At 73.8% G+C, this 57,671-nt stretch carries 39 protein-coding genes (2 of these 39 only partly in view); 17 read left to right on the top strand and 22 right to left on the bottom strand.

Going from position 1 to position 57,671, the window contains the following annotated elements:
- The 5 genes from FKD65_RS39550 to FKD65_RS39530 form a co-directional block, all read left to right on the top strand.
- Positions 1–442: the end of a LacI family DNA-binding transcriptional regulator gene (locus FKD65_RS39550; protein WP_141584592.1), read on the top strand. Its footprint begins 581 nt before the window's first position; the window shows 442 of its 1,023 coding nt (coding positions 582–1,023); its start codon lies off the left edge, out of view; it ends in the stop codon at positions 440–442.
- Positions 443–567: 125 nt separating this feature from the next.
- Positions 568–1,146, top strand: a complete 579-nt coding sequence (locus FKD65_RS39545) for a TetR/AcrR family transcriptional regulator (RefSeq protein WP_205718421.1) — start codon at positions 568–570, stop codon at positions 1,144–1,146.
- Positions 1,143–1,976, top strand: coding sequence for an oxidoreductase (locus FKD65_RS39540; RefSeq protein WP_141584590.1), 834 nt, complete (start codon positions 1,143–1,145; stop codon positions 1,974–1,976). Before FKD65_RS39545 ends, FKD65_RS39540 begins: the two co-directional genes overlap by 4 nt.
- Before the next feature lie 60 nt (positions 1,977–2,036).
- A complete protein-coding gene (locus tag FKD65_RS39535) occupies positions 2,037–2,600 on the top strand; it encodes a TetR/AcrR family transcriptional regulator (protein WP_141584588.1) in 564 nt (187 codons plus the stop codon).
- A 10-nt stretch (positions 2,601–2,610) separates the two neighbouring features.
- A complete protein-coding gene (locus FKD65_RS39530) occupies positions 2,611–3,396 on the top strand; it encodes an MBL fold metallo-hydrolase (RefSeq protein WP_141584586.1) in 786 nt (261 codons plus the stop codon).
- On the opposite strand, the gene FKD65_RS39525 is transcribed toward FKD65_RS39530, so the two are convergent.
- Entirely contained in the window at positions 3,387–5,591 is a 2,205-nt protein-coding gene (locus FKD65_RS39525; protein WP_141587371.1) for an ATP-dependent RecD-like DNA helicase, read from the bottom strand. The genes FKD65_RS39530 and FKD65_RS39525 overlap by 10 nt on opposite strands.
- An 82-nt stretch (positions 5,592–5,673) precedes the next feature.
- Entirely contained in the window at positions 5,674–6,717 is a 1,044-nt protein-coding gene (mtnA, locus tag FKD65_RS39520) for an S-methyl-5-thioribose-1-phosphate isomerase (RefSeq protein ID WP_141584584.1), read from the bottom strand.
- Between the two features lie 146 nt (positions 6,718–6,863).
- On the opposite strand from mtnA, the gene FKD65_RS39515 reads away from it, so the two are divergent.
- The 4 genes from FKD65_RS39515 (at position 6,864) to FKD65_RS39500 (ending at position 14,704) form a co-directional block, all read left to right on the top strand.
- On the top strand, positions 6,864–7,649 hold the full coding sequence (locus FKD65_RS39515) for a hypothetical protein (RefSeq protein WP_240809833.1): 786 nt from the start codon (positions 6,864–6,866) through the stop codon (positions 7,647–7,649).
- Positions 7,646–9,160 carry a DNA polymerase Y family protein gene (locus FKD65_RS39510; protein WP_141584582.1) on the top strand — a complete coding sequence of 505 codons (1,515 nt, stop codon included), beginning with the start codon at positions 7,646–7,648 and terminating at the stop codon, positions 9,158–9,160. Before FKD65_RS39515 ends, FKD65_RS39510 begins: the two co-directional genes overlap by 4 nt.
- A 60-nt stretch (positions 9,161–9,220) precedes the next feature.
- Positions 9,221–12,490 (top strand): error-prone DNA polymerase, encoded by a 3,270-nt coding sequence (locus tag FKD65_RS39505; RefSeq protein ID WP_141584580.1) that lies wholly within the window; start codon positions 9,221–9,223, stop codon positions 12,488–12,490.
- A gap of 129 nt (positions 12,491–12,619) precedes the next feature.
- A complete protein-coding gene (locus FKD65_RS39500) occupies positions 12,620–14,704 on the top strand; it encodes a protein kinase (protein ID WP_141584578.1) in 2,085 nt (694 codons plus the stop codon).
- Positions 14,705–14,713: 9 nt separating this feature from the next.
- Here FKD65_RS39500 and FKD65_RS39495 read toward each other — a convergent pair whose 3' ends face one another.
- Entirely contained in the window at positions 14,714–15,643 is a 930-nt protein-coding gene (locus FKD65_RS39495; protein ID WP_141584575.1) for a Ppx/GppA phosphatase family protein, read from the bottom strand.
- A gap of 64 nt (positions 15,644–15,707) precedes the next feature.
- On the opposite strand from FKD65_RS39495, the gene FKD65_RS39490 reads away from it, so the two are divergent.
- Positions 15,708–16,136 carry a PH domain-containing protein gene (locus FKD65_RS39490; protein WP_141584573.1) on the top strand — a complete coding sequence of 143 codons (429 nt, stop codon included), beginning with the start codon at positions 15,708–15,710 and terminating at the stop codon, positions 16,134–16,136.
- 1 nt (position 16,137) lies between these two features.
- On the opposite strand, the gene FKD65_RS39485 is transcribed toward FKD65_RS39490, so the two are convergent.
- Positions 16,138–17,043 (bottom strand): ribokinase, encoded by a 906-nt coding sequence (locus tag FKD65_RS39485; protein WP_141584570.1) that lies wholly within the window; start codon positions 17,041–17,043, stop codon positions 16,138–16,140.
- A gap of 42 nt (positions 17,044–17,085) precedes the next feature.
- Positions 17,086–17,304 carry a hypothetical protein gene (locus FKD65_RS39480; RefSeq protein ID WP_141584568.1) on the bottom strand — a complete coding sequence of 73 codons (219 nt, stop codon included), beginning with the start codon at positions 17,302–17,304 and terminating at the stop codon, positions 17,086–17,088.
- 579 nt (positions 17,305–17,883) lie between these two features.
- Here FKD65_RS39480 and FKD65_RS39475 point away from each other — a divergent pair.
- Positions 17,884–18,447, top strand: a complete 564-nt coding sequence (locus tag FKD65_RS39475; protein ID WP_141584566.1) for a hypothetical protein — start codon at positions 17,884–17,886, stop codon at positions 18,445–18,447.
- 115 nt (positions 18,448–18,562) lie between these two features.
- On the opposite strand, the gene FKD65_RS39470 is transcribed toward FKD65_RS39475, so the two are convergent.
- The 17 genes from FKD65_RS39470 to FKD65_RS39395 all read right to left on the bottom strand — a co-directional run bounded on the left by FKD65_RS39470 (position 18,563) and on the right by FKD65_RS39395 (position 51,391).
- Entirely contained in the window at positions 18,563–19,354 is a 792-nt protein-coding gene (locus tag FKD65_RS39470; RefSeq protein WP_141587370.1) for an aldo/keto reductase, read from the bottom strand.
- Between the two features lie 144 nt (positions 19,355–19,498).
- Complete coding sequence (locus tag FKD65_RS39465) at positions 19,499–22,693, bottom strand: family 78 glycoside hydrolase catalytic domain (protein WP_141584563.1); 3,195 nt, start codon at positions 22,691–22,693, stop codon at positions 19,499–19,501.
- A gap of 65 nt (positions 22,694–22,758) precedes the next feature.
- Positions 22,759–24,828, bottom strand: a complete 2,070-nt coding sequence (locus FKD65_RS39460; protein WP_141584561.1) for a family 78 glycoside hydrolase catalytic domain — start codon at positions 24,826–24,828, stop codon at positions 22,759–22,761.
- 92 nt (positions 24,829–24,920) lie between these two features.
- Positions 24,921–27,875, bottom strand: a complete 2,955-nt coding sequence (locus FKD65_RS39455; RefSeq protein WP_141584559.1) for a glycosyl hydrolase — start codon at positions 27,873–27,875, stop codon at positions 24,921–24,923.
- Entirely contained in the window at positions 27,872–31,057 is a 3,186-nt protein-coding gene (locus FKD65_RS39450) for a family 78 glycoside hydrolase catalytic domain (RefSeq protein WP_141584557.1), read from the bottom strand. The genes FKD65_RS39455 and FKD65_RS39450 overlap by 4 nt, the downstream gene beginning before the upstream one ends.
- 11 nt (positions 31,058–31,068) lie before the next feature.
- Positions 31,069–33,804 (bottom strand): family 78 glycoside hydrolase catalytic domain, encoded by a 2,736-nt coding sequence (locus tag FKD65_RS39445; RefSeq protein ID WP_168221326.1) that lies wholly within the window; start codon positions 33,802–33,804, stop codon positions 31,069–31,071.
- A gap of 90 nt (positions 33,805–33,894) precedes the next feature.
- Entirely contained in the window at positions 33,895–37,617 is a 3,723-nt protein-coding gene (locus FKD65_RS39440; RefSeq protein WP_141584552.1) for a glycosyl hydrolase, read from the bottom strand.
- Positions 37,614–37,772 carry a hypothetical protein gene (locus FKD65_RS44635; protein ID WP_168221325.1) on the bottom strand — a complete coding sequence of 53 codons (159 nt, stop codon included), beginning with the start codon at positions 37,770–37,772 and terminating at the stop codon, positions 37,614–37,616. The genes FKD65_RS39440 and FKD65_RS44635 overlap by 4 nt, the downstream gene beginning before the upstream one ends.
- Before the next feature lie 65 nt (positions 37,773–37,837).
- Entirely contained in the window at positions 37,838–39,250 is a 1,413-nt protein-coding gene (locus FKD65_RS39435; RefSeq protein WP_141584550.1) for an L-fucose/L-arabinose isomerase family protein, read from the bottom strand.
- A 307-nt stretch (positions 39,251–39,557) separates the two neighbouring features.
- Positions 39,558–41,609: a bifunctional aldolase/short-chain dehydrogenase gene (locus FKD65_RS39430; protein WP_141584548.1), complete on the bottom strand. Its 2,052-nt coding sequence runs from the start codon at positions 41,607–41,609 to the stop codon at positions 39,558–39,560.
- A gap of 46 nt (positions 41,610–41,655) precedes the next feature.
- The gene (locus FKD65_RS39425) at positions 41,656–44,928 is read right to left on the bottom strand and encodes a family 78 glycoside hydrolase catalytic domain (RefSeq protein ID WP_141584546.1); all 3,273 of its coding nucleotides are present in this window, start codon (positions 44,926–44,928) and stop codon (positions 41,656–41,658) included.
- Between the two features lie 2 nt (positions 44,929–44,930).
- Entirely contained in the window at positions 44,931–46,145 is a 1,215-nt protein-coding gene (gene rhaI / locus FKD65_RS39420; RefSeq protein ID WP_141584543.1) for an L-rhamnose isomerase, read from the bottom strand.
- Positions 46,146–46,173: 28 nt separating this feature from the next.
- The gene (locus FKD65_RS39415) at positions 46,174–46,503 is read right to left on the bottom strand and encodes an L-rhamnose mutarotase (RefSeq protein ID WP_141584541.1); all 330 of its coding nucleotides are present in this window, start codon (positions 46,501–46,503) and stop codon (positions 46,174–46,176) included.
- Between the two features lie 58 nt (positions 46,504–46,561).
- On the bottom strand, positions 46,562–47,647 hold the full coding sequence (rhaS, locus tag FKD65_RS39410; RefSeq protein WP_141584539.1) for a rhamnose ABC transporter substrate-binding protein: 1,086 nt from the start codon (positions 47,645–47,647) through the stop codon (positions 46,562–46,564).
- An 81-nt stretch (positions 47,648–47,728) separates the two neighbouring features.
- Entirely contained in the window at positions 47,729–48,718 is a 990-nt protein-coding gene (locus tag FKD65_RS39405) for an ABC transporter permease (RefSeq protein ID WP_141584536.1), read from the bottom strand.
- Positions 48,715–49,848 (bottom strand): ABC transporter permease, encoded by a 1,134-nt coding sequence (locus FKD65_RS39400; RefSeq protein ID WP_141584534.1) that lies wholly within the window; start codon positions 49,846–49,848, stop codon positions 48,715–48,717. Before FKD65_RS39400 ends, FKD65_RS39405 begins: the two co-directional genes overlap by 4 nt.
- Before the next feature lie 4 nt (positions 49,849–49,852).
- Entirely contained in the window at positions 49,853–51,391 is a 1,539-nt protein-coding gene (locus FKD65_RS39395; protein ID WP_141584532.1) for a sugar ABC transporter ATP-binding protein, read from the bottom strand.
- A gap of 298 nt (positions 51,392–51,689) precedes the next feature.
- Between FKD65_RS39395 and FKD65_RS39390 the strand changes: the two genes are divergently transcribed.
- The 6 genes from FKD65_RS39390 to FKD65_RS39365 form a co-directional block, all read left to right on the top strand.
- Positions 51,690–52,754: a LacI family DNA-binding transcriptional regulator gene (locus FKD65_RS39390; RefSeq protein WP_240809832.1), complete on the top strand. Its 1,065-nt coding sequence runs from the start codon at positions 51,690–51,692 to the stop codon at positions 52,752–52,754.
- Positions 52,755–52,848: 94 nt separating this feature from the next.
- Entirely contained in the window at positions 52,849–53,562 is a 714-nt protein-coding gene (locus FKD65_RS39385) for a (Fe-S)-binding protein (RefSeq protein ID WP_141584527.1), read from the top strand.
- Positions 53,563–53,591: 29 nt separating this feature from the next.
- A complete protein-coding gene (locus FKD65_RS39380) occupies positions 53,592–55,013 on the top strand; it encodes a LutB/LldF family L-lactate oxidation iron-sulfur protein (RefSeq protein WP_205718983.1) in 1,422 nt (473 codons plus the stop codon).
- Positions 55,010–55,630, top strand: a complete 621-nt coding sequence (locus FKD65_RS39375; protein ID WP_141584523.1) for a lactate utilization protein C — start codon at positions 55,010–55,012, stop codon at positions 55,628–55,630. The genes FKD65_RS39380 and FKD65_RS39375 overlap by 4 nt, the downstream gene beginning before the upstream one ends.
- Before the next feature lie 48 nt (positions 55,631–55,678).
- On the top strand, positions 55,679–57,121 hold the full coding sequence (locus FKD65_RS39370; RefSeq protein ID WP_240809831.1) for a rhamnulokinase family protein: 1,443 nt from the start codon (positions 55,679–55,681) through the stop codon (positions 57,119–57,121).
- Between the two features lie 258 nt (positions 57,122–57,379).
- On the top strand, positions 57,380–57,671 hold the 5' end (the start) of the coding sequence (locus FKD65_RS39365; protein ID WP_141584521.1) for a LuxR family transcriptional regulator. 2,642 nt of this gene lie beyond the right edge of the window; 292 of the gene's 2,934 nt are visible here — the first part of the coding sequence; its start codon is at positions 57,380–57,382; its stop codon lies off the right edge, out of view.

Below are 57,671 nucleotides of genomic sequence, written 5' to 3'. Positions count from 1 at the left end.
GTGCTCGGTGGCGCGGCTCGACGGGTTCCGGTCGGCGATGGGCATGGCGGGCCTGGAGGTCGACCCGTCCCTCGTCGCCTACGGCGACTTCCACGTCCAGGGCGGGTTCGAGAAGGCCTCGGACATGCTCGCCCGGCCCGACCGGCCGACCGCGATCTTCGCGGGCAGCGACCTCCAGGCCCTCGGGGTGCTGGAGGCCGCGCGGGTGCACGGGCTGCGGGTCCCGGACGACCTGTCCGTGGTGGGCTACGACGACGTCGCGGTCGCCCCCTGGGCCAGCCCCGCGCTCACCACCGTCCACCAGCCGCTGCGGCAGATGGCGGAGTCCGCCGCCCAGATCATCCTGAGCATCCGCGCGGGCGAGCCGGTCGCCACCCGCATGGAGCTGTCGACGAGCCTGGTCGTCCGCAAGAGCACCGCCCCACCGCCCGCGCACCTCTGACGCGCCCTCGAAACGTTTCGAGCCCCGGCCCGTTCGCGGCTACCGGCGTCCTCCCCCGGCCACCGGCCGCTCCCCCCCCCCCGCCCGTCCATGCCACTCTGACATTTTATGCTTATAATGTCAGAGTGACAGACGCGATGATCGAATCCATCCTGGACGCGGCGTACACGTGCTTCACCCGGCACGGGGTCCGGCGCACCACCATGGACGACATCGCCCGCGAGGCGGGGATGTCGCGCGCGGCGGTGTACCTGCACGTGCGCAACAAGCAGGACGCCTTCCGCCGCCTGGCCGAGCGGCTGCTGGAGCGGGCCATGACCGAGGCCCGGCTCGGCGCGGAGTCCGGCGAAGGGCTCGCGGCGCGGCTCACGGCGGCGCTGGAGGCCAAGCTCGGCCTGGCACTGCGCCTGTGGCGGGACAGCCCCGCCCACGCCGCCGAGCTGCTCGGCGAGGACGCCCGCCTGTCCGCCGACCTGATCGAGTCCTACGACGCGGCCATGCGCGACCTGCTCGCCGCCACCGTCCGCACCGGCGCCCCGGACGCGGACGCCACCGAATTCGCCGAACTCCTCCTCGCCCTGACGCGCGGGCTGGAGGCCGATCTCAGCGACCCCGAGGCCCCGACCCGACGGCTGCGCCACGCCGTGGCGCTGCTCGTGGCGGGCCTGACCCGGCAGCCGCCTCTCACTCCGGAGCAGCCATGACCACCGCAGTCCTGATCACAGGGACCTCCTCCGGCATCGGCCGGGCCACCGCCGAGCGGCTGGCCGCCCGTGCCGACGTGACCGTCTACGCCACCGCCCGGCGGCCCGAGACGATCGCCGGCCTCGCCGAGGCCGGCGCCCGCGTCCTCGCGCTCGACGTGACCGACGACGCATCCATGCGCGCGGCGGTCCGCGCGGTCGAGGCCGAGCACGGGGCGGTCGGCGCCCTGGTCAACAACGCCGGCTACGGCGAGTACGGCACCATCGAGGAGACCGGCCTCGGCGGCGTGCGCCGCCAGTTCGAGACCAACGTGTTCGGCCTCGCCCGCATGACCCAGCTCGTCCTGCCCGGCATGCGGACCGCCGGACGAGGACGGATCGTCAACGTCGGCTCCATGGGCGGGCGGATCGTCTTCCCGGCGGGCGGTTACTACCACGCGAGCAAGTACGCCGTCGAAGCCCTCACCGACGCGCTGCGCTTCGAGGTCGCCCCGTTCGGGATCAAGGTCAGCCTGATCGAACCCGGCCTGATCCGCACCTCCTTCGGCGAGACCGCCGCCCACAGCCTCGCGGGCTCCGCCGGGTCCGCCGGCCCCTACGCCGCTCTCAACGCCGCCGCGGACCGCCAGATGGCCGCCTCCTACCGCAACGCCGCCCTGTCCGCTCCCCCCGAGTCGGTCGCCAAGGTGATCGAGCGCGCCGTCACCGCGGGCCGGCCCCGCTCCCGGTACGTGGTCACCCCCGCCGCCAGGGCCCTGATCCACACCCGCCGCCTGCTCGGCGCCGCCGCCTTCGACGCCTACCTGCGCATGCAGTTCCGCGGCGCCTGAACGAGGGACGGCCCCCCGCCGACTTGAAATCTATAGACCAGTCGGTCTAGTTTGGAGAGCATGACACCTCGGGGCGAGACGCGCGAGCGGGTCCTGCGGACGGCGGCGGAGCTGTTCCAGCGGCAGGGCTACCACGGCACCGGGCTCAACCAGGTCCTCGCGGAGAGCGGGGCCCCCAAGGGCTCGCTGTACTTCCACTTCCCGGACGGCAAGGAGCAGCTCGCGGCGGAGTCGGTGGCGCGGTCGGGCCGCGCGGTGGGCGAGGCGCTCGCCGAGTCCCTCGTCGCGGTGCCGGACGCTCGCGCCGGGCTGGCGGCCCTGGGCGAGCACTTCGCGCGCGCCCTTCTGGAGTCCGACTTCGGGAAGGGGTGCCCGGTCGCGACGGTGGCGCTGGAGACGGCCGCGGAGAGCGAGACGATCCGGGCCGCCTGCGACGGTATCTACACCGAGTGGCAGCGCGGCATCGCGGCGGCCCTGCGCGGTTGGGGCGTGCCGGCCGAGCGCGCCGATCCGCTGGCGGCGCTCGTCCTGTCGTCGGTGCAGGGCGCCGTCATGCTCGCCCGCGTCCGGCGCGACGTGTCCGTCGTCCATGAGGTCACCCGCCAACTGGGCGACCTGGTCTGAGGAGCATTCCATGCGCGTTCACCATCTCGACTGCGCTCCCATGCGGGAGATCGAACCGGCCGAGGGGCCGGAGAGCCCGCTGCGGCGCGCGCGGGCCGCGGGCCACGTGCTGCTGGTGGAGACCGGTTCGGCCGGGCTCGTGCTCGTGGACGCCGGGATCGGGCTGGCCGACATCGAGCGGCCGTCCGAGCGGCTGCTGGACGACTGGGTGGAGATGGCGGGGCCGACGCTCGACCCGTCCGCGACGGCCGTCCGGCAGGTCGAGGGACTCGGGTACTCGGCCGCCGACGTCCGGCACGTCGTCCCGACGCACCTGCACCGCGACCACGCGGGCGGGCTCAGCGACTTCCCGGACGCGGCGGTGCACCTGTTCGAGGCGGAGCTGGCCGACGGCGGCAAGACCCCGGCGCAGCTCGCCCACGGCCCGAAGTGGGTCGCCTACGACGACGGCGGAGGCGACGCCTGGCACGGCTTCGAGGGCGTCCGGTCGCTGGAGGGCGTCCCCGACGACATCCTGCTGATCCCGCTCGGCGGCCACACGCCGGGGCACGCGGGCGTGGCTGTCCGCGACGGCGCCCGCTGGCTGCTGCACGCGGGCGACGCGTACATGTACCACGGCGAGGTCGACCGCCCCGAGCCGGTCGTGCACCCGCTGATGGAGCTCGTGCAGATGGGCGGCGAGGTCGACCGGGAGCTGCGGCTCGCGAACGTGGCGCGGCTGCGGGAGCTGGCGCGCGGCGGCGAGGTCGAGGTGTTCTGCGCCCACGACCCCTGGGAACTCGCCCGTTACCGCTGAGAGAGGCGGTGGGCGAGGGCGGTGTGGCGGCGGCCCGCGCCGGCCGTGCGGACGGCGGCGGCCAGGGCGCGGCGCGAGCCGACGAGGACCACGAGCTTCTTGGCCCGGGTGATGCCGGTGTAGAGGAGGTTGCGGCGCAGCATCATCCACGCGCCGGTGGTGAGCGGGATGACGACGGCCGGGTACTCGCTGCCCTGGGAGCGGTGGATCGTGATCGCGTACGCGTGGGCGAGCTCGTCCAGCTCGTCGAAGGCGTAGTCGACGCTCTCGTCCTCGTCGGTCACGACGGTGAGGGACTGGTCCTCCAGGGAGACCGACGCGACGACGCCGACGGTGCCGTTGAAGACGCCCGCCTCGCCCTTGTCGTAGTTGTTGCGCAGCTGGGTGACCTTGTCGCCGACGCGGAACACGCGGCCGCCGTAGCGGCGCTCGGGGCGGGCCTCGTCGTGCGGGGTCAGGGCCTCCTGGAGCAGCGAGTTCAGCGTCCCGGCCCCGGCGGCGCCCCGGTGCATCGGGGCGAGCACCTGGACGTCGCGGCGCGGGTCGAGGCCGAACCTGCGCGGGATGCGGTTCGCGACGACGTCCACCGTCAGCTCGGCGGCCTCGTCCTGCTCCTCGCAGGGGAACAGGAAGAAGTCGGGGTAGCCGCGGGTGTGGGGGTGGTCGCCGGAGTTGACGCGGTGCGCGTTGACGACGATCCCCGACTGCTGCGCCTGCCGGAAGATCCGGGTGAGCCGGACGCGCGGCACGACCTCGGCGCCGAGCAGGTCGGCCAGCACCTCGCCCGCGCCGACGGACGGGAGCTGGTCGACGTCCCCGACGAGCAGCAGGTGCGCGCCGCGCGGGATCGCCTTCACCAGCTTGTTGGCCAGGATCAGGTCGACCATGGAGCACTCGTCGACCACGACGAGGTCGGCGTCGAGGGGGTTGTCCTGGTCGAACCTGGGGTCGCCGCCCGGCTGGAGCTGGAGCAGCCGGTGCACGGTCGCGGCCTCGTGCCCGGTCAGCTCGGCGAGCCGCTTGGCCGCCCGGCCGGTCGGCGCCACCAGGACGATCTTGGCGTGCTTGGCGGCGGCGAGCTCCACCACCGAGCGGACGGTGAAGCTCTTGCCGCAGCCGGGGCCGCCGGTCAGCACGGCCACCTTCGAGGTCAGCGCGAGCTTGACGGCCTCCTCCTGCTCGGGCGCGAGCGCCTGGCCGGTGCGCTGCTTGAGCCACGGCAGCGCCCGGTCCCAGTCGACGCCGGAGAACGCCTTGAGCCGGTCGGCGGGGGCGTCGAGCAGCTCCAGCAGCCCGCGGGCCAGGGAGCGCTCGGCCCGGTGGAACGGGACGAGGTACACGGCCGGGATCGTCGCGGCGTCCTCGCCCTCGCCGGGGATCGGCTCCCGGACGACGCCCTCCTCGCGCGCCAGCTCGTCCAGCGCCGGGACGACCAGCTCCCGCCCGACGCCGAGGATCTTCTCGGCCGCCGTGACGAGGTTGGGCTCGGGCAGGAAGCAGTGCCCGTCGTCGGCGGCCTCCGACAGCGTGTACTGAAGGCCCGCCTTGATCCGCTCGGGACTGTCGTGCGGGATGCCGACGGCCTGCGCGATCGTGTCGGCGGTCTTGAACCCGATCCCCCACACGTCCGAGGCGAGCTGGTAGGGCCGCTTGCGGACGGTGTCGATCGAGGCGTCCCCGTACTGCTTGTAGATGCGGACGGCGAGGGAGGTGGAGACGCCGACGCCCTGGAGGAAGACCATGACCTCCTTGATGGCCTTCTGCTCCTGCCAGGCGTCCCCGATCCGCTTGGTGCGCTTGGGGCCGAGGCCCTGGACCTCGACGAGGCGCTCGGGCTCCTCCTCGATGACGCGCAGGATGTCGGTGCCGAAGTGCGAGACCATCCGGTCGGCCATCACCGGGCCGATGCCCTTGATCATCCCGGAGCCGAGGTAGCGGCGGATGCCCTGGATCGTCGCCGGAAGGACGGTCGTGTAGGAGTCGACCTCGAACTGCTTGCCGTACTTCGGGTGGGAGCGCCACCGCCCCGTCAGGCGCAGGCTCTCCCCCACCTGCGCGCCGAGCAGCGCGCCCACGACGGTGAGCAGGTCGGGCCCGCTCTTGGCGGTCGCGACGCGCGCGACGGTGTAGCCGGTGTCCTCGTTGGCGTAGGTGATCCGTTCGAGGACGGCTTCCAGCTCCGCCGGACGCGGCATGGCGGGCGGGGTCGGGGAGGTCGGCACGCCACCATGATGACCGATCCGCCCGGCGGGCCCGCCCGATCCGGGGCCTTCCGCATCACCCCGGAGCGGCGGCCCGGCGCGCGGCTCCGGGCGTCGCGCCCGCCGAGACCTCCAGTACCCCCGTCTCGGTGACCAGCGCGGTCACGAGGCGGGCGGGCGTGACGTCGAACGCGGGGTTGAACGCGCCGACCCGTTCCGGGGCGGTCCGCGCGCCGCCCCAGGCGAGGATCTCCGCGGCGTCGCGCTCCTCGATCGGCACGCCGGTCCCGTCGGGGAGCGCGAGGTCGACCGTGCTCCACGGCGCGGCGACCACCAGCGGGATCCCGGCCTCCCGGCAGGCCAGCGCCACGCCGACCGAGCCGATCTTGTTGGCGGTGTCGCCGTTGGCGGCGATCCGGTCGGCGCCGATGACCGCGACGTCCACCAGGCCGCGCAGGATCGTGCTCGGCGCGGCCCCGTCCGCCTGCACGAGGCACGGGACGCCGGCCTGGTCGAGCTCCCACGCGGTGAGCCGCGCGCCCTGGAGGAGGGGGCGGGTCTCGTCCGCGTAGACGAGTTCGACGCATCCCCGGTCGTGCAGTTCCCGGACGACGCCGAGGGCCGTCCCCCATCCGGCGGTGGCGAGCGCCCCGGCGTTGCAGTGCGTCAGGACGCGCAGGGGCCGGTCGCCCGCCCGCGCGAGGATCCAGTCGGCGCCGAACGCTCCGATGGCCCGGTTGCCGCGCACGTCCTCGTCCAGGAGCGACTGGGCCTCGGCCGCCACCGCCTCGGCGCCCCGCGAGACGAACGGCAGCACCCGGTCGACGCCGGCGGCCAGGTTCACCGCCGTCGGGCGGGCCCCGCGGACGCGGGCGATCGCGGCGTCGCGCCCGGCGGCGTCCCAGCCCTCGCGCGCGGCCTGCGACACGGCGACGGCGACGCCGAAGGCGCCCGCCACGCCGAGCGCGGGGGCGCCCCGCACCACCAGCCGCCGGATCGCGTCCACGAGCGTGTCGACGTCGCGGACCGTGAGGAACTCCACCCGGCCGGGCAGGACGGTCTGGTCGAGCAGCCGCAGGGCGTCGCCCGTCCATTCGAGGGTCGGCACGTCGTTCGTCATGTCTCCATCTTGTCCGAAATGCCGGGAAGCCCGGCGCCACCAGGCTTTCGGGCTCACCCGACTCCGCCGTGTGACCTGCGACAACTTGACATAGGTCGAACTCGTGTTCGAAATTGATCCGGGAGGGTTCGAGAGGAGGAACGAGCGTGCCGGAGGTGGCCCTGCGGGATCTCGCGACGGCGCTGGAGGGCGCCGGCGCGGGGACGGCGCCGCACGCGACCGTGCCGGTGCTCCCCGCGCTGCGGACCGTGGTCCCCGGCGGCGGGCTGCGCCCCGGCTCGGCCGTCGGGCTGGACGGCCCCGGCGCCGCCTCCCTCGCCCTCGCCCTCGTCGCGGGCGTGTCCCGGCACGGCGGCGAGGAGGGCGCCGGCGGCTGGTGCGGCGTCGTCGGCCTCCCCGGCTTCGGCGTGGCGGCCGCGGCGGGCATGGGCGCCGAGCCCGAACGGCTCCTGCTCGTCGACGATCCCGGTGACCGCTGGCCGGACGTGGTCGCCGCGCTGGCCGAGGCCGTCGACCTGGTCCTGCTGTGCCCGCCGGAGCGGCCCGGCGCCGCCGCCGTCCGCCGCCTGTCGGCGCTGGCCCGCAAGCACGGCTGCGTCCTCGCGCTGACCGGTGCGTTCGCCCGCGAATGGACCGGCACCCGGCTCCGCCTCCGCGTCGAGGACCCCGCCTGGGAGGGGCTCGCCGAAGGGCACGGGTGGCTCGCCGGCCGCCGCGTCCAGGTCGTCGCCGAAGGCCGCGACGCCCCCGGCGCCGGGCGCCGCGCGGAGCTCTGGCTGCCCGCGCCCGACGGCACCGTCCGGCCGGTCGAGACGGCGCGGCCGCCGCTGGAGCTGGTCCCCGGCTCGGTGGCCGCGGGCGCGCCCGCGCATCCGCGGCCCTCCGGCGTCCCGCCGCTCGTGCGGGTGCGGGCCGGGGAGGGGATCGCGTGACCAGGGTCCTCGCGGCGTGGTGCCCCGACTGGCCGGTCACGGCGGTCGGGATCGACGCGGCCACGCCGGGGGCCGCGGTCGTGCACGGGCGGGTGGCGGCCTGCTCGGCGGCGGCGCGGGCCGAGGGCGTGCGGCGCGGGCAGCGGCTGCGGGACGCCCAGCGGCGCTGCCCCGGCCTGGTGGTGCGCGAGCGCGACACCGACGCGGAGGGGCGCCGGTTCGAGGCGGTCGCGGAGGCGGTCGCGGAGCTGACGCCGCGCGTGGAGGTGGTGCGGCCGGGGCTGTGCGCGATCCCGGCGCGCGGCCCCGCCCGGTTCTACGGGGGCGAGGAGGCGCTTCGCGTCCTCGTGCAGGACACCGTCGTCGAGGCCGGGCACGACTGCGGGACGGGCGTCGCGGACGGGCTGTTCGCGGCCGAGCTGGCGGCGCGCGCGGGCCAGGGCGGCGCCGTCGTGCCCGAGGGCGGCGCGGCCGCGTTCCTCGCCCCGTACCCGCTCTCGGTGCTCGACCGGCCGGAGCTGGCCGACCTGCTGCGGCGGCTCGGGATCAAGACCCTCGGCGACTTCGCGGCGCTGCCGTCCGGGCACGTCGCGAGCCGGTTCGGGGCCGACGGCGCGCTCGCGCACCGGCTGGCGCGCGGCGAGGAGCCGCGCCCGCTCGCCCCGGTCCGCGCGGCCGCCGACCTGTCGGTGCGCGGCGGCTTCGATCCGCCCGCCGAGCAGGCGGAGCGGGTCGTGTTCGCGGCGAAGCGGCTCGCGGGCGACCTGCATGAGGGCCTCGCGGCGGCCGGGCTGGCGTGCGTCCGACTGGAGGCCGCGGTCGGGTTCGCCGACGGGCACGTCCTGCGGCGGCTGTGGCGGCACGACGGGCTGTCGGCGCTGGCCGTGGCCGAGCGCGTCCGGTGGCAGCTGTCGGCCCACCGGCCGGCCGGGGACGGCGACACCGTCTGGGGCGGCGTGACGTGGGTCGAGCTCGCGCCCGACCAGCTCGTCCCCGACCTCGGGCGGCAGGAGGGGCTGTGGGGGCGCACCACCGTCACCGACCGGATCGCGCGGGCCGCCGACCGGATCCAGGCGCTCCTCGGCCACCACGGGATCGCGCGGCCGGTGCTGGTGGGCGGGCGCGGGCCGGGCGAGCGGGTGGTCCGCGTCCCGGTCGGCGACCTGGCGCCCGCCGGAGCCCCGGAGGGGCCGTGGCCGGGGAGCGTGTCCGGGCCCGCGCCCGCGGTCGTCCCGGTGCCGCCGGCCCCCGCCGAGCTGGCCGACGCGACCGGGGCGGCGGTCGTGGTGTCGGCGCGGTGCGAGGTGTCCGCGCCGCCCGCGACGCTGCGCGTGCGCGGCCGCCCCGCCGCCGTGACCGGCTGGACGGGCCCGTGGCCCGCGGACGAGCGCTGGTGGGACCCGGCCGCGGCGCGCCGCCGCGCCCGGTTCCAGGTCGCCACCGACGACGGCGCCGCCTACCTGCTCGCCGTCGAGGGCGGGCGCTGGCACGTCGAGGCCGTCTATGACTGAGCCGTCCACGACCCGGCCGTCCATGGCCGAGCCATCTATGACCGAAGGGCGGACCGGCTGATGGGCTGGCACAACCCTCCGATCTCCTGGCGGGAGTTCGAGGGGCGGCTGTCGTGGCGGCCCGGCGAGCGGGCGCCCGAGCCGCCGCCGGAGCCTCCCCGCGTCCCGCGCCGCGCCGAGGCGGAGGTGCCGTGGGCGGAGCTGCACGTCCACTCCTCGTTCAGCTTCCTGGACGGGGCGAGCGACCCCGGCGCGCTCGTCGCCGAGGCGGCGCGGCTCGGCGTGCGGGCGATGGCGGTCACCGACCACGACGGCATGTACGGGGCGGTGCAGTTCGCGCAGGCCGCGGGCGAGGCGGGGATCGGCACGGTGTTCGGCGCGGAGCTGGGCCTCGGCCTCCCGGGGCCCCGCACCGGGGAGCCCGACCCGGCCGGCCGGCACCTGCTCGTCCTCGCCCGGGGCGCCGCCGGCTACGCGCGGCTCTGCTCGGCCATCACGTCCGCGCAGCTCGCGGGCGGCCGGAAGGGCCGTCCCGTCTACGACCTGGACGCGCTGGCCGGTGCGCACGACGGCCGCTGGGCCGTCCTCACCGGCTGCCGGAAGGGCCCGGTCCCGGCGGCGCTGGAGGCGGGCGGGCCGGACGCGGCGGAGCGGGAGCTGCGCGAGATGGTCGCCATGTTCGGCCGCGAGAACGTGTTCGTCGAGCTGATCGACCACGACCAGCCGGGCGACGACCCGCGCAACGACGCGCTGTTCGCGCTGGCGCGCCGGACCGGGGTGGACGCGGTCGCGTCCAACAATGTGCACTTCGCCGCGCCCGGCGCCGACGCGCGGCTGGCGCAGGCGATGGCGGCCGTCCGCGCCCGGCGCTCCCTGGACGACATGGTCGGCTGGCTCCCGGCGGGCGGCACCGCGCACATCCGCGGCGGCGCGGAGATGGAGCGGCGGCTGGCGCGGTTCCCCGGCGTCCGGGAGCGGACGGTCGCGCTGGCCGAGGAATGCCGGTTCGACTTCGAGGTGGTCGCGCCCCGGCTGCCCGACTGGCCCGTCCCCGCCGGGCACGACGAGGCGAGCTGGCTGCGGCGCCTGGTGAGGGAGGGCGCGCTGCGGCGGTACGGGCCGCCCGAGCGCGAGCGGGTCTCCGGCGCCTACGAGCAGATCGCCCGGGAGCTGGACGTCATCGAGCAGCTCCGCTTCCCCGGCTACTTCCTGATCGTTCACGACATCGTGGAGTTCTGCCGGAGCAGGGGGATCCTGTGCCAGGGGCGGGGGTCGGCTGCCAACTCGGCGGTCTGCTACGCGCTCGGCATCACCGGGGTCGACGCCGTCCGGCACGGCCTGCTGTTCGAGCGGTTCCTGTCGCCCGGACGGGACGGCCCGCCCGACATCGACCTGGACATCGAGCACCGGCGCCGCGAGGAGGCCATCCAGTACGTGTACGGCAAGTACGGGCGCGAGTGCACGGCGCAGGTCGCGAACGTCATCAGCTACCGCCCGCGCATGGCCGTCCGGGACGCGGCCCGTGCGCTCGGCTTCTCCCCCGGCCAGCAGGACGCGTGGTCCAAGAGCATCGACCCCCGCGACCCGGTCGGGTCGGAGGCCGGCATCCCGGCGCCGGTGACGGACCTCGCGGGGCGGATGCTGAAGCTCCCGCGCCACCTCGGCATCCACTCGGGCGGCATGGTCATCGCCGACCGGCCCGTCGGGGAGGTCTGCCCGATCGAGTGGGCGGCGATGCCGGGCCGCAGTGTCCTGCAGTGGGACAAGGACGACTGCGCGGCGGCGGGCCTGGTGAAGTTCGACCTGCTCGGCCTCGGGATGCTCGCGGCGCTGCACGACTGCTTCGACCTGGTCGCCGAGCACCACGGCCGCCGCTACGACCTCCAGTCGATCCCTCCGGAGGACCCGGAGGTGTACGACATGCTGTGCGACGCCGACACCGTCGGGGTGTTCCAGGTGGAGTCCCGGGCGCAGATGGCGACGCTGCCCCGGCTCAGGCCCCGCGAGTTCTACGACCTGGTCGTGGAGGTGGCCCTGATCAGGCCGGGGCCGATCCAGGGCGGGTCCGTGCACCCCTACCTGCGGCGCCGCAAGGGCCTCGAACCCGCCGAGTGCCCCCATCCGCTGATGGAGCCGGCCCTGTCCCGGACGCTCGGCGTCCCGCTGTTCCAGGAGCAAATGATGCAGCTCGCCGTCGACTGCGCGGGCTTCACCCCGGCCGAGGCCGACCGGCTCCGGCAGGCGATGGGCGCCAAGCGCGCGCCCGAGCGCGTCGAGCGGCTGAAGCGGCGGCTGCTCGACGGGATGGCCGAGCGCGGCATCCCGGCCCCGGTCGCGGAGAGCGTGTACGAGAAGATCCTCGGCTTCACCGGGTTCGGGTTCCCCGAGTCGCACGCGCAGAGCTTCGCCCATCTGGTGTACGCGAGCGCCTGGCTGAAGCGCCACCACCCCGCCGCGTTCACCGCCGCCCTGGTGCGCAACCAGCCGATGGGGTTCTACAGCCCGCAGAGCCTCCTGGCCGACGCCCGTCGGCACGGTGTCGAGGTCCGGCCCGTGGACATCAACGACAGCGGCGTCCACCCGACCCTGGAGGAGCCCGTCGAGGTCGACTCCGGCCATCCCCACGCGCCCGCCGCACCGCAGCCGGCGATACGGCTGGGGCTGTCGGGCATCCGCAACCTGGGGGACGACACCGCCGAGGCCATCGCGGCGGGACGCCCCTACACGAGCATGGAGGACCTCGCCCGGCGCGTGCCGCTGTCGGCCGGGGCGCTGGAGGCGCTCGCGACCGCGGGCGCGTTCGACCGGTTCGGCCTGTCGCGGCGCGAGGCGCTCTGGGCCGCGGGCGCGCTGGCGGGCTCCGGGCCGGGACGGCTGGAGGGCGTCACGCCGGGCGCCTCGGCCCCCGCCCTGCCGGCGATGACGCCGATCGAGGAGACCCTCGCCGACCTGTGGGCCACCGGCGTCTCCCACACCCATCCGGTCGCGCACGTCCGGGACGCGCTGGACGAGCTCGGCGCCCTGTCGTCGGAGCGCCTCGCCGGGACGCCCGGCGAGACCAACGTCGTCGTCGCCGGCCTCGTCACCCACCGGCAGCGCCCCCCGACTGCCGGCGGCATCGTGTTCATGACCCTCGAGGACGAGACGGGCATCATCAACGTGGTGTGCCCGCCGCAGGTGTTCGAGAGGTACCGCGGTCTGGCGGTCGACTCGCAGGCGCTGCTGGTCAGCGGCCGTCTGGAGCGCGCCGACGGGGTCGCGAACGTGCGCGCCACCCGGTTGCGGAGGCTCCCGGTGCCCGGCCGGGTCCGGGCCCGCAACTTCCACTGAACCGAGATAGGGGCGCCCGAGCTAGAACCTCACCGCGTCCTCTGACATCGTATGGAGGCGTTGGGGCCGCGTGCCGCCTTGGGGGCGGTCGCCAAGACGTGGCTCCGTGGGGGCGGAAGGTGAATCTCCATGGACGCGACCTCCCTGGGTGAGCTGCGCCCGGACGACCCCAGCCGGATCGGCCGGTACCGGATCGAGGCCAAGATCGGCGAGGGCGGGATGGGCGCCGTCTACCTCGGCCGCGACTCGGATGGCCGGGCCGTGGCGGTCAAGGTGGTGCGGGCCGAGCTGGCGGGCGACAGGACGTTCCTCGCGCGCTTCCACGACGAGGCGGCCAACGCCCAGCGCGTCGCGTCGTTCTGCACGGCGCAGGTCCTGGAGCACGGCGAGGACCTCGGCCTCGCCTACATGGTCACCGAGTACATCGACGGGCCGTCGCTGCTCCAGCACGTCAGCGCCAAGGGCGCGCTCTCGCCGGGGATGCTGCACGGCGTCGCGGTCGGGGTCGCCGCCGCGCTGGTCGCCATCCACAGCGCCGGGCTCGTGCACCGCGACCTCAAGCCGAGCAACGTGCTGCTGTCGATCTCCGGGCCGCGGGTGATCGACTTCGGCATCGCCCGCGCGCTGGACATGGCCTCCTCCCACACCCGGACCGGGCAGGTGGTCGGCACCCCCGGCTGGATCGCGCCCGAGCAGATCACCACGCAGGAGGTCACCCCGGCCGTCGACGTGTTCGCCTGGGGCTGCCTGGTGGCGTTCGCCGCCAGCGGGCGCAACCCGTTCGGGCAGGGTTCCTTCCAGATCATGGCGGCCCGCGCGGTGCACGCCGACCCCGAGGTCGGCGACCTGCCGCCGTCGCTGGCCGGGCTGGTCCAGGCGGCGCTGCGCAAGGACCCCGCGCAGCGGCCGAGCGCCCGCGAGCTGCTGCTGGCCCTGGTCGGCGGGTCCGGCGAGGCCGCCGTGACGACCGAGCTCGGCGAGACGTGGACCTCCCCGCCCGCCGCCGGGCCGATGGTCTCACCCGTCGGAGCCTATGGAGCACCGCCGGCAGGCGGCCATGGAGCACCGCCCGCAAGCGGCCAGGGAGCACCGCCCATGGGCGGCCATGCGGCACCGCCCGCAGGAGACCCGGGCGCCACGTACCAGGACGTCCCGGTCCCCGTCCGGCGGCAGGACTCGGAGCAGCGCACCGAGCCCGTCCACGAGCGCCGCACCGACCCGCCCACCGCGCGGGAGTTCCCGGCGCCCCCGGTCGCGGGACGGCGCCCGTCCCGGCGCACGGTCCTCGCCGCGTCCACCGCGGCGGCGCTGCTGGTCGCCGGGATCGCGGCCGGCGCCGTCTACCTCGCCGGCCGGCCCTCCGGCGGCGCGAAGAACGCGGGAGCGGCGGCGGCGACGTTCCCGACCGCGCCCATGTTCGTCCGGATCGACACCGCGCCGGGATGGCCGGCCTCCTGCAAGGCCGACATCGGCGTCTACAAGCCCGGCGATCCGTCGGCGAGGACGCTGGTCCGCGGGCCGAGCTGCGACATCCTCCCCGAGCGGTCCCCGGACGGCAGGCGCGTCGCCTTCACCAGGATGGGCGCCAAGAGCGCCGAGGCGTGGGTGATGAACGCCGACGGGTCCGGTGCCCGGAAGGTGACCGGCGTCCTGCGCGGCACCCGCGTGACATGGTCGCCCGACGGCACCCGCCTGGCCTACATGGACGAGAAGGACGGCGTCCGGCAGATCTTCTCGCTCCCCCTGGACGGCGGCGCCGCCACCCAGCTCACCACCGACGACTCGTTCAAGGACGACCCGATGTGGTCGTCCAAGGGCAAGCTCGTGTTCTGGAGCAGGCGCGACGGCGACGGGGAGCAGCTCTACACGATGGACGCCGACCGGCCGGACGGCCCCTGGACGAAGCTGACCCGCGACGGCGAGCGCGCCGTCGACCCGGAGTGGTCGCCCGACGGCTCCAAGGTCGCCTACGTGCGGGGCCCGGCCGAGAGCAGCGACATCTGGGTGCTGAACGCCGACGGGTCCGGCGCGCACGCGGTGACCTCCGGGGACGCGCGCGACATGGACCCGGCCTGGTCGCCCGACGGGCGGTGGCTCGCCTTCGTGCGCGGCGAGGTGGCCGCCCCGGTCATCCACGCCGTCCGCGCGGACGGCACCGCCGACCGCGTGCTCACCCCGAAGGACGGGGTGATCGGCCACCCGAACTGGTCGTGAGGGCGGCGCTCAGCCAGTGATCATGTCCAGGCGGCGGAGGATGACGCCCTCGCGCAGCGCCCACGGGCAGACCTCCAGCTCCCGCAGCTCGAACAGGTCCATCGCGGCGTCGGCGACGATCGCGCCCGCGAGCAGCTGCGCGGCGCGCCGCTCGGACACCCCGGGCAGTTCGGCGCGCTCGGCGGAGGGCATCGCGGCGAGCTTGTCGGTCCAGTCGGTGAGCGCCTCTCCGGCCAGGACGCGCCGCTGGTAGGGGCCGTCGGCCGTGGGGGCGGCGCCGCCGATCCGGGCGAGCTGCTTGAACGTCTTGGACGTGGCCACCGCGTGGTCGGCCGCCCCGTACCGGGTGACGTCCCCGACCCGGCGGGCGATCTCCGCGCGGACGTGCCGGCGCAGGTTGCGGACCTCCTCGGCGGGCGGCGGGTCGGCGGTGAACCAGTCGCGGGTGAGGCGGCCGGCGCCGAGCGGCAGGGAGAACGCCGCGTCCGGCTCCTCGTCGATGCCGGAGGCGACCTCCAGCGAGCCGCCGCCGATGTCCACGACCAGCAGCCGCCCCGACGACCAGCCGAACCAGCGCCGGACGGCGAGGAACGTCAGCCGCGCCTCCTCCTCACCGGGCAGCGCCCGGATGTCGATCCGCTTGTCGCCGCGGATCCGCGCCAGCACGTCCTCGCCGTTGGAGGCCTCGCGGACGGCGGAGGTGGCGAACGCGACCAGGTCCTCGACGCCCTTGTCCTCGGCGACCTGGAGCGCCTCGTCGACGAAGTCGCGCAGCAGCGCCTCGCCCTCCTCGGAGAGCCGGTCGCCGTCCTCGAGGTGGTCGGCGAGCCGCAGGTCCGCTTTGTGGGAGTACGCGGGGAGGGGCCGCGCGCCCTGGTGGGCGTCCACCACGAGGAGATGCACCGTGTTCGAGCCCACGTCCAGCACACCGAGTCGCATGGCCCCGACGCTATCGGACCGCCCGATGCGCGGGCAGGCCCCGCCTGCGGCTATGGTCTCGGGCATGGAGGCGGGTCAGGAGCGGCGGTGGCGCGTACCGCCAGGTCACGTGGTGGTCAAGTGCGCCGCCGCGGCGGCCGTCACGGCGCTGCTCGTCCTGTACTCCCACGATCCCCAGTTCCTGTTCCTCGCGGGCGCGGCGGCGGCCGGGCTGAACGTGCTCGCGCTGCGCGACCTGGTCGCCCCGGTCCGGCTCGCCGCCGACGGCGACGGCCTCACCCTCGTGACGGGTTACGCGCGGCGCCGCCGCCTCCGCTGGGACGAGGTGGCCGCCATCCGGGTGGACGAGCGGCGCCGGCTCCTGCTGCACACGCGGATCCTGGAGATCGAGACCGCCGACGACCTGTACCTGCTCAGCGCGTTCGACCTGGGCTCGGACGTCCACGACGCCGCCGACGAGCTGTACCGGCTGCGCGCCCGCACCGGCCGCTGAGCTAGCGGGCGGGCAGCTCCTCCGGCCTCGGGAACGAGCTCTGCGCGCCGCGGCGGCGGACGGCGGCGGCGCCCGCGCGGGTGGCGAGGCGGGCCGCGTCGAGCAGGGAGTCGCCGCGCGCGAGCCGCAGGCAGAGCGCGGCGGTGAAGGCGTCCCCGGCGCCGGTGGTGTCGACCGCCTCCGACCGCGGGGACGGGACGGCGGCCGTCCCCCGGCCGTCCGCGACGACGGCGCCGTCCGCGCCGACCGTGACGGCGACCGAGCGGGGCCCGGAGCGGGCGAGCGCCGCCGCCATCCGCTCGGGCTCGCCGTCCCCGCCGAGCAGGAAGGCGGCCTCGTGCTCGTTGACGACCAGGGGGTCGCAGAGGGCGAGCAGGTCGTCCGGGACGGGCGCGGACGGTGAGAGGTTGAGCACGACCCGGCGGCCCGCTCCGGCGGCGACGCCGGCGGCGGCCTCCACCGCGGCCAGCGGCACCTCCATCTGGAACGACACCACCGGCGCGCTCTCGATCAGCACCCGGGCGGCCTCGACGTCGGCGGGGGCGAGCCGGGCGTTGGCGCCGGGCGAGACGATGATGCTGTTGTCGCCGTCCGGCCCTACCGTGATCAGCGCGACGCCGGTCGGGACCCCCGGCGTGGTCGCCAGGTGCGCGAGGTCGACGCCGTCGGCGGCCAGGGCGCCGCGCAGCAGCGCGCCGTGCCCGTCGTCCCCGACCCGGCCGACGATCGCGGCCCGGCCGCCGAGCCGCGCCGCCGCGACCGCCTGGTTCGCGCCCTTGCCGCCGGGATGGGTGGCCAGATCGGACCCGAGCACCGTCTCCCCCGGCGCGGGCCGCCGCTCGACGTCCACCACGAGGTCGGCGTTGAGCGAGCCGACCACGACGACCTCACACCTGCGCTCTTCCACCTGTAACCGACTACAGGCGGGGAGGCCGTCCGCGCAACCCGCTCACCCCGAGCGCAGCTCAGCCAGGTCGACGACCTCGGCCAGCTCCGCGACCGACGGGTAGTAGCCGCGGCCGACCGGCACGCCGTCCCGCGTCACCAGCAGCGCGGTCGCCCCCCGCACGCCCGCGAAGTCCGCCCACACCCGGTGCGCGCCGGTGAGCCGCACCGCCGTCACCCGCAGCCCGCCGGGCCCCGTCCAGGTCCCCCGCTCCTCCCCCATGCACGAAACGCTATGCGTCGTTACCTAAAGTGACATCAATGGAGATCCCCAGGCCGTCACCGGCCAGGACACGGCGTTCGTGTCGCCGCCTGGGGCCATCGCCCGACGGCGGCAAGCGCTCGGCGTCCGCGAGGGTCTGAGGGGGCGACTGAACGCGCGTGGGCTTCGGCGACACCGCGTTTCACGCAGCGCTCGCCTGCCGAGCACTCACGCGCCCATCGCCCCTTGCCGCCACGGCCCCCAAGCGGACGGTCGAAGTGAACCTAAACAAGACCACGAAAATTGGGAGTCACGATGAGCGCTCAGTTCATGCACAGTGAAGCCCCGGCATCCACGCACGCTCGTCCCACACCGCTGCACGTCACGCGGGCCAGGAAGTTGAACGCTCAGGCGGCCGCAGCTCGGGCAGTGGCCGCTCGGGCGCCTCACGAGCGAGTTCGAGTTGAGGCTGCCGAGCGGGCCACCCGCGCGGCCGCCGCGCGAGCTGACCTCGAGGCTTCGGCGGAGCTTCGGGCGGAGTCCGAAACCGCCCGCCGACGCGGGTTCGAAATCGGGCACAGGTTCGGCTGGAGAGGTGCCATGGGCATCCTTCTCGCCGGTCAGGGCATCGCCGTGGACAACCCGGCCGACAACGTCGGGCGGCTGCTCTCCATGGGAAACATGAAGAATCCGGAGTTCCCGGGACTCGCCGAGAACGTCACCGCATCCGTGCGGGCGGTGCTCGGCCCGGACACCGAGGTGGGCATCAAGATCCCCCATCTGATCTTCAGCCAACGCGACGGGCGGCGGTATGATCCGCATTTCCAGGCCCCCCTCGTGGAGGTCCTGATCAACGGTCCGGGGCCGGCCCCGGTTCTTCCGCTGGTCGGAACCCTGACCTTCCCCCGGCTCGAAGGCCGCCTGGGGCAGATCCTGGACCAGGTGTACGACCGGAGCCGTGAAGTCTTCGGACCGGACGCCAGACTCAGGATCCACCATCTCCTTCCCACCGCTGTCGAAGTCGATGGCTGGAGGGACCTCCGGGACGTCAAGCGCGAACTCGACGACGTGATCAAAGCGGCCAAGGCCAACAACCTCAGGGCCATGGATCACCTCGGCGAGGTCCTTGAGGCAACCAACGTGACCGTCGAAGTCGCCCGATAGAACCATCTCAGGGCGACTTCTCACCCGTGGCCCTACCCGTTGACAACGGGTAGGGCCACAACCGCGTTTTCGCCGGGCTCGTCGGGGTCGGGGAGCTGACCCGGTCCGGCCCGAGCTAGTCGCTCTCGAAGGTCGCCGGGTCGGGTCCGACGCGGACGCCCTTGTCCATCTCGCCGATCGTCTTCATGTCCTCCGGTGCCAGTTCGAAGCCGAAGACGTCGATGTTCTCGGCGATCCGGGAGGGCGTCACCGACTTCGGGATGACCACGTTCCCGATCTCCAGGTGCCAGCGGAGCGCGACCTGGGCGGGGGTGCGGCCATGGACCCGGGCGATGCGGTCGAGCGCCGGGTCGTCCAGGAGCCCGTGGCCCTGGCCGAGCGGCGCCCACGCCTCGGTGCGGATGCCGTGGTCGCGGTGGAAGGCGCGCATCCCGTCCTGCTGGAAGTACGGGTGCAGCTCGATCTGGTTGACCGCGGGGACGACGTCGGCCTCGTCGACGATCCGCCGCAGCGTCTCCACGGTGAAGTTGGAGACGCCGATCGACCGGACCCGGCCGTCGTGCTTCAGCCGCTCCAGCGCGCGCCAGGTCTCCAGGTACAGCCCGCGGCCCGGCATCGGCCAGTGGATCAGGTAGAGGTCCAGGTACTCCAGGCCGAGACGGGACAGGCTCGCCTCGTAGGCGCGCATCGTGTCGTCGTAGCCCTGGTCGCTGTTCCACACCTTGCTGGTGACGAACAGCTCCTCGCGCGGCAGCTCCGACTCGCGCAGGGCGCGCCCGACGCCGTCCTCGTTGCCGTAGACGCTCGCGGTGTCGATGCTGCGGTAGCCGTTGCGCAGGGCGACCTTCACGGCGCTCTCGGCCTCGTCGTTCCCCACCTGGAAGACCCCGAAGCCGAGCTGCGGCATCGCGGTCCCGTCGATGAGATCCACCTTCGGAACGGTCACGGGTGTCCCTCCTCCCTCGACTGTGTGCCGTGCCCTCTCCTGCCCAGCGACATGCCGTCAAACATGGCGGGCCGCCGCACCTCTAACCGGGCCGTACCCCGGTCGTCATGACCCGCTCCCCTCGAACGTCCAGTCGCCCGAGCCGACCTCGAAGACGGCACGGCCGTCCCGGACGCCGATCCACCGGGCCTCTCCCGGCGCCTTCGGCCTCCCGGATCCGCCGAGCAGCGGGTACTCCACGCGGGCCCGCGCGTTCGGCGGGACGGTGACGTCCAGGCGGAGCTTCTTGCCGGTGCGGCGCCACGAGGACGCGGCGTGCCCGCGCGGCGTCTCGTAGGCCGCGGAGGCGCGGGTGACGTCCCCGACGACCGCCGGCCGCACGAGGAGGGTCGCGTACCCGATCGAGTCGTCGGTCTGGCCGAGCCCCGCGAGGCCGGCGTGGAACCACTCGTCGATCGCGCCGAGCATGAAGTGGTTCTGCGAGTTGCCCGAGGTGGGCCCGTCCCAGTTCTCGGTCAGCGAGGTCGCGCCGTGCACGACCTGGTAGCCGTAGCTGGGGTTGCCGGTCTGCGTCGCGAACGCGTGGATCACGTCGTCGCGCCCGGCGGCGGACAGCACGTGGAACACCGACGGCAGCGCGATCTCGCCGACCGTCAGGTGGTATCCCTTCGCCTCGATGCTCTTCACCAGGTGGGCGAGGACGGCGTCCCGCCTGCCGGCCGGGACGACGCCCATGTCGAGGGCGAGGGCGTCGCAGGCCTGGCTGCCGGACCCGTAGGTGTCGCCGGTGGCGTACTTCCCGTTGAACGCCGAGCCGATCTCGGCCGCGAGTTCCTTGTACCGCGCGGCGTCGGCGTTCTTGCCGATGACCTCGGCGATCCGCGCGAGGGCGGTGGCGGCGCGGTGGTACCCGAAGGTCGCGGTGACCCCCTTCGGGGTGCTGTCGTCGAAGGTGATCCAGTCGCCGAGGCCGTAGTCGAGCAGGTGTCCCTCCGCCTTCGCGGACAGGTAGTCCACGTAGCGGACCATGTTCGGGTAGTAGGTGCGCAGCGTCGCCTCGTCGCCGTACGCGCGGTACATCTGCCAGGGCGCGAAGACGATGACGTTGCCCCAGTTGGGGTCGTCCCTGAAGCCGCCGCCGAACACCGTGAACTCGGGTGCGATGTCGGGGACGAGCCCGTCCTCGGTCTGGGCCTCGGCTATGTCGCGGACGAGTTCGCCGTAGTAGGCGGTGACGTCGTAGTTGCGGGCGACGGCGGGGAAGACGAGGTTGGCCTGCTCCAGCCAGCCGAGCTTCTCGCGGTGCGGGCAGTCGGTGAGGACGGAGTACATGTTGCTCTGCACGGCCCGGTCAATGATCTTGTGGATGTCGTTGAGGAGGCCGTGCGAGCTGGTGAACGAGCCCGCCCTGGCGTTGCCCGCGCGCAGGACGATCCCGGTGACGGCGCCGTCGTCCGGCTCCCCCGGCAGCCCCTCGATCTGCAGGTAGCGGAAGCCGTGGTAGCAGAACCGGGGGTGCCACGTCTCGGTGCCGCCGCCGGAGAGGGTGTAGGTGTCCCAGATGGGCGAACCGGTGGTGTGCTGGCTGACGGTCCCGTCGGCGTTGAGGAGCTCGCCGGGGCGCATCGTCACCTTCGTCCCGGCCGGGCCGCTGACGCGCAGCAGCGGCCAGCCCGCGAAGTTGACGCCGAGGTCCACCACGTGGACGCCGTCCTTCGGACTCGTGATCTTCTTGGCGCGCAGCGTCTCGACGGGGACGATCGGCGGCGACATGCGGGCGGCGAGCCGGGAGGTGGGTGCGGCGACGCGCACCGCGGGCGCCCAGTCCCGCCGGGTGCGGCGCGCGTCGTGGTCCTCGCCGCCGTACCAGTTGGTGAACGTGGTCGCGCCGAGGGCCGTGCGCCAGGAGGCGTCGGACGCGACGACCTCGCGCGAGCCGTCGGTGTAGGTGATCTCCAGCTGGCCGAGGAAGACGGGCTTGCCGTCCGAGCGGGTCAGCTTCTCGTAGCGGCCGGGCGTCGGCGGCACGTGCGCCATGCCGGTGCCGAGCTCCACGTCGACGGCGTTGCCGCCGCGGCGGAGCAGCTTGGTCACGTCGTAGGTGCTGTAGACGATCCGCTCCTTGTACTTGCTGTAGGGCGGTTCGAGGACGGCGTCGCTGACGGGCCGCCCGTTCACGGTGACGTCCAGGACGCCGAGGGCGGTGGCGTAGAGCCGGGCCGTGCGGACGCGCCTGGCGATCGTGAACTCGCGCCTGAAGACGGGCAGGGCCTCGGGCCGGCGGCGCAGCGGCGGCGGCGCCTCCTGGCCCTTGACGGTCGCGGCCGTGTCGAAGGACGTGCCGTCGCCGGAGGTCTGGACGGTGAAGTCCTCCGGGAAGTTGGGGGTCCTGCCGTCGTCGGTCGTCTCGTCGGTGCGCGGGTAGAGCAGGACCCGGTCGAACCTCTGCTCCCTGCCGAGGTCGATCTGGATCCAGATGGGCGCGGCGAGGTCCTGGTCCTTGCGCTCCAGGCTGGTGTAGCCGAAGGGCGCGGTGTCACTGGTGAGGTTGCCGTCCGTGACGGCCTTCGGCTCCCACTGGCCGCCCACGGTGTAGCTCTCCGACGCGGTGACCGGCGCCTTGGCCGCCAGGTCGGGACCGGACGCCCCGTCCAGCACCTGGACCTCGGCGAGCTGGAGCCGCGACACCTTGTAGGGCCAGCCCTCCTTGATCGGCAGCCCGAGCCGGGTCACGTTCAGCCGGACGTACCGGGCGGTCCGGGCGGCGAACGCGACCGTCGCGGGCGCGGGCTCCGGGTCGGCCGACCAGACGCCGTTCCCGATCCACCCGGCGGTCCAGTCGGAGGGGGCGAGCAGGCCCATCTCGAAGTGCGACGGCTCGCTCCACGCGGACGCGCGGCCTTGCCCGTCCCACACGCGGACCTGCCACGACGCCCGCTGCCGGGACTTCAACGCGCGTCCCGCGTACACGGCCGAGACGGCGTCCCCGGCGACCTTGCCGGAGTCCCACAGGTCAGGGCGGGCCAGGCGGGCGTCCGTGCTCGCCACCCGCACCTGGTAGGCGGACTGGACCGCGTCGCGGGGCCCGGCGGCGAAGCGCCAGCCGAGGGTCGGCGCCGTGTCGTCGATGCCGAGGGGGGACGTCAGGTGGTCGACCCGCAGGTCGGTCGGGTGGAGCGCCCAGTGCGGGGCGGCCGCGGGCGCCGCGAGGGCGGGCCCCGCGACCGCGCCGCTCGCCGTGACCGCCGCGGCCGCGACACCGCCGGCCTGGACGAACCTTCTCCGCGACAACTCGTTCATTCTCGACTCCTCAGGGGTGGGCGGAGCGGAAGGGGTCGTGATCGCACGCCGACGGGCGGAGGCGGTCATGCGCGGTCGCTGCGGAGGCTGTGCGAGCCGCGGAGGCCCTCGACGTACACGTACTCGCCGTCGCTGTGGACGCCCAGTTTCAGGTCGGACGCGGCCCTCGCCCGGGTGCCGTCCCAGACCAGGTGTCCGTCGACCCGGACCTTGACCCGGGCGCCGAACGTCGGCACACCGGCGCGTCCGACCGCGCGGCCCGGAGCCTTCAACTGCGCGGTAAAGGTCCCGTTGGAGACCTTCCAGGAGGCGTCGACCGCACCGACCGTGGTGGTGATCCGGCCCTGCGCGAACTTCAGGTCGGCCGTGTGCGGGACGAAGTCGAACGTCCGCCCGCCCGTCCCGGTGGGGTTGAGGCCGAGGACCGAGAACGTGAGGGCCGGCGTCGGGCCCGTCGCCCAGGCGTGCGCGAGGCTCACGTAGGAGCTGCAGAAGACGCACCCGTCCTGCGGGTTGCGGAACGACTCCCAGAAGGTGCTCCGGGTCCCCTCCGGGTGGTCGAGCATGTAGCCCCACTGGCGGCGGATGATGTCCACCCCGGCCTGGTCGGCGGCCTTGCCGCCGGCGGCGAAGTGGGCGTTGACCTCCATCGAGCCGGAGAAGACGCCGGGGTTGCCCTTGTTCTCGGGCGCGGTCGAGGTGATCTCGTTCCAGTTGCCCTTGAGGGACTCGCTGATGCGGCGCGCCTGCCGCTGGTCGGCGAGGCCGTACCAGACGGCGAGGGAGTTGTCGGCCTGCGGGTGGATCGGCGAGTTCGGGTAGAACTTGTACGCTCCGGCCGCCTCGTCCCAGAAGTTCGCGTTGATGGCGGTACGGAGCGCCGTGGCCCGCTCGGCGTAGGACGCGGCCAGGGAGTCGTCGCCCTGGGTCTTGGCGAGCTGCGAGCCCCTGTCGAGGACGCGCCACATCAGCACGTTCGCGATGAGGTTCTCGCCCTTGGCGAGGATCCGGACGGAGTCGGACGTCCCGGTGATGGACACCAGGCCCTTGTCGTTCATCTTCCGGGCGATGAAGTCGACGCCCTTCTGGTACCGGTCCCAGACGCCGGACAGCCAGCTCGCGTCGCCCGTGTAGAGGTAGTAGTCCCAGCTCGCGGCGAGGGTCCACAGGTGGTAGGTGTCCGAGCCCCACTTGTTCAGCTCGGGACCGGCGTAGGGCAGCTCGCCGGTGTCGCGCTGGGCCTGGTAGACGGTGGTGAGCGCGTTCCGGGCGGACTCGGTGTCGTTGAAGGCCGCGTAGGCGCTCGGGATCTCGATGCCGAGGTCGCCGGGCCAGACCGTCCGGTCGCGCTTGGCGCCGTCGACGAGGATGGTGTCGCCGACGCCGATGTCTCCGGTGTTGTCCCACAGCGCCGCCGGGGGCTCCCAGATCCGGCCGGTCTTCGGGGAGATCGTGTTGAGCTGGACGGTGTAGGCGCCCGCGTACCAGATGCGGTTGAGCAGGTCGTCGCTCGAGTAGAAGTAGTTGGCGTACTTCGACGGGTCCTTCATCGTCGGCGCGGGCGTGTAGTGCACCGACACCTTGTCCAGGTCGACCCGGCCGCCCGACTGAAGGAAGACCGTCAGGTAGCGGAAACCGCCGCGGAGCCGCTCGGCGGGGGTGGTGTAGGACGTGGCGCCGTCCACGTCGGCGGACAGGGCCCCGTCGCGGCTGCGGGGGCCTCCGGTCGAGGCGTCGCTCGTCGTGTCCACGTAGGTGGACGACTCGGAGAACGCGACGCCGACCTTCTGCGGGCCGTCCGACCCGGCGAAGCGCAGCGTGGTGAGCCCGCTGACCTCCTTGCCGAAGTCGAGCGTGACGGACGAGCCTGCGCCGGTCAGCGTGGTCCGCCGTCCCTTCAGAACAGCGTCCTGGTCCGCCACCGTGCCGCTGGTCCTGAAGACGGACACCGGGTGGAGCGTGCGGGACGAGGGAGAGTAGTTGTACCGCTCCCACGGAGCCGGCTGCCGGCCCGGCGCGGGGCCCGGCTCGGCGGAGGCGGTGCCGAGCGGGGCCGCCTGGACGGCGGCCAGGGCGGACAGTCCGAGAGCGACCGCGGCGACGCCGCGCCGGCGCCTGGATACGCTGGTGTGCATGGATTCCTCGCTATTCCGGTCTTGAAGAGGGCGTGGGATGAGGGGTCCACCGTGCGGGAGGGCGGGGCAACGCCCTCCCGCACGTCCGGGGTTCAGCGGGCGGGGACCACCGCCTCGCCGTAGGGGACGAGCCGGACGGGCCCGATCAGCCCGTACCGCTGGCGGGACGCGGTGCCGTAGACGCCCGGGTCGGAGACGCGGAGCCGGTTGTTCAGCGTCGTGGCGACCTCGACCTCGATCGTGTTCGCGCCGCGCCGCAGCCAGGGGCCGACGTCCACGACCGGCACGATCACGCTGACCGGGAGCCGGTGGCCGTTGACGGTGACGCGGCAGGTGTCGAAGACCTCGCCGAGTTCCAGCACAGCGCCGCCGCCCGTCCAGTCCACGGTGGTGGTGTAGGTGCCGATGCCGGAGACGTCCGCGAGCTCGGGGATGTCCGGCCAGGCCTTGAGCCCGTCGAGCTCCAGGTCGTGCCGCTTCACTCCGTCCGGTGTCATGTCCTCCACGCGGAGGCGCCAGGAGGTGAGGGTCCGCGCCTCGGGCACGGCGCCGATCACCGTCTGCACGGTGCGTCCGCCGGGCAGCGTGGTGGAGTAGGTGCCGGCCGCCGTCGCGCGGGCGATGAGGCGCTGCCGGTCGACGCGCAGCTCGGCCTGCGACGCGGTGGCGGACGGGGCCGCCCCGCCGCGCGCCAGGATGATCACGGTGGCCTCGGACGGCTGGAGCGCCACCCGGAGCGTGACCGCGTCGCCGTCCTCGCGGTGGACGGCGACCGGCTCGGTCTCGCCCGTCCACAGGTCGAGCCGGTACGGGACGGCCTTGCGGTCGGACCGGGTGAAGGTGACCTCGTGGTCGATCGCGGCGACCGGCGGCTTGACGCTCTCGGCGTGCTTGCCGTTGCACAGGTAGTAGTAGTCGGCGCGGCCGTCCTGCCGGTGGGCGGTGAGCAGCGTCGACGCCTCCGCGTAGGCGACCGTCGGGCGCAGGCCGAGGTCGGCGAGCGCCCCGGGCACGCCGTCCTCCGCGGCCACGACGCGGACGCGCGGCTGCGCGAAGACCTGCTTGAGGACCGCGCGCAGCTGCTCGTTCTCGCCGCCGCGCGCCAGACCCGGCACGGTCGCGGCCGACCAGTCGCCGAGGAACAGCAGCGGCAGGCCCGCCTTCGTCAGCTTCAGCATGGTCCGGGCCGTGTCGAGCGGCAGCGTGCACTCGTTGCCGCCGAAGCGGTCGCCCTCGACGAACAGGACCTTGTAGGCGGGGCCGCCGGGGGCGAGCCGCCCGCCGGACACGGTCGCGGACGGGAGGTCGAGCAGCGGCGCGCTGATGAGCTGGTGCGTCCAGCCCAGCGGGATGCCGCTCTTGGTGAACCACCCGGCGCCGATACCGGTCTTGGTGTAGCCCTTCTGGCGGAACACGGCCACGTCGATGCGGCTCTTGCCGGTCTGCATGGCCAGGTGGACGCGCGACAGGTAGCCGGCCACGTCGGGGACGTGCCGCCACGTCGGCTGGCGCGGCCCCCACGACTCGGAGAACCCGATGCCGCCGTTGTAGGGGGTGAACGCCGCGAACCCCGGCCACGCCGCCCCCGGCGCGGTGGCGTAGGAGAAGCCATGCAGGACGGTCTGGTTGAGCCCGGCCGCGTAGGCGCCGCCCATGGTGCGGAGGAACTTGCCCCAGGTGGTGTTGTAGGCGCCGCCCTGGTAGGCGCCCGCCTCGCAGGAGAGGACCTTCCGGCCTCCCATGTCGCGGCCTCCGGCGAGAGCGCGGTAGTCGTCCAGGTTCTTGAACCCGAGCGACTCGCCCTCCGGGACGTCCAGGATCGCGGCGGTCTGGATGGCGTCGGTCTCCAGCCCGTACGGCTGCGCGCGGTACTCCAGCCCGATCGAGTGCGCCCACTTGGCGAGCGCCGCGAAGTGGTACTCGTTGAACAGGTCGGAGACCGTCAGCCAGAAGTCGTGCCGGACGTGGGTGGTGGTCGCCGCGTCGTAGGCGAACTTGGTGTTCTCCTTGAGGCGGACGATCACCGGCAGGTAGGGCATGAGGTCGTAGCCGCGGCGCCGCTTGAACTCCGAGGGCAGGTCGGGCGTCCAGTTGAGCGCCGCCGTCTCCAGCTCGATCGAGTCCTCGAACAGCGTCGCGCCCGCCCGCCTGATCAGCTTGCGGACGTCGCGGGTGAGCAGGCGCGCCTCCCAGAACGCGGTGACGGCGCGGGTCCCGGCGCGGCTGAAGTGGTCGACGACGCAGCTGTCGGGGGCCGAGTGCGGGCCGGACTCCGGCCGCTGCCCGCTGCCGCGCCGCCAGTAGGAGAACAGCAGCCAGTCGCCGCCCTCGGGGGCCGTCCAGGTGATGCGCTCCCCCGCGGCCTTGGAGGTCAGGTCGGTGAACGACGCGAGGTCGAGGCCGGTCTCCTTGCGGGTGTTGTTCGCGGGGGCGAGCCGGACGGCGTGCACCGCGACGAGGTGCCGCTTGGTGACCCCGCCCTCGGGCTCGGAGACCGGCTCGGGGACCGGGCCGTCGTGGGTGGCGCCGCCCGCGACGGCCACCGTCCCGTACGCGAGTTCCTGGACGGCCGCCTCGTCGTCCGGCGTGATCGTCGGGACGGCGGCGGGCCAGGCCGGGCCGATCGTCAGGTCGACGGTCACGCCGCGGCGGGCGGCCTGGTCGAGCGCGGCCTCCACGCCGGCGTTCCAGGCGGGGGTGCCCCAGCCGTGCCCCACCGGGTCCAGGACGGACTTGTCGCGGATGCTGTGGTGCACGGCGACGATCTCCGCGCCGCCGAACCCCGCGTCCGCGATCTGGTCGACCTCGCGCCGGATCTCCGCGGGGTCGACCAGTCCGTCCGGCCACCACCAGCGGAACCGCGGCCGCACCGCGGCGCCGGGGCGGGCGAACCCGCCCGCGCTCGGCCCCGCGGGAAGGCCGGGCGCCGCCTGGGCGACCGCCCCGCTCCCGAGGACCGGGGCGGCGCCCGCCGCGACCGCGGCGGTGGCGCCGAGCTGGAGTGCGCGCCTGCGGGTGACGCCCCGCCCCGTGTTCTCATCGTTCACTGTCCTCTCCTGATCACTGTGGTGCGGCCGGAGCCGACCGGGCCGATGGCGAGGAGCCGGCCGGTGGCGTCCTGGCCGGTGGAGCGGGGGGCGCGGGCATGGGGTCCGGTCACGTGGAACGCCCGCGGGTCGTCGTCGCCGAGCTCGACGACCACGCGCGCGGAAACGCCGGGGGGAACGTCCACGTCCAGGCGGTACCGCTCGCCGCGGTCGAGCGCGACCGAGACGGGGCCGCGGATCGTCGGGACCCGGCCCGAGACCCGGGTCAGATCGCCGGGACGCGGCCTGACCTCGATCCCGGCGGCTCCCGGCGCGGTGATCCGCACTCCGAGGACGTGGCGCGGGATGACGTTCGCGGGCGCCGAACCCCAGGCGTGCGAGAACGTCATGTTGGGCTTGAGGGACGGGTCCCAGGCCTCGGCCACGATGGTGGCGCCGAGGTCGTCCATCATGTGGAGCCAGGAGCTCATGCCCTTGGCCGTCATCAGGTCGATCGCCGCCTTGGCCCGGCCGGTGGCGAACAGGGCGTCCAGCAGGAACTGCGCGCCGTAGACGCTGACCTTCATGCCGCCGCCCGCGAGGGTCTCGCCGAGCGCGCGGACGACGGCGTCGGGGACCGTGCCGGGGCCCGCCACGCCGAGCGCGACCGGGTACACGGTGGCGTGCTGCGCGCTGTGGGCGGTGCCCTCTCCGTCGAGGAACCGCCCGTTGGAGGCGTCGAGCAGCTTCTCCCGCATGGCCTTGGCCAGCGTGTCGGCGCGCCCCCGCCAGACCTTCGCGTCGGCCGTCCTGCCGAGGGCGTCCGCGATGTCCGCCATGGCGGTGAACGCCGCGTACTGGCAGGCGTTCACGACCGTGTTGACGTCGGTGAACACGTAGCCGTCCCGGTTGGACGTCGGCCAGTCGACCAGGTCCTGGGTGGGTTTGTCGGGCTTCTTGTGGACGAGCCCGTCGTCGCCGAGGTGCGCCGTCAGGTGCTTGGCCGCGAGGATGTCGTAGTCCGCGGCGAGCTGCTCCGGGTCACCGGTGTGCAGGTAGTCCTGCCAGGCCGACATGACGCTCATCAGCCTGTACTCGGTCGGCCAGGTGGGGTTGCGGGCCAGGTAGGCGTCGGACGCCCGGGCCAGCGCGAACGAGCGCTGCACCGCGTACTCCGACGCCTGGTTGACGAGCGCGTCGCCCTCGTAGGGGCCGCGTTCGCGGGTGGGCGTGTCGGTGTAGAGGTCGCCGCGCGTCGCCTCGATCGAGTACCGGCACAGCTCGTACACGCGGTCGAGTTCGGGGCTGGAGCTGGAGAACGAGGCGTCGGAGTCGCGCCAGGCGGCCCGCCAGGCGCGCCCGGTGGCGGCCTGCGAGAGGTCGAGGCCGTCGTCGCAGATGAGCTGCGCGTAGCGGAACCCCCGGTAGCCCCAGTGCTCGATGGTCTGGTCGCCGTCGCGGAGAGTCCAGATCTCCCGGTACGTGACACCCGCGCGCAGCGCGTACCGCACGGTCCCGTCGCCGTTCAGCTCCTCGCCGAGCCGGACCTCGACGGTCTGCCCGGCCTTGCCGCCCCGGACGGCCAGGCTCAGACCGCCCGCGATCTCCCGTCCGAGGTCGACGAGCCACGTGCCGGGCGCCACCTTCCGCACGGACGCGGGTTCGGCGTCGTGCAGCCCGACCGGCTCGACGAGCGCGGGCTCCAGCCCGCCTATGGCGGCCTTCGCCACCGCCGGGGCCCAGCCGGAGTCGTCGAAGCCGGGCCTCGTCCAGCCGGCGGGCTCCTGCCGCATGTCCCAGTACTCCTGGGGTCCCACGTAGAAGCTGGTGCCGATCGTCCCGCCGTCGCGCAGCATCCCGGCCTGGCGTCGCGCCTTCCACGCCGGGCCGCTCCTGACTGTGGTGGACGTCCCGTCGGTGTAGGTGACGACGAGTTCGGCGAGGAAGCGCTTGTCCTGGGTGGTGAACGCCAGGGCGGCGAGCGCGTTGCGGCGGCCCGGCTCCAGCGCCCCGGTTACGTCGAAGGAGTGGTACTTCGGCGCCCCCTCCCCGCCCCGCACGGAGGCGAAGCCCGCCACCTCGCCGTTCACCCAGATCTTCGCCGGGTACTGGCGGCTGGGCGCCGGAGACTGGGCGGCCACATGGAGCACCGCCGCCGCGATCGGCTTGCGCTCGGGGGTGAACTCGGTGCGCAGCAGCGCCCAGTCGTCGTCGGGCGACCCGGCCGAGGACAGCGTCGACTGCCCCTTGGCGAGGGTCAGGACGCCGCCGGCGACCGTGCCGGCGCCGAAGGTGCCGCGCCCGCCGGTGAAGTCCTCGTCGATGATCGCCTTGCCGTCCGCGCCGGTGAAGGCGACGCGGTCCCACGCGTTGGCCTCGCTGGAGCCGTTGCGCATCCCGACCGTGCCCGTCCGGTACGTGGCGTCGGTGGTGGTGTCGACCTCGGCGCCGTCGATCGACGTCCGGAAGGTGGAGCCCGCCATCTCGACCGCCACGTCGTACCAGCGCCCCGTCTCGACGGGGATCGCCAGCCGCTTCTCCTCCAGCACCTGGTAGGTGCCGTTCACGCAGACGTGCTTCTTCAGGACGCCCGGGGTCCCGGCGCGCAGCTGCCACAGGTAGTTGGCGCTCGTGCCGGACGCCCGGAACCAGAGGCTCGCCGCGACCGCGGTGATCTGGAGCCGGGCCTCCAGGACGCCGTCGCCGGGCGCCTGCGCGGCCGCCGTCCAGATCGGCTGGGCGGTCCACCGGTCGACGCCCGTGGCCAGCAGGGCGGGTTCGGACCAGCGGGACGCCCTGGGCCCGTCGAACGTCCGGACCCGCCACCAGTACGGCGTCCGCGGCGACAGGGCCGGGCCCCCGTACGGCACGGCGACGGACGCCGCCGAGGCCGCCTTCCCGCTGTCCCACACGTGCGGGCCGCGCTCCAGACGGGCCGGGGTGGCGGCGAACTGCACCTGGTAGTGCGTCTGCCTCGTCCCGGGGCCGAGGTCGGCGACCTGCCAGCTCAGCCTCGGCCGGGCCGCCGTGACGCCGAGCCCGTCCGGCAGCAGGGAGGTCAGCAGCCCGGACGGCGTCCGGGCCGCCGGGGCCGCCGACGCGGTGCCCCCGGCGGAGCCGAGGACGACCGCGCCCGCCGCGCCGGCCGCCGACGCCCCGAGGAAGTGCCGCCTGCTCATCCCGCTTCTTGGTGGTTCGGTCATGACCGGGCTCCTCAGAGGTGGTTCGAACGGAAGGTGAGGTGCCCGGAGCCGGCCTCGAAGACGGCGTAGCCGTCCTTCATGCCGGTGAAGCGGGCACGGCCCGGTCCGGAGACGTGCACGTCCCCTGCCGAGCGCGCGGGGATATGGATCTCGGCGCGGACGTTGACGGGGACGTCGGTTTCGAGCGAGAAGCCGTGACCGGCCCGCTTCCACGTGACGCCGACGTCTCCGCGCTGCAGCGGGACGGTGCCGGACGCGCGGTCCAGGCCGCTGAGCGGCGGCCTGATCCGGACGGCGGCCGAGGCCGGGGCGGTCACGGTCACGCCGAGGAGGGTCCGCTGCACCTCGACCAGCGACGTCGCGCCCCACGGGTGGGAGAAGCTCTGCCCGGTCTCGGGGGCGTCCCACGCCTCCCAGGTGAACGTGCCGCCGCGGGCGAGGATGTTGCCCCAGCCCGGCCCCTTCGTGTCGGTCAGGCGGGCCACGACGTCGGCGGGGCGCCCGCCGAGCGCCTCCAGGAGCCGGTGCGCGGTCATCGGCCCCATCTGCATGCCGAGCCCGGCGATGTAGGACTCGACCTTGTCCCGCCCCTCGCCCGGCGCGACGCCGTAGGCGAGCGCGTAGGCGTTGGCGATCTGCGAGGCGTGCGTGCTCTGGGCGCCGTCGCTCTTCAGGCCGTCGATGTAGACGCCGTCCGGCCGCCGGAGCCTGGCGTTGATGTTGCCGGTGAGCGTCCCGGCGTCCTTGCGCAGCGCCTCCGCGTCGCCGGCCTTGCCGAGCGCCTCGGCGGCGCGGGCTGTGGCGTTCAGGACGTCCACGCCGAGCACGTTGACGACCGTGCGCGCGGCGGTGTCCATGTCGTGCCCGTAGCGCATGTTCGCGGGCCAGTCGATGATGCCGTACCTGTAGGCCCCGGAGCCGCCCTCCAGGTTGGTGACCAGGCCCGTCCCCTCCGCGATGTAGCGGCGCACGTACCCGGCGACCGCGCTCATCACCGGGTACGCCTCGGCGAGCGTGGACGCGTCGCCGGACTGGCGGTAGTAGTCCCAGACCCAGCCGGGGAACATCTCGGTGTAGTCGGGGATGTCGCGCTTGCCGTCGCCGTTGGGGTAGACGGCGTTGAGGCGCCCGTCCGGCCAGTACCGCGCCTGCGAGGCGATGAACTCGCGGATCGCCTGCCGGGTCAGGCGGCGCTCCCCGTAGGCGCCCATCATGGCGATCGACGTGTCGACCGAGTCGCCGAGGAACTGCCCCTTCTCGCGAGTGGGGGTGTCGAGGAACTGGGACTGCGACCCGTACAGCGCCGACCGCGCCATCAGGTCGTAGGCCGCGTTCACCCCCGCGTCGGACGTGCGGAGGTCGCCCTCGCGGGTCACCTCGTTGTGCTGGACGACTGCGGAGATCCCGTCGGCGTCGGCGCCCGAGTCCGGGGCGATCTCCAGGTAGCGGAAACCGACATAGGTGAGCGGCCGGAAGGTCTGGTCGCCGTCGCGCTGGGTGTAGCCGTAGCTGAGGTCGGTGTCCTGGTTGTCGTCCTTGGAGCGGGAGACCGTCCCGTCTTCGTTGAGCACGTAGGAGGCGTGCATGTCGACGTGCCGCCCGGCGACGCCGTCGCGGAACCGCACCACCGGCACGGCCGGGATCACCTTCCCGAAGTCGGCGACCAGGGCGCCCGAGTCCAGCCGCGTGACCTTCACCGGCCGCACGGTCCGGTAGGTGAGCGCGGTCTCCTGCCCGTGCAGGTGCTTGAACCCGGACGCGGGGTGGACGCCGACGACCTCCGGGGCCTGCCAGGAGGAGGCGTCGAAGCCGGGCTCGTCCCAGCCGGGCGTCTCGGCGGTCCCGTCGATGTCCTCGACGTAGTCGCCGGCGTCGCCGTTGCGCTTCGGCGCCTTCTTCCAGGGGCCGCGCGCCACCTTCCACGTGCCGTCGGTGGCGACGACCTGCCGCGTCCCGTCGGCGTGGTCGATGACGAGCCGGACGAGCAGGCCCGGCTCGCCCTTCGGCCGGCCCTGCCCCGACCCGTACCAGTGGTAGAGCGCGCCGATCGCGGCGGCCTGCCCGGCCTTCACCTTGGAGGTGACGTCGACGGTCTTGTAGTAGCCGTCGTCGGGGTACTCGAAGGCGGGGCCGCGGTCGACGGTCTCGCCGTTCAGGTGCAGCGCGTACTGCTGGCCGGCGGCGATGTGCACGCGGGCCCGCACGACCTTCGACGCGCCGACCGTGAAGTCCTTGCGCGCGAGGGTGTAGTCGTCGGCCTCCGCGGTGGTGCGCCGGATCCAGGTGGCCTGCCAGTCGCGGTCGGACAGGCCGGTGTCGAACGCGGCGGGCCGCGCCCAAGGAGAGCGCTTTCCGGAAGCGTCCCAGGTCCGGACCGTCCACGTGTAGGAAGTCTCCGGTGCCAGCCCCGGCCCGGCGTACCTCACGTACTCCTGGCTCCCCGACCGGACCTGCCCGCTGTCCCAGACCGGCTTGCCGGACGGGTCCCGCACGACGATCTCGTATGCGCTCTGCACCTCCCCGGGGTCGCGGTCGCGGGGCGTCCAGCCGAACAGCGGTGCCCCCTCCACGCTCAGCGGGCGGGCCTGGTCCCCCACGGTCAGCCCGGCCGGCGCCTGCGGCGCGTGGCCGGCCTTCACCGCGGCCTGCGCGGTCCCCGGCAGCGCGGCGACGACCGCCGTCACGGCGGCGACGGCGATGAGGGCGGAACGGCGATCGGCGGAACGCGTGACGTCTTGGCGAATCACGGGAAGCAACCTCCAGTTCGTTGCTGCGGCTTTCGGTCATCCGCCGGAGGGGGCCCGGGGCGGGCGGTCCCGCGCCCCGGCCCTTCCGGCCTACGGCTTCACGGAGAACCCGCTCATCTGCACGTTCGCGACGATGCCGTCCCAGCTCCTGGTGATGTCCAGGCGCACGTAGCGGGCGCTGACCTTGGCGAAGGCCGTCGTCCCGCCCTCCTTCGGGGTGTCCTTCGCGGTGGCGACGGTGCGCCAGTTCCGGCCGTCCGAGGAGATCTGGACGCCGTAGTCGCGCGGCCCGTAGTTGGACCGCCCGCCCACGACGACCGAGCCGAACTCGACCGGTGCGCCGAAGTCGACCCCGTAGCGCACCGGGTCGGCGGGGGTCGGCCCCTGGCCCGCGGCGCGTCCCCACGACACCCAGAACGTGCTCGGCGAGCCGTCCACGGCGAGCTTGGCCGGGTACCGGTCCTGGCCGGCGTCGGCGACCACCCGCGGGAACGGAGTGCCGCCCGGGTTGAGGGCGAGGTCGCCGGAGTGCCGCAGGGTCACCGCCGTGGCGGCGGACGGCCCCGCGTCGCTGCGCGCGGTCACCTTCAGGGTGCTCGCGCCGGACGCGACGCCCTTGTCCCGCAGGCCGACGGGCACCGTCACCGAGCCTCCGGCGGGGACCGTGACGCGGCCGCGTTCCGGCTCGGCGCTGATCCCCTCGGCGGCGGACGCGGCGACCGTCACTTTCGCCGCGCGCCCGGAGGCGTTGGTGACCAGGACGTTCGCGCGGTTGTAGCCGCCGTCCGCCAGGGGCAGCTCCGGTTCGAGGGCCTCGACGGTCAGCACGGGGCGGTCGCCGCCGGCCGGGGTGAGGACGGCGGGGCCGAACAACCCGTAGTCCATCGGCGCCCGCGACGCGGCTCCGGTGCCCGGCGCGGCGCGGACCGCGTTGAGCAGCGTGGAGGCGACCCGCACGGTGATCGTGTTGGCGCCGGGCCGCAGGTGCCGGCCCACTTCGACGTGCCGCAGGTCGGCCTGGTTCAGCGGTGGGAGGTCGTGCCCGTTGACGTTCACGCGGACGGTGTCCACCGGTGTCCCGAGGTCGAGTTCGGCCCGGTCGATGCCCTTCCAGCCCGCTTCCAGGGTGACGTGCGCGGTGTAGGTGCCCACGCCCGAGACGTCCGCGAGGTCCACGGGGTAGCCGTTGGCGGGGGTGATGGCCGACCAGGCGGGCAGCGCGCCGTCCGCCCCGGCCTTCACGGTGACCGGGCCGAGCGCCTTGTGCGCGGTGTCGCCGGGCCTGCCGGACGGTCCGGGTCCCCAGGAGTCGACCGACAGCGACCACTCGTCCAGCTTCACCGGCTGCGGAACCGCCGCCGCGCGCTGCCCGCCCGGCTTGTCGGGGCCGTTCGGGCGCCCGGTGAAGGTGCCGTCGTGCCGCGGCGTGACCGCGATGACCGCGACGTCGTTCCCGGCCAGCCGGACCGGGACGGTGACAGTGCCCCGGCCGGACGTGTAGTCGCGGATCGGGGTGATCTCGCCGGTCCAGGTGTCCAGCCGGTAGGGGACGCCTTCGCCGGTCAGGGTGACGTTCTGCGCGGTCGTCGTGTTCGTCTGGTTGTACAGGTAGTAGTAGTTCGTGGAGCCCGCCTGGCGGCGGACGTCGAGGATCGCTCCCGAGCCGTCGTGCGGGGTCGCGGCGGGTGCGACGTTCAGGCGCCGCAGCGCGTCCGGCGCGTCCGCCTCGCTCGCCACCCGGACCACGCCGCGCTGGCGGAGGAGTTCGGAGACGACCGACTTCAGCCGCGCGTCCTCGCGCGCGTCGTCGCCGTGGCCGGGCACGGCGCTCGGCGCGTCCCCGGCGACGACGACGGGCAGCCCCTGCCGCGCCAGGCGCAGCAGCTTCTCGGCGGCGTCCACCGGCATCGTCTTCTGGTCGTTCAGCAGCACCGCGTGGTAGGCGGACCGGTCGCCGAACAGGGTGCCGTGCGAGAAGGAGGCGTCCTTGCGCCGGAGCAGGGCCGGGCTGAGGTACTCGTAGGTGTATCCGGCCGACGCGAGCTTCGAGGAGCTCTGGATCAGCTTGTTCGACCCGCTGCCGGTGGTTCCGGTGCCGTTCATGCCGAAGTCCTGCCAGTAGACCGCGAGGTCGAACCGGGGCTTGCCCTGCCGCAGCACGAGCTGCATCCGGGCCAGGTGGTCGTTGACGGCGCGGTAGTCGGCCCAGTTCGGGCCGCCCTTGTCGCCGAACGCCTCCGAGTAGGAGGTGTTGCCGCCGTAGGTCATGCCGGGCCAGGCCGACTGCGGTCCGGCGCCCGCCGGTCCCCGGCTCAGGTACGGGAAGCCGTGCCAGACGACCTGGTTCACGCCGCCGGCGAGGCCCCGGTAGACCGCCTGGAGGTTCGAGGCGTCCGATCCGGCCCCGGCCGTCGAGCCCCACACCGAGCCGGAGAACGCGCAGCACTCGTCGGAGACCACCGGCTGCCCGGACACGTGCGCGCCCGTCGCGACGACCCGGTAGTCCTGCACGTTGCTGTACGCCCCGACCGACTGCCCGAACGCCAGCGACTCGCCCTCGGGGACGTCGACGTGCGAGGCGGCCTCCGAGACGTCCACCGGGATGCCGTAGGGCTGGATGCGGGTGCTGATGCGGTGCTCGTGCGCCCACTCGCGCAGCACGTCGAGCCGGTTGCGGATGTAGAGGTCGCTGAGGGTCTGCCGGTAGTCGGTGCGGACCCGGGCGCCGACGCCGCCGCCGAAGTCGAAGAACGGCCGGTCGGTGATGCCCTGGTCGCCGGCGCCGGCGAGGGCGGGGAGCACCTCGACCGGGGAGTAGCCGCGCAGCTTCGTCCACTGGTCGACCAGCTCGGACGTCCACTTCTGGGTGGTGCCCAGCTCGAGCGAGTCCTCGAACAGGTCGCTCTCGCCCATCTGGGCGAGCAGCTTCCGCACTTCCGGGGTGAGGATGTGCTCGTCGTAGAAGTCCGTCGTGGCCTTCGCGCCCGCCTCGCTGAACGGGTCGAGGGCGTAGTTGGTCCCGGTGGCGGTGTAGCCGGACAGGGACTGCCCGCTGGGCGTCTGGTAGAAGGCGATCAGGGCGTAGGTGCTCCCGCCGTCGCCGGGGAAGTCGACCGTGAGGCCGCCCTGCGCGTCCACCTTCGAGGTGACGTCGGTGACGCCGGCGCGGTCCAGCATCCGCGGCCCGCTCGCCGTGGCGCAGGCCGCGTCGGAGCACTTGGCGACGAGCGCGGCGATGAGCGTCCTCTTGGCGCCGGCGGGCGGCGCGACGTTGAAGTTGGCGGGCAGCGCACCGGACCTGCTGGTGCCACCCTTGTGGAACTCGTGGGAGAAGACGACCTGCTGCTGCGCGCTCGGATCGTTGACGTCGTTCACGGTGGGGACGGTCGCGGGCCAGCGCGGGCCGATGGTGAAGTCGAGACCGAGGCCTTTCTCCTTGGCCGCCGCCAGCATCGTCCGGGTCTTCTGGGCCCACAGCGGGGTGCCCCAGCCGTAGGTCTTCAGGAACTCCGGCGAGTTGTTGCCGGCGCCCTCCACGCTGAACGGGGCGACCTCGGCCCCTCCGCCGCCCGCCCGCCTGATCTGTTCGAGCTCGTCGGCCAGTTCCCCGTCGTCGGTATGGGCGAGCGGCTGCCACCAGCGGTACTTGGGCCGCACGGACGCCGGGGGGTCGGCGAAGGTCCCGCGGGTCAGGGCCGGGACGTCCGGCCCGAAGGGCGGGGCGGCCTCGGCCGTCCCGGCGACCGCGAGCCCGGCCAGGGCCAGGACCGCGGCGGCGGGCGCGGCCAGCAGCCGCGTCTTGGAACGGATCATGACGAGCAGTCCTCCCGCTCGGTGGCGCGGCCGTCGGTCCCCTCGGCGCGCGGCCCGGAGGCGTCGGCGTGGGCGGGCGGGGCGGTGACGGCGGTGAGCGGGAGGCAGAGGGCGACGCCGCGCGCGGCACCGCATCGTGGGGGTATTTCGGGCATGACCGGACATCCTTCGGGCCTGCGCGGGGGGGTGGGGGGTTGCGGCGTCGCGCCGTGAGGTTCCGTCAGGGGTTCACATGGACCAGTTCGATCTCCAGAAGGTCGGCGAGGGCCTTCAGGTCGGCGACGCGGTGGCCGGTGCCGAGGGCCCAGTGGTGGGAGATGCCGGTGGCCGACCACGCGTCGGTCCACTCGCCGGGGTCGCAGCCGAAGTCGACGCGGGAGGTGGTGTTGCCGATCTGGAGCAGCGGCCCGTCCACGGTCTCGCCCTCGGACGCCGCGAGCGCGAACCGGCCGTCGCGGCGCTGGATGATCCCGATCGCGGTGACCGGGCCGTGCTTGACGTCGAACTCGACGGAGACGCCGTAGCCGCGCTTGCCGTGGTAGACGCCGAGGCCGCGCAGCAGCGGGCGGCGGGCGCTGATCGCCAGGTGCGCGGGCCCGTCGTGGCCCATCTCGACGTGGCCGCGCCGGAAGTCCAGCGCCTGGAGCTCGGTGAACGAGCCGCCCGCGCCGAGCCGGTCGGCGATCAGCATCGCGAGGGAGGTGCGCAGCTCGTACTCCCCCGCCGCCGGGACGCCGCGCCCGGTGAGCAGCGACGCGCCGAGGATCATCCCGGCCCCGAGCCGCTCGTGCACCTCGCCGTCCAGGCCGCGGTGGTAGTAGGCGAGGCTGTCGAGCTCGAAGTCCTCGACGAGGCGGTCGAGCCCGACCGAGACGCGCGCCGCCCAGGCCAGGTCGTCGTCGTTGACCGACGCGTCCAGCTCGAAGATCTTCTCGGCCTCGGCCTTCTTGGCGGCCGTCTCGGCCCCGGTGACCTTCTCGACCCGGACCCGCAGGTCGTCGAACTCCAGCACCTCGACGTGCCCGCCGAAGTTGGCGCTGACGAGCGTGAGGTCGGTGGAGACGTCGAGCATCCCCGGGTACAGGTGGCCCATCAGCCCGTGCCTGCCCCGCCGCAGCGCCGCGCGGACCCCGGCGGCGCGCACCCAGCGGCCGATCTTCGCCCAGGCGCGCTCGTCCTCCAGGTAGCCCGACACCGAGCGGAACGGGACGCCGCAGCGCGCGAACGCGTTCGCCATCTCCGGCAGCGGGCACGCGCCGCAGTAGGCGAGCCACTGCCCGGTGTCGAAGGTGGCGTGGTCCATCGACTCGGTCGGCTGGAGGTTGATCAGCAGGACGGGCGCGTCCGCCCGCTGCGCGATCGGGACCAGCATCGTCGCGGTCATGTAGGTGGTCAGGAACCCGACGATGATGTCGCAGCCCTCGGCGCGCAGCCGCTCGGCCGCGGCCGCGCCCTCCTGCGCGTCGGAGATGAACCCGACGTCGACGACCTCGGCGCCGAGCCCGCGCATCCGCTCCGAGACGCGCTCGGCGGACCGCTTCAGCTGCGGCAGCAGGTCGGGGAACTGCGGCCAGTAGGCGCCGAGCCCGCCGGCCACCAGGCCGACCTTCACCGGCGCTGTCGTGTCTGCCATTGCTCTTCCTCTCCTAACGGGCCGTGAGTGTGCGGCGCCCCGCGGGCGCCCCTCTCCTGGAGTCGTGCCCGCCGGCACCGGACGCACCGGGCACGGCGTCCGGGTTGAGGGAGGTGACGGCGGACACGTGGGAGCGCGCGAACTTCTTTGCCGGCGGCATCGTTGTCCCTTCGGGTTCACTTGGTCGAGCGGGCCCGGCAGGGACGGCCGGCGGCCCGGGTGGGGACGGCGCGGACGCGGCGGGGTGAGCGCCGCGGCCGCGCGGTCCGGGCCGCCGGCCGGCCTTTTCCAAGGGGGCGGTTCCTCCTCAGCGCAGGAACGCGGCGGCGACGCCGGCGTCCACGGGGATGTGCAGCCCGGTGGTGTGGGTCAGGTCCCCGCCGGTGAGGGCGAAGACGGCGGCGGCGACGTGCTCGGGCAGCACCTCGCGCTTGAGCAGGGTCCGCTGGGCGTAGAACTCGCCGAGCCGCTCCTCCTCGACGCCGTAGACGGCGGCGCGCTTGGCGCCCCACCCGCCGGCGAAGATCCCGGAGCCGCGCACGACCCCGTCCGGGTTGACCCCGTTGACGCGGATGCCGTGCTCGCCGAGCTCGGCGGCCAGCAGCCGCACCTGGTGCGCCTGGTCGGCCTTGGTCGCGCCGTAGGCGATGTTGTTCGGGCCCGCGAACACCCCGTTCTTGGACGAGATGTAGACGATGTCGCCGCCCATCCCCTGCTCGACCATGACCCGGGCGGTCTCGCGGGAGACCAGGAACGAGCCGCGCGCCATGACGTCGTGCTGGAGGTCCCAGTCGGCGGTGGTCGTCTCCAGGAGCGGCTTGGAGATGGACAGGCCGGCGTTGTTGACGACGAGGTCGACGCCGCCGAACGCCAGGACCGCCTCCCGGACGGCCGCGGCGATCTCGTCCTCCGACGTCACGTCCGCGCCCGCCGCGATGGCGGCGTCGGCGGGGCGCGGCGCGGTGGCGCCGATCTCGGCGGCGACCTTCTCGGCGGCCGCGAGGTCCCGGTCGGCGACGACGACGCAGGCGCCCTCGGCCGCCAGGCGGCGGGCGGTGGCCGCGCCGATGCCGGAGCCGCCGCCGGTGACCAGCGCGACGCGGGAGGCGAGCGGCTTCGGCGCCGGCATCCGGCGGAGCTTGGCCTCCTCCAGCTCCCAGTACTCGATGCGGAACTTCTCCGCCTCGTCGATCGGCGCGTACGACGACAGCGCCTCCGCGCCGCGCATCACGTTGATCGCGTTGACGTAGAACTCGCCGGCGACCCGGGCGGTCTGCTTGTTCGCCCCGAAGGAGAACATGCCGACGCCCGGGACCAGCACGATCGCCGGGTCCGCGCCGCGCATCGGCGGCGAGTCCGGGCCGGCGTGCCGGTCGTAGTAGGCGGCGTACTCCTCGCGGTAGGCGGCGTGCAGCTCCTTCAGGCGCGCCTTGGCCTCGTCGAGCGGGGCGTCCGGCGGCAGGTCCAGCACCATCGGCGCGACCTTGGTGCGCAGGAAGTGGTCCGGGCAGGACGTGCCGAGCGCGGCGAGCCGGGGGTGCTCGGCGCGCGACACGAAGTCCAGGACCGGCTCGCTGCCCGTGTAGTGCCCGACCTGCGGCCGGTCCGTGGACGCCAGGCCCCTGATCAGCGGGAACAGCGCGGCGGCGCGCGCGTGCCGCTCGTCCTCGGGCAGCGCCGGGTGGACGACCTCGCCGAACGGGTCGGCCTTGCCGTGCTCGGCGATGTAGGCCTCCGCGGTGCGGATGATGTCGAGCGAGTTGGCCTTGCACTCCTCGCTCGTCTCGCCCCAGGCGGTGATGCCGTGCCCGCCGAGGATCACGCCGACGGCGCCCGGGTTGGCGCGCTTGATCTCGGCGATGTCCAGGCCGAGCTGGAAGCCGGGGCGCCGCCACGGCACCCACGCCACCCGCTCCCCGAAGATCCGCCGCGTCAGCTCCTCGCCGTCGGCGGCGGTCGCGATCGCGATGCCGGAGTCGGGATGGAGGTGGTCGACGTGCGCGGCCTCGACCAGGCCGTGCATGGCGGTGTCGATGGACGGGGCGGCGCCGCCCTTGCCGTGCAGGCAGTAGTCGAACGCGGCGACCATCTCGTCCTCGCGCTCGACGCCCGGGTAGACGTCCACGAGGGCGCGCATCCGGTCCAGCCGCAGGACGGCCAGGCCCTTCTCGGTGAGGGTGCCGAGGTCGCCGCCCGAGCCCTTCACCCACATCAGCTCGACGTCTCGGGCCGTCACGGGGTCGGTGACCGTGCCCTTCGCGGACGCGTTGCCGCCGGCGTAGTTGGTGTTGCGCGGGTCCGAGCCGAGGGTGTTGGCGCGTTCCAGCAGCTGCTCCACCTCGGGTGGAGTGGCGGTCATCGGAGTCTCCTCATGTGCGTGTACGGCCTCGTGCTTGTGCGGGGCTTCATGTGCGTGCGTGGAAGTCGTAGGTGCCGGACGCGGCCTCCACCCGGACGACGTCGCCGTTGGCGCCCTGCCCGGTGCCGAGGACGCGCACGCCCTCGGCGGCGGTCAGCGGCCTCCCGCTCTCGGTCACCCGGTCCGCGGCCGCGGCGGGCACCTCGATCTCGGCGGTGGCGCCGACGGGGACGCTCACCCGCAGGTCGAACCCGGAACCGGACTTCGTCCAGCGGACCGTGACCGGGCCGTGCGGGGTGGGCGTGGACGCGTTCACCGAGGTCAGGTCCCCGACCGGCTGCGGCGCGACCCTGACGCGGTCGAACCCTGGCGCGGCGGGCGCGATCCCGGCGAGGTCCTCGGTGAACCACTCTCCGATGGCCCCGCCGAGGAACACGTGGTCGCGGGACCGGGACTCCAGGTCCCAGCGCTCCCACAGGGTGGTCGCGCCGTTGTCGACCCAGTAGCCCCAGCTGGGGTAGGTGCGCTGGTCGGCGACCTTGTAGGCCAGGTCGCCGTGGCCGCGCGCGGTCAGCTCGGTCAGCAGGTACTTGGTGCCGAGGGCGCCGGTGTTGAGGTGGTCGCCGCGGTCCCGCACGTCCCGGACGAGCCGGTCGGTGACGGCCTTCTGCGACTCCTGCGGCGCGAGGCCGAGGGCCAGGGCGATCAGCGCGTTGGTCTGCCGGTAGCCGGGGTCGGACTTGGTGACGTAGGCGTCGCCGCGCAGGAACGCCGTGTTGAACGCGTCCTTGGCGCGGGCGGCCGCGGCCCGGTAGCGGGCGGCGTCGTCACCGTGGCCGAGCACCTCCGCGACGTCGGCGATGATCAGCGCGTTCGAGTAGGTGTAGGCGGTGCCGTGCAGCCGCCTGTCCTCGGGGGTGTTGCCGCCGTACCCGGGGGCCAGGTAGTCGTTCAGCTGGCTGGGGTAGAGCCCCTCGCCGTCGGCGCGGGTGAGCCAGCCGTCCAGGTAGCGGCGCATGGCCGGGTAGTTGTCCGACAGGACGTCACGGTCGCCGTACCGCTGGTACATCTGCCACGGGATGACGGTGAACGAGGCCTGCCAGGGCGGTGACGGCCATCCGTCGCCGAGGCCCCACCCGTTGTCGGGGACGATCGCGGGGACGAGCCCGTCCGGGCCCTGGCTGTCGCGGTGGTCGGTCATCCACTTGGCGAACAGCCTGCGCAGGTCGTACCGGCCCATCTCCATCTCGGCCATGAGCTGGGCGTCGCCGGTCCACCCGTTCTTCTCGTACATCGGGGTGTCGGTCGGGATCCCGTGCCAGTTGTTGACGACGGTCTGCCGGGTGATGGTCTCCAGCGTGTTGAACAGGTCGTTCGAGCTGCGGAACGAGCCGTCCGAGCGCAGGTCGCTGTGCACCTCGCGGCCGTCGAGGTCGCCCGCGGTGGGCGGCTCCCCCGGCCAGCCGGTCACCTGGACGTACTGGAAGCCCTTGTAGCTGTAGCGGGCCTCCCACGTCTCGGTGGTCCCGCGCCCGGCCAGGACGTACTCGTCGGTCTGGAAGCGCCCGGTGACCAGGCCGTTCGAGGACGTGACGGTGCCGTCGGCGTTGAGGCGCTCGCCGTACTTCAGGCTGACGGTCGCGCCCTTCGGGCCGCTGGTCCTGATGCGGGCCCACCCGGCGGTGTTGTGGGGCATCTTGAAGACGTAGACGCCGGGCCTGGGGTTGGTGACCGCGACGGGCCGCAGGGTGCGGGCGACCTTGATGGGCTCGTGCTCCTCGGGCACCACGGTGGCGGCCGGGGCCTGCACGGTCGCCGCCTGCTTCCAGGCGGAGGCGTCGAACCCGGGCCGGTCCCAGCCGGGCTTGTCCTCGCGGGCGTCGTAGGTCTCGCCGCCGTAGAGGGAGTCGTAGCGGACGGGTCCCTCGGCGTAGCGCCACTTCCCGTCGGTCGCGACCGTCTGGGTGCTGCCGTCGTCGTAGGTGACGACGAGCTGGGCCAGCAGCCGGGGCTCGGCGGTCCACGGGGCGGCGTGCCAGTTCCAGACGTTCTGCTGGGTCATCCCGTAGAAGCCGCGGCCGAGCCGCGCCCCGATCACGTTGCCGCCGTGCCGCAGCATGCGGGTCACGTCGCGGGTGACGTACTCGACGCGCTTGTCGTAGCGGACGAACCCGGGCTGCAGGACCTCGTCGCCGACGCGCCTGCCGTTCAGGCTCAGCTCGACGTAGCCGCCCGCCGCCGCGTACAGCCGCGCCTTGGCGATCTTCTTGCCGGTGACGGTGAAGTCGCGGCGCAGGAGCGGCTCGGGGAGCGTGGGCTTCTCCGGTTTCACCTCGCCCCAGGGGGCGCCGCCCCAGGCCGCCAGCACCTTCGCCTGCGGCCAGGCCGCGTCGTCGTAGCCGGGGGCCCTCCAGTCTCCGGCCGGCTCCTCGTTCGCGGCCCGCCAGGCCGCGCCGGTGTCGAACTGCTTCGGGTCCTGGCCGGGCAGTTCGAGGCGCCCGAGGAGCCCGGCGGGGCTGGCCTTGCCGTTGGTCGCCTTGACGGCGACGACGTTGCGGCCCGCCCGCAGGTGGGCGGTGACGTCGACGACGATGGGGCGCCGCCAGTTCTCCACCGCCGGGTCGGCGTCGCGCCCGCCGGCCTCGGCGCCGTTCACCCAGGCCGTGAACCCGTCGTCGGCCGTCATGACCAGGCGGGCGCCCTGCGGCACCGCGGCCAGGTCGAACGCGCCGCGCAGGTAGCGCGAGCCGGCGGGCGCCTCCGTCTTGGGGTCGCCCTCGGGGTACCAGATCCAGCTGGTGCCCCGCAGGTCGGGCGTGGACGCGACGCTCTCGGGGGCGCCGATCCACGAGCCGCGCCAGCCGTCCGCGCCGAGCGCGGTCTCGAACCAGGTCGCGGCGCTCCAGCGCGTCCAGCGGCCGCGGGCGTCGGCGACCTTGACCCGCCAGGTGTAGCGGGTGGCGGGCGCGAGGGCCGGGCCGCCGTAGCGGACGTCGTAGCCGCGCGCCGAGCCGACCGCGCCGGAGTCCCAGACGGCGCGTCCCCCGTCGGCGGTGGCGACGGAGACGCGGTAGGCGGTCTGTCGCTGGCCGCGCTCGCGCGCGCTCAGCACCCACCCGAAGCGCGGCTTGGCGGACGCGACGGCGTTCGGGGTCGTGGCGTGCTCGGTCTCCAGGCCGCCGACGCTCAGGGCGGCGGCCTCCAGCGCGTGCGCGGGGACGGCCGCGGCCAGGACGAGCCCCGCGACGGCGGCGATCACGACGGGACGGCGCGGCGCGGTACGGGATCTGCCGGTCGGCGGGGCAGGCGCGGCGGTCATGCTCAGGCCCCCCAGCCGGCCGCCTGGCCGTCCTTGCGCTCCTCGGCGATCCGCTCGTAGTAGCCGGACGCCTTGTAGGCGGCGACCGGGTCCGGGTGCAGGCCCATCTCCTCGCGCAGCTCGGCGAGCAGCGGCCGGACGTCGGTGTTGTAGGCGTCCATGAACACGGCGTTCGCCTCCAGGACGTCACCGGACTCCTGCGCCGAGCGCAGCGCGCCGGCGTCCACCAGCAGGGCCTTGGCGGTGGCCTCCTGGACGTTCATCACCGAGCGGATCTGGCCCTGGATCTTCGGCTCGATGTTGTGGCACTGGTCGAGCATGAACGCGACGCCCGCTCCCCCGCTCTTCTCCCGGGGGGTGTGGGGGGGCGTCCCCCCACCGGCATACGCGTCGTAGCCGCCGCCGCGCACCACCTCGTACATGATGCGGAACAGCTGGAACGGGTCGGCGGCGCCCACCATGAGGTCGTCGTCGGCATAGAAGCGGGAGTTGAAGTCGAACCCGCCGAGCTTCCCCTCGCGCAGCAGGAACGCGACGATGAACTCGATGTTGGTGCCGGGCGCGTGGTGGCCGGTGTCGACCACGACCTGCGCCTTCGGGCCGAGCTTCAGGCAGTGCGCGTAGGAGGCGCCCCAGTCCGGCAGGTCGGTCATGTAGAACGCGGGCTCGAACAGCTTGTACTCCAGCAGGAACCGCTGGTCGTCGCCGAGCCGCTCGTAGACGGCGGCGAGGGCCTCGGCCATCCGGTCCTGCCGGGTGCGGATGTCGTCCTGGCCCGGGTAGTTCGTGCCGTCGGAGAACCACAGCTTCAGGTCGCGCGAGCCGGTCTGGTCCATGATGTCGACCGCCTCGAGCAGGTGGTCGAGGGCCTTGCGGCGGACGGCGGGGTCGGGGTTGGTGACGCTGCCGAGCATGTAGTCGTCGTCCTGGAAGACGTTGGTGTTCACCGCCCCGATCCGCACGCCCCGCTCCTTGGCGTGGGCGGCCAGCGCGGCGTAGTCGTCGACCCGGTCCCAGGGGATGTGGACCGCCACGCTGGGCGCGACGCCGGTGAACCGGTGCACCTGCGCGGCGTCGTCGATCTTCTCCTGCGGGGTGCGCGGCACGCCCCGCTGGGCGAAGACCTTGAACCGGGTCCCCGAGTTCCCGTACGCCCACGAGGGAGTCTCGATCTGCTGGCGGCGCAGGGCGTCCTTCACCGCGCTGGTGTCGTTCACGGTTGCCTCTCTCCTATCCGGTCACCGGCTAGTCCAGGTGGAAGACCTCGGTGAGCGGCCGCATCCCCTCGTCGGGGCGGCCGTCGAGGTCCTCGAAAAACTGCGCCATCTCCGCCTGCCACCGCGCGTTCACCTCGGTGCGGGCCATCGCCTCCTGGGCGGCCTCGAAGTCGTCGGTCTCCAGGTAGCCGACGAGGAGGCCGTCCTCGCGCAGGAACAGCGAGTAGTTGTGCCAGCCGGTGTCGCGCAGGGCGTTGAGCATGTCGGGCCAGACCGCCTGGTGGCGCAGCTTGTACTCCTCCAGGCGGTCCTGCCTGACCTTCAGCAGGAAGCAGACGCGCTTCGTGCGTCCGGACATAGGGGCGTCTCCTCGTGGAGGGCGAAGCCCCCCGCCCCCCGGTTCGCGTCGCTCAGAATCAGAAGTGGTACTGGTCGATGTTCTTGGCGTCGAACACCGTCGGCGGGCCGAGGATCACCTCGCCGTTGGCGCCGATCGAGCGCTCGCCGAGCTTGCCCGCCTTGAACTTCTCGCCCTCAGCGCCGGTGATCTGGCCGGACGACAGCGCCGCCGCCGCGTACGCGGCGAGGTAGCCGAGGTTCTTCGGGTCCCAGAGCTCGAAGCCCTTGACCGTGCCGTCCTTGACGAACTTGCGCATCTGGTCGGGGGTGCCGAGGCCGGTCAGCGCGACCTTGCCCTTGTACTTGGAGCCGGAGATGTAGCGCGCGGCCGCGGCGATGCCGACCGTGGTGGGCGAGATGATGCCCTTCAGGTTCGGGTACGCCTGGAGCAGGCCCTGGGTCTGCTGGAACGACTTCTGGTCGTCGTCGTCGCCGTAGGCGACCTTGACGAGCTTCATCTTCGAGTACTCGGGCTTCTTCAGCTCGTCCTGCATGAACTTGATCCAGGTGTTCTGGTTCGTGGCGTTCGCGGTCGCCGACAGGATCGCGATCTCGCCCTCGCCGCCGATCTGCTCGGACAGCAGCTTCACCTCGCTGCGGCCGATCTCCTCGGAGCTGGCCTGGTTGATGAACACGTCCCGGCAGTCGGGGTTGGTGTCGGAGTCGTAGGCGACGATCTTGATGTTCTTGGACATCGCCTGCTTGAGCGGGCCGCACACCGCGTTCTCGTCGTTGGCGGCGATGAGGATCGCGTCGTGCCGCTGCTGGATCAGCGTGTTGATGTAGGAGACCTGCGAGGACGCGGACGCGTCGGACGGGCCGACCTCCTTGGCCTCGCCGCCGAACTCCTTGGCCGCCGCGATGCCGGCGTTGTCGACGATCGTCTCGTAGGGGTTGTTGACCTGCTTGGGCAGGAACGCCAGCTTCAGGCCCTTCTTCAGCGGCGCGTTCGGGTCGGCGGACGCCTTGCCCCCGGCCTTGGCCTCCCCCGAGCCGGAATCGGAGTCCTTGGTGGTCCCGCCGCAGGCGGCCAGGCTGAGGGCCAGGGCGCTCGCCATGGCGGCGGCCGCCAGCCGGCGCGGGGCGCGCAAACGAATGGTCATCAGGATGCCTTTCAGGGTTCCGTGTCGTGCTGGGGTGGGTGGGCGTGCGGCGGGGGGCCGGGGCGTGCGGTGGTCAGGGCGTCAGGGTGCGGCGGCGGGGACCGCGGGTCTCGCGCCCCGCCGCCGGCCTCGGGCCTCGCGCGCCACGGCGATCAGCCGCGGCGTGAGGACGCTGATGATGAGCAGCAGTCCGGTGACGATGGACTGGACCTCGGTGGACACGTCGTTGAGCATCAGCAGGTTGCGGAGCAGGCCGATGAGCAGCACGGCCGCGATGACGCCGCCGAGCGTGCCCTTGCCGCCGTCGAAGTCGACGCCGCCGAGCAGCACCGCCGCGATGACGGCGAGCTCCAGGCCGATGCCGTTGTCGGCGCGGGCGCTGCCGTAGCGGAGCGTGTAGACGATCCCGGCGAACCCGGCGACGAGGCCGGACACCGCGAACAGGACCAGCTTGATGCGCTTGACCCGGATGCCGGCGAAGTAGGCGGCGTCCTCCTGCGCGCCGATCGCGAACAGCGACCGCCCGATGCCGGTGGCGTGCAGGACGACGCCGGTGACGGCGGCGAGCACGATGAACAGCGCGACCGGGTACGGGATCGGTGTGCCCGGGATGGAGGAGGTCGCGAGGTCGGTGTAGACGGTGGGGAACTCCGAGATCGCCCCCGTGCCGAGCGTCACGTACGCCAGGCCCCGGTAGAGGGTCAGCGTGCCGATGGTCACCGCGAGGGACGGCAGCCCGAGGCGGGTGACGAGCAGGCCGTTCACCAGCCCGCACACGAGCCCGACGACGAGCACCAGCGGGATGATCGTCTCGATGGCCATGCCGCCGTCCCACAGCTTGCCGGTGAGGGCGCTGCACAGCCCGAGGATGGAGGCGACCGACAGGTCCACCTGCCCGCACACGACCAGCAGCGTCATCGGCAGCGCGATCAGCGCGATCTCGCTGAGGTCGTCCAGCGCGAACGACAGGTTGTCGTTGTTGGCGAAGTCGGGCGAGAACCCGGCGCCGCTCGCGAAGACCACGACCAGCAGCGCGGTGACGGCGGTCTCCCACCGCATCAGGCGGCTCATGGCCGTCCCTCCCTGTTCTTGCGGGCGCCGTTCTTGCGGGCGCCGTTCTTCGGGGCGGCGCCCTCCGGGGCGGTGGCGCGGTGCGCGGCGGAGGCCAGCGACCGCTGTTTCAGCGCGCGGGTGACGCGCAGCGCCAGCAGCCGGTCGACGCTGATGGCCAGCAGGAGCAGGACGCCGGTGATCGCGTCCTGCCAGAACGAGTTGACCTTGAGCACCACCAGCACGCTGCCGATGGTGGTGAGCAGCAGCGCGCCGAGCGCCGCCCCGTAGACGGTGCCGACGCCGCCGGTGATGGCGACGCCGCCGACGACGACGGCGCTGACGACCTTCAGCTCCCAGCCGTTCGCCGCGTCGGCGACGACGGTGCCGAACCGGGCGAGCCACAGCACCCCGGCGAGGCCGGCGAGGGCGCCGCTGACGAGGTAGGCGGTGAGGACGCGGCGGCGGATCGGCACGCCGGCGAGCATCGCGGCCTCCGGGCTCGACCCGATGGCGTAGTACTCGCGGCCCGAGGAGTAGGAGCGCAGGTAGTAGCCGACCGCCAGCATCACCAGGACCGTGATGATCGGCAGGTACGGGATGCCGAGGATGCCGTCGTTGCCGAGGCTCAGCAGCGAGGCCGGCAGGTCGGCGGCGCCGATCTGCTGGCCGTGCGCGATGCGGTAGTCCAGCCCCTGGATCACGTACAGGGTGCCGAGGGTGACGACGAGGGCGGGGACGCGGCAGAAGCTGACCAGCAGCCCGTTCACCAGTCCGCACAGCAGGCCGATCCCGACGCCGACCAGCACGACCAGCACGACGTTGCGGTCCCCGCCGGAGGCGTACTTCCCGGCGGTGAAGGCGACGAGCCCGACGACGGACCCGACCGACAGGTCGATGTTGCGGGTGACGACGACCATGCTCTGCCCGACGGCGAGCAGGACCAGGATCGAGGCGTTGAGGAAGATGTCCTTGAGGCCCTGGCCGGACATGAACCGCGGGTTGGCGATCGTCGTGCCGAGGACGAGCAGGACCAGCGCTCCGAGGATGCTCAGCTCGCGGGCGCGCAGCACCATCTCGACCAGGCGCCGCCCGCCGCCCGGCGGGCCGCCCGACTCCGGCCTGGCCGGTGACTGGGTGAGGACGGTCATGGGGTCAGGCCGCCTTTCCGGTGCCGGGGCGGCCGGTCGCGGCGGCCATCACGCTTTCCTCGGTCGCGTCGGCGCGGGCGATCTCGGCGGTCAGCCGCCCCTCGTGCATCACGAGGATCCGGTCGGCCATGCCGAGCACCTCGGGCAGGTCGGAGGAGATCATCAGCACCGCCAGGTCCTGCGCGGCGAGCTCCGACAGCAGCCGGTGCACCTCGGCCTTGGTGCCGACGTCGATGCCGCGGGTGGGCTCGTCCACGATCAGGACGGCCGGCTCGGTGGCCAGCCACTTGGCGAGCACGACCTTCTGCTGGTTGCCGCCCGACAGGACGCCGACGGCGTCGGTGAGCCGGGAGTACTTCAGCTGGAGGCGCAGGCCCCAGTCGGCGGCGCGGCTGCGCTCCACCTTCCGGGAGATCAGGCCCCCGCGGCCGGTCTCGCGGCGCAGCGTCCGCAGCTGGGTCAGGCCCATGTTGCGCTCGATCGACATGTCCATGACCAGGCCCTGCTGGCGGCGGTCCTCGGGGACGAGCGCGAGCCCGGCCGACATCGCGGCCGTGGGGCTGCCCGCCGGGAGCTCGCGGCCGCCGACCTCGACGGAACCGGCGTCCCAGCGGTCCACGCCGAACACCGCGCGGGCGACCTCGCTGCGGCCGGCGCCGACCAGCCCCGCCAGCGCGACGATCTCGCCGCGGCGGACCTCGAAGGAGATGTCGGTGAAGGCGCCCTCGCGGGTCAGCCGCCGCACCTTCAGCGCGGTCTCGCCCGGCGCCACGTCCTGCTTGGGGTAGAGCGCGTCGAGGTCGCGGCCGACCATCCGGCGGACGAGGTCGTCGGGGGTGATGTCGGCGACCATGTCGGTGCCGACGTAGGAGCCGTCGCGCAGCGTCGTCACCCGGCGGCAGATCTCGAAGATCTCCTCCAGCCGGTGCGAGATGAACAGCACCGCGCAGCCGTGCTCCTGGAGGCTGCGGGTGACGGCGAACAGGCGGGCGACCTCCTGGCCGGTGAGCGCCGCGGTCGGCTCGTCCATGATGAGCACCCGCGCGTCCCGGGAGATGGCCTTGGCGATCTCGACGACCTGCTGGTCGGCGATCGACAGGCCGCGGGCGGGCTGCTGCGGGTCCAGCGCGACGCCGAGCCGCTCGAACAGCCGCGCCGTCTCGGCGTGCATGGCGCGGCGGTCGATGCGGCCGAGCGCGCCGCGCGGCTGGCGGCCCATGAAGATGTTCTCTGCGACCGACAGGTCGGGGAACAGCGTCGGCTCCTGGTAGATGACCGCGACGCCGGCGGCCTGCGCGTCGGCGGGGCCGTGGAAGACCACCGGCTCGCCGTCCACCCGCACCTCGCCCGCGTCGGGGCGGTGCACGCCTGCGAACGTTTTTACGACCGTGGACTTGCCGGCGCCGTTCTCTCCCGCCAGGGCGTGGACCTCGCCCGCGTGGAGCTCCAGGGTGACCCCCTGGAGGGCGCGTACCGCACCGAACGACTTACTCACGTTGACCAGTGCCAATGTCGGCGGCGCCGACCGGCCCGGTGCACCCATCGCGGCCCTCCTCGCGGGGGACGTCTGTGACGTACAGATGAAAAACGTTTTAACGGGATGTTGCGGAGGACGCTAGATGTGACCCGGAGCACGCGTCAAGGGGTCAAATCCCGGCGATCCCCTGCCGACGTGGCGAGAAGCCCGTGCCTGCAAGGGCCGGAAAGGTTTCGAAGTCGATCCGGCCGGGACCGGCCGACCGGGTTTCGCGGTCCCGGTTCCCCGTCCTGGGTTGACACGTTTTAATCAGATGATTCACAGTGAGCGGCGACACACCACGGACGACTCGGGGGCACACAGATTGGGCGCAGACGACACCGGCCGCTCCGCGCCGCCGGGCCGCACGGTCGGGATCAAGCAGGTCGCGGCCCAGGCCGGGGTGTCTCCGGGCACCGTGTCCAACGTGCTCAACCGGCCCGAGCGGGTCGCCGAGGCGACCCGGGTCCGCGTCGAGGAGGCGATCCGCGCCCTCGGCTTCGTGCGCAACGGGTCGGCGTCCACCCTGCGCGCCGGGCACAGCAGCACGATCGGGCTGATGGTCCTCGACCTCGCCAACCCGTTCTTCACCGACGTGGCGCGCGGCGTGGAGGACATCGCCAGCGAGCGCGGCTACGCGGTGATCCTGTCCTCCTCCGGCGAGTCGGACGAGCGCGAGCTGCGCAACCTGCGGGTGTTCGCCGAGCAGCGCGTCCGGGGCGTCCTGCTGACCCCGGTCGGCGACGACGGCGAGGCCGCCGACCGGCTGCGCGAGCGCGGCGTCCCGGTGGTGCTGCTCGACCACCCGACGCCGCGCGCCAACCAGTGCTCGGTCGCCGTCGACGACGTCGCGGGCGGCGAGCTCGCCGCCGCCGAACTGCTGGACGCGGGTGCCCGCACGCTGGCGTTCGTCACCGGCCCGACGGTGCTGCGCCAGTGCGCCGACCGCCGCACCGGGGCGCTGCGGGCGCTGCGCGCGGCCGGGCTCGGCCGCGACGCCATGCGCGAGGTCGCCGTCGGGGCGATGAACGCGCGGTCCGGGCAGGAGGCGGCCCGGCGGCTGCTGGAGGCCGGCTCCCCGCTGCCCGACGCGATCTTCTGCGCGAACGACCTGCTCGCGCTCGGAGTGCTGCGCGTCCTGCTCCAGGCCGGGGTCAAGGTGCCGGGAGACGTCGCGCTGATCGGGTACGACGACATCGAGTTCTCGGCCGCCGCCGCCGTCCCGCTGAGCTCGGTGCGGCAGCCGACCTACCAGCTCGGCCGGATCGCGACCGAGCTGCTGCTGGAGGAGTGCGACGGGTCGGCCGGGCACGCCCACCAGCAGGTCATGTTCCAGCCCGAGCTGGTGGTGCGGGAGTCCAGCCGGTCGGTCCTGGGGGACCTCAAATGAGCGAAGCGAACCGGGGGGCGTCCCCCCACAGGGCGAACGCATGAGCGAAGCGAACCGGGGGGTGTCGGGTGTTGTCCCCTCACAGGGCGAACGCATGAAGGTCGCGCTGTTCCTCACCTGCGTCAACGACACGATGTTCCCGGGGACGGGCAAGGCGGTGGTGCGGCTGCTGCGGCGCCTCGGCCACGACGTCGAGTTCCCCGAGACGCAGACCTGCTGCGGGCAGATGCACCTCAACACCGGCTACCGGCGCCAGGCGCTGCCCATGGTGAAGGCGTTCGCGGAGACGTTCGAGCCCTACGACGCGGTCGTGACGCCGTCCGCGTCCTGCGCGGCGATGATCCGCGACTGGCACCCGAAGCTGGCGCCGCGCACCGCGGGGGTCGCCTCGCGCGTGTACGAGCTGACGGAGTTCCTGGTGGACGTCCTCGGTGTCACCGACGTCGGCGCCTACTTCCCGCACCGCGTCACCTACCACCCGACGTGCCACTCGCTGCGAATGCTGCACGTCGGCGACCGCCCGCTGCGGCTGCTGCGCGAGGTGCGCGGCATCGACCTGGTCGAGCTGCCGGACGCGGCCGAGTGCTGCGGGTTCGGCGGGACGTTCGCGCTGAAGAACTCCGAGGTGTCGGCCGCGATGTGCGCCGACAAGGTCACCGCCGTCCGCGCGACCGGCGCCGAGGCGCTGTGCGCGGCGGACAACTCCTGCCTGATGCACATCGGCGGCGCGCTCTCCCGCACCCGCGCCGGGGTGCGGACCGTCCACCTCGCCGAGATCCTCGCCTCCACGGAAGAGGAGCCCGCATGACCTCCGCTGCGATGCCGACCTATCTCGGGATGCCGTCGTTCCCCGACGCGGCTCGCCGGGCGGTGGAGGACGCGCGGCTGCGCGGCAATCTCGCGCACGCCACCACGACGATCCGGGGGCGGCGCGCCGCAGCCGTCGCCGAGCTCGACGACTGGGCCGCGCTCCGCGAGGCGGGCAAGCAGATCAAGGACCACGTCCTCGCCGACCTCGGGTACTACCTGCGGCTGCTGGAGGAGAAGGTCACCGACGCCGGCGGGACGGTGCACTGGGCCCGCGACGCGGCCGAGGCCAACCGGATCGTCGCCGACCTGGTGAAGGCCACGGGCGAGACCGAGGTCGTCAAGGTCAAGTCGATGGCGACGCAGGAGATCGGCCTCAACGAGTTCCTCGCCGAGGAGGGCATCACCGCCTACGAGACCGACCTGGCGGAGCTGATCGTCCAGCTCGGGGACGACCGCCCGTCGCACATCCTCGTCCCGGCCATCCACCGCAACCGGTCCGATATCCGCGACATCTTCCTCCGCGCGATGGAGGACGCCCCGGAGGGGCTGACCGACGAGCCCGCCGAGCTGGCCGAGGCCGCCCGGCGGCACCTGCGCGCCAAGTTCCTGTCGGCGAAGGTCGGGGTGTCGGGGGTGAACTTCGCCGTCGCCGACACCGGCACGCTCGTCGTGCTGGAGTCCGAGGGCAACGGCCGGATGTGCCTGACGCTCCCCGAGACGCTCATCTCGGTGATGGGCGTGGAGAAGGTCGTGCCGAGCTGGCGGGACCTGGAGGTGTTCCTGCAGCTGCTGCCCCGCTCGTCCACCGCCGAGCGGATGAACCCCTACACCTCCACCTGGACGGGCGTCTCCCCCGGCGACGGCCCGCGCGACTTCCACCTCGTCCTGCTGGACAACGGCCGCACCGCCACCCTGGCCGACGAGGTGGGCCGGCAGGCGCTGCGCTGCATCCGCTGCTCGGCGTGCCTGAACGTGTGCCCGGTCTACCAGCGCGCGGGCGGCCACGCCTACGGCTCGCCCTACCCCGGGCCGATCGGCGCGATCCTGTCGCCGCAGATCAGGGGCATCGGTTCGGCGGTGGACGCCTCGCTGCCGTACGCGTCGACGCTGTGCGGGGCCTGCTTCGAGGCGTGCCCGGTCGCGATCGACATCCCGGAGGTGCTCGTCCACCTGCGGGCCCGCGCCGTCGAGAAGGGACCCCGCCATCCGCTGGAGCGGGTGGCGATGACGGCCGCCGGGTGGACGCTGCGCTCCCCGACCCGGCTCGCGCTCGCGCAGCGCGCCGCGTCCGCGAGCCGCCGCGCCGTGGCGCGCGGCGGCCGGATCCGGCGGCTGCCGGGGCCGCTGCGCGCCTGGACCGAGACGCGGGACGCGCCCGCGCCGCCGCCCGAGTCGTTCCGCGCCTGGTGGGCCCGGACCGGCGGCGGGCGCGAGGAGGGAGAGCGATGAGCGCGCGCGAGGAGATCCTGCGCCGCATCGAGCGGGTGTCGCCCACCCGCCCCGCCGCGCAGGTCGCGGCCTCCTACGACCGGATCGACCGCGGTTATCTGCGCCGCCACCACGAGGACGGGATCCTCGACCTGTTCGCGGAGCGGGTCGCCGACTACCGCGCGACCGTCCTGCGCGCCACCGCGTCCGAGGTGGCCGCGGTGGTCGCCGAGCGGCTCGCGGCCCGTCCCGGCGCGTACGGGATCCCGTCCGGCCTGCCGCCGGAGTGGACGCCGGCGACCGGCGCGGCGCTCGTGCGCGACCCGTCGGTCGACTCCCTCGACGGCCTCGCGGGGGCGGTCACCGGCTGCGCGGCCGCGATCGCGGAGACGGGGACGATCGTGCTGGACCACGGCGCCGGCCAGGGGCCGCGCGCCCTGTCGCTCGTCCCCGACTACCACCTGATCGTCGTCCGCGCCGACCAGGTGGCCGCGGACGTGCCGGAGGCGCTCGAACGGCTCGATCCGAACCGTCCGCTGACGTTCGTGTCGGGCCCGTCCGCGACGAGTGACATCGAGTTGTCCCGTGTGGAAGGCGTGCACGGGCCGAGGACCTTGGAGGTCTTGGTCCTCCAATGAGCGAAGCGAACCGGGGGGTGTGGGGGGTCGTCCCCCCAGGGAGACAGCATGAGTGAAACGATGAGCGCCGCGACGTTCGCGGCCGTCGATCTCGGGGCGTCCAGCGGGCGGGTGATGGCGGGGCGCGTCGGCCCGGGCACCCTCGCCCTGGAGGAGGTCCGCCGGTTCCCGAACCGCCCCGTCCGGGTCAACGGCACCCTTCACTGGGACGTCCTGTCCCTCTACGGCAACGTGCTGGACGGGCTGCGCGCCGCGCCGTCCGGGCTGGCGTCGGTCGGCATCGACTCGTGGGCGGTCGACTACGGGCTCCTCGACGCGGAGGGCAGGCTGCTCGGCAATCCCGTCCACTACCGCGACGGGCGCACCGACGGCGTCATGGAGCGGGTCCGCGCCGAGCTGGGCGACGACCTCCTCTACCGGACGTCCGGGCTCCAGTTCCTGCCGTTCAACACGATCTACCAGCTCGCGGCGGACGACCTGTCCCGGGCGGCGACGCTGCTGCTCATCCCGGACCTGCTGGCCTACTGGCTGACGGGCGAGGCCGGCGCCGAGCGCACCAACGCGTCCACGACGGGACTGCTGGACGTCCGCGACGGCACCTGGTCGCAGGAGCTCCTGGACAGGCTCGACCTGCCCGCGAAGATCCTCCCGCCGCTGCGCGAGCCGGGCTCGGTCATCGGCGCCCTGCGCCCGGACGTGGTGGCCGAGACCGGCCACGGCGGCCTCCAGGTCACGGCCGTCGGCTCCCACGACACCGCGTCCGCCGTCGCCGCCGTCCCCGCCGCCACCGAGCGGTTCGGCTACATCTCGTGCGGCACCTGGTCGCTGGTCGGCGTGGAACTGGACGCCCCCGTGCTGACCGAGGAGAGCCGCGAAGCCAACTTCACCAACGAGGGCGGGGTCGACGGGACCGTCCGCTACCTGCGCAACGTGATGGGCCTGTGGCTGCTCCAGGAGTCGCTGCGGACCTGGGGGAACCCGGACCTGCCCGCGCTGCTCGCCGAGGCCGCGCGGCTGCCCGGCCTGCGCTCGCTCATCGACCCCGACGACCCGGAGTTCCTGCCGCCCGGCGACATGCCCGCCCGCATCGCGGCGCACTGCCGCCGCCGCGGGTTCCCCGAGCCGGCGTCGCGCGCGGAGACCGTCCGCTGCGTCGTGGACAGCCTCGCCCTCGCGCACCGCGTCACGCTCCGCCAGGCGTCCCGGCTGTCCGGGCGCGAGATCGAGGTGGTCCACCTGGTCGGCGGCGGCAGCCGCAACGACCTGCTGTGCCGGCTGACCGCCGATGCCAGCGGCCTCCCGGTCGTGGCGGGGCCGGTCGAGGCCACGGCGCTCGGCAACGTCCTGACCCAGGCGCGCGCACGCGGGGCCGTCGCCGGGCTGGCCGAGGCCCGCGCGCTGGTCGCCGCCACCCAGGACCTCCGCCGGTACGAGCCGTCCGGCGACGGCGCCCGGTGGCGGGAGGCCGCCGCCCGCCTCGGCCTGGAGTGACCGGCCGCGGCGCCGGGATGTCACGGTCGCGGGACGGTTTACCCTCCCGAGGTTGACATGGGGCGCGCGAGGGCCGTTCATAGCTATGTACATACGGTCGGTGAGGACGCCGCCGCGGGCGGGCGAGGCGCAGGCAGGGTGTGTTGTCCGACCTTATTGACGTTCCACCCGATAAGGTGAGTCCCGCTCGTTCAGAGGAACCACAACGAGAAGCATGGTCACGGCGTATCGGCCGCCTGTCGCTGTTGGGGTGTGGACATGGAGGGTCCTGCGGCCCGCGCCGCCGGCGGTCACGGCAACACTCCGCTGGTGGGGCGGCGGGACGCGCTGCGGCGGATCGACCGCGCTCTCGACGCCGCCGAGGGCGGTTACGGCTTCGTCGCGCTGGTCGGCGAACCCGGCGCCGGAAAGACGCGGCTGCTGAACGAGCTCGCCGACGGCGCGAGCGCCCGCAAGCTGCCCTACGTCGCGGGGCGCGCGGCCGAGTTCGAGCAGGAGATGCCGTTCGGCGCCGTGGTCGACGCCCTCGACGACCGCCTCGAAGAGCACG

This window comes from Actinomadura sp. WMMA1423 (assembly GCF_006547145.1).
GTDB lineage: Bacteria > Actinomycetota > Actinomycetes > Streptosporangiales > Streptosporangiaceae > Spirillospora.
This window is presented reverse-complemented; position numbering and strand designations above follow the sequence as displayed.

Bases quoted from the DNA above. Each gene is read 5' to 3' on its own strand.
- FKD65_RS39540 (WP_141584590.1), top strand. From the start codon at position 1,143: ATGACCACCGCAGTCCTGATCACAGGGACCTCCTCCGGCATCGGCCGG.
- FKD65_RS39535 (WP_141584588.1), top strand. From the start codon at position 2,037: ATGACACCTCGGGGCGAGACGCGCGAGCGGGTCCTGCGGACGGCGGCG.
- FKD65_RS39530 (WP_141584586.1), top strand. From the start codon at position 2,611: ATGCGCGTTCACCATCTCGACTGCGCTCCCATGCGGGAGATCGAACCG.
- FKD65_RS39525 (WP_141587371.1), bottom strand. From the start codon at position 5,591: ATGCCGCGTCCGGCGGAGCTGGAAGCCGTCCTCGAACGGATCACCTAC.
- mtnA (WP_141584584.1), bottom strand. From the start codon at position 6,717: ATGACGAACGACGTGCCGACCCTCGAATGGACGGGCGACGCCCTGCGG.
- FKD65_RS39505 (WP_141584580.1), top strand. From the start codon at position 9,221: ATGGGCTGGCACAACCCTCCGATCTCCTGGCGGGAGTTCGAGGGGCGG.
- FKD65_RS39500 (WP_141584578.1), top strand. From the start codon at position 12,620: ATGGACGCGACCTCCCTGGGTGAGCTGCGCCCGGACGACCCCAGCCGG.
- FKD65_RS39495 (WP_141584575.1), bottom strand. From the start codon at position 15,643: ATGCGACTCGGTGTGCTGGACGTGGGCTCGAACACGGTGCATCTCCTC.
- FKD65_RS39490 (WP_141584573.1), top strand. From the start codon at position 15,708: ATGGAGGCGGGTCAGGAGCGGCGGTGGCGCGTACCGCCAGGTCACGTG.
- FKD65_RS39480 (WP_141584568.1), bottom strand. From the start codon at position 17,304: ATGGGGGAGGAGCGGGGGACCTGGACGGGGCCCGGCGGGCTGCGGGTG.
- FKD65_RS39475 (WP_141584566.1), top strand. From the start codon at position 17,884: ATGGGCATCCTTCTCGCCGGTCAGGGCATCGCCGTGGACAACCCGGCC.
- FKD65_RS39470 (WP_141587370.1), bottom strand. From the start codon at position 19,354: ATGCCGCAGCTCGGCTTCGGGGTCTTCCAGGTGGGGAACGACGAGGCC.
- FKD65_RS39465 (WP_141584563.1), bottom strand. From the start codon at position 22,693: ATGAACGAGTTGTCGCGGAGAAGGTTCGTCCAGGCCGGCGGTGTCGCG.
- FKD65_RS39460 (WP_141584561.1), bottom strand. From the start codon at position 24,828: ATGCACACCAGCGTATCCAGGCGCCGGCGCGGCGTCGCCGCGGTCGCT.
- FKD65_RS39450 (WP_141584557.1), bottom strand. From the start codon at position 31,057: ATGACCGAACCACCAAGAAGCGGGATGAGCAGGCGGCACTTCCTCGGG.
- FKD65_RS39440 (WP_141584552.1), bottom strand. From the start codon at position 37,617: ATGATCCGTTCCAAGACGCGGCTGCTGGCCGCGCCCGCCGCCGCGGTC.
- FKD65_RS44635 (WP_168221325.1), bottom strand. From the start codon at position 37,772: ATGCCCGAAATACCCCCACGATGCGGTGCCGCGCGCGGCGTCGCCCTC.
- FKD65_RS39435 (WP_141584550.1), bottom strand. From the start codon at position 39,250: ATGGCAGACACGACAGCGCCGGTGAAGGTCGGCCTGGTGGCCGGCGGG.
- FKD65_RS39430 (WP_141584548.1), bottom strand. From the start codon at position 41,609: ATGACCGCCACTCCACCCGAGGTGGAGCAGCTGCTGGAACGCGCCAAC.
- FKD65_RS39425 (WP_141584546.1), bottom strand. From the start codon at position 44,928: ATGACCGCCGCGCCTGCCCCGCCGACCGGCAGATCCCGTACCGCGCCG.
- FKD65_RS39415 (WP_141584541.1), bottom strand. From the start codon at position 46,503: ATGTCCGGACGCACGAAGCGCGTCTGCTTCCTGCTGAAGGTCAGGCAG.
- rhaS (WP_141584539.1), bottom strand. From the start codon at position 47,647: ATGACCATTCGTTTGCGCGCCCCGCGCCGGCTGGCGGCCGCCGCCATG.
- FKD65_RS39405 (WP_141584536.1), bottom strand. From the start codon at position 48,718: ATGAGCCGCCTGATGCGGTGGGAGACCGCCGTCACCGCGCTGCTGGTC.
- FKD65_RS39400 (WP_141584534.1), bottom strand. From the start codon at position 49,848: ATGACCGTCCTCACCCAGTCACCGGCCAGGCCGGAGTCGGGCGGCCCG.
- FKD65_RS39395 (WP_141584532.1), bottom strand. From the start codon at position 51,391: ATGGGTGCACCGGGCCGGTCGGCGCCGCCGACATTGGCACTGGTCAAC.
- FKD65_RS39385 (WP_141584527.1), top strand. From the start codon at position 52,849: ATGAAGGTCGCGCTGTTCCTCACCTGCGTCAACGACACGATGTTCCCG.
- FKD65_RS39380 (WP_205718983.1), top strand. From the start codon at position 53,592: ATGCCGTCGTTCCCCGACGCGGCTCGCCGGGCGGTGGAGGACGCGCGG.
- FKD65_RS39375 (WP_141584523.1), top strand. From the start codon at position 55,010: ATGAGCGCGCGCGAGGAGATCCTGCGCCGCATCGAGCGGGTGTCGCCC.
- FKD65_RS39370 (WP_240809831.1), top strand. From the start codon at position 55,679: ATGAGTGAAACGATGAGCGCCGCGACGTTCGCGGCCGTCGATCTCGGG.